Consider the following 57,671-nt stretch of genomic DNA (forward strand, 5'->3'; position numbering starts at 1 on the left):
TCAAATTTTTCTTTAGACACAATCGTGTTCCTTCCTAGTTATGATTCGCCACGTTCATTATTGAGCGAGACGCGCCAGAAATTGCTATTTTATGCGCCAACTCTCGTTAGCGCAATATTTGGACGCATTGTTCTTTCAAAAAATGAAAAAAAATGCCTTCCTTTTGTTTAACCACGCTCTGCAATGATTGCTTTTGCAACATTGTTAGGCACTTCAGCGTACTCACTAAACTCCATAGAGTAAGAAGCACGACCTTGTGTCGCAGAACGTAAATCAGTTGCGTAACCGAACATGACAGACAACGGAACTTGTGCACGAATTATCTTCAGGCCAGCTGTCCCCTCGTCCATACCTTCGATGATGCCGCGACGACGGTTAATATCGCCAACAACGTCACCCATCCAGTCTTCTGGAGTAGTTACTTCAACTTTCATCATAGGCTCAAGCAGAACCGGTTGCGCTTCAAGTGCACCCGTTCTGAAAGCCATAGAGGCAGCGATTGTAAACGCCATCTCACTTGAATCTGTTTCATGGTAAGAACCATCATATAGTGTAGCTTTGATATCCAAAACTGGATAGCCAGCAAGCACACCATTGTTCATCTGCTCTTCAACGCCTTTAGCAACTGAAGCGATAAACTCTTTCGGTACGATACCATTGGCAATTTCATCCACAAAGACAAAGCCTTCGCCAGCTTCTGATGGTTCTAGTTTCAGCCATACGTGACCGTACTGACCTTTACCACCATGTTCACGGATAAATTTACCTTCCGCTTTCGCTGTACCACGAATAGTCTCACGGTAAGCCACTTGCGGGTTACCAACGTTGCAGTTCACGCTAAATTCGCGCTTCATACGGTCAACGATGATATCTAAGTGTAGTTCACCCATACCAGAAATCAGAGTCTGGCCAGTTTCCGCATCCATATCAACGCGGAACGATGGGTCTTCCGCTGCTAGTTTACCTAGAGCGATAGTCATTTTGTCTTGATCAGCTTGAGAGCTTGGCTCTACAACGATCTGAATCACTGGATCTGGGAACTCCATGCGCTCAAGAACAATCTTATGGTTCTGGTCACAAAGGGTTTCACCAGTAGTCACATCTTTCAGGCCAATGATGGCTGCGATGTCACCTGCTCGTACTTCTTTTACTTCTTCACGCTTGTTTGAGTGCATTTGAACAATGCGACCTAAGCGTTCACGTTGTTTCTTCACAGAGTTGTAAGCTGTTTTACCGCTTTCAACAACACCAGAGTAAACACGGATGAAAGTTAAAGTACCAACGAATGGGTCTGTTGCAATCTTGAATGCTAGCGCTGAGAACGGTTCTTTGTCGTCTGCGTGACGCTCTGCTTCGTTCTCGTTTTCATCGATACCTTTAATTGCAGGTACATCGACTGGAGAAGGAAGGAAATCAACAACTGCATCTAGAACAGCTTGTACACCTTTGTTTTTGAATGCACTACCACAAGTAGCAAGTACGATTTCATTATTAAGGGTACGAGTACGAAGACCTTGTTTGATTTCAGCTTCTGTTAGTTCACCTTCTTCAAGGTACTTATCCATCAGCTCTTCATTTGCTTCTGCAGCAGCTTCAACAAGTTCTGTACGATATTCTTCAGCCATTTCTTTCATGTCTGCAGGAATATCTTCGTATGTGAAAGTCATGCCTTGGTCAGCTTCGTTCCAGTTAATTGCCTTCATCTTGATAAGATCGACAACGCCTTGGAAGTTTTCTTCAGCACCAATGTTCAGTTGAATTGGAACAGGAGTCGCGCCTAGGCGATCCTTGATCTGTTCAACTACGCGCAAGAAGTCTGCGCCGGTACGGTCCATTTTATTAACGAAAACCATACGTGGAACTTGGTACTTATCAGCTTGACGCCATACTGTCTCTGACTGAGGTTCAACACCAGATGAGCCACAGAACACAACAACTGCACCATCAAGTACACGCAGAGAACGTTCTACTTCGATCGTGAAGTCAACGTGCCCAGGAGTGTCGATGATGTTGATACGGTGGTCCGAGAACTGAGCTTCCATACCACGCCAAAACGTAGTGGTTGCTGCTGAAGTGATCGTAATACCGCGCTCTTGCTCTTGCTCCATCCAGTCCATGGTTGCTGCACCATCGTGAACTTCGCCGATTTTATGAGAAAGACCGGTATAGAACAGAATACGTTCACTTGTGGTTGTTTTACCTGCATCTACGTGAGCAACGATACCGATATTACGGTATTGCTCTATAGGAGTTTTACGAGCCACGGTTGAATCCTCTTATTAGAGACTTAGGGACTATTGCTATGTCTAGATTAGGCGTTAAAAGCGATGCTTCGCTAAAAATTGCTTGCCCTAGAAATAGCAATAGTTCCTAGCATAAGCATAGGAACTAAAGAAGTGCTGCAAGGAACCTTGCAGCACTAAAAAGGTATTACCAACGGTAATGTGCGAACGCTTTGTTTGCGTCAGCCATGCGGTGAACGTCTTCACGTTTCTTAACCGCAGTACCTTTGTTCTCAGACGCGTCTAGCATTTCAGCAGCTAGGCGTTGAGCCATAGATTTTTCACCACGCTTACGCGCAGCTTCAACTACCCAACGCATAGCAAGAGCGTTACGGCGAACCGGACGAACTTCTACAGGTACTTGGTAAGTTGAACCACCTACACGGCGAGATTTAACTTCTACCGCTGGGCGAACATTTTCAAGAGCTTCTTCAAATACAGCTAAGTGGTCTTTACCAGACTTCTCAGCCATTGAATCTAGTGCAGTGTAAACGATTTTTTCTGCAGTAGATTTCTTTCCGTCAACCATAAGGATGTTAACGAATTTTGCCAGCAATTCAGATTTGAACTTAGGATCTGGAAGGATCTTACGCTGACCTATTACGCGACGACGTGGCATGGATATTCTCCGTTGTCTTCTTCAGGTTTTTTCCAAAACTTTTCAGAATAATAAATAAAATAGTGTTTGGCCTTACTTAACGATTTCTTTTTAAAAAAGAGAATCAATTAAGACTTAGGACGTTTCACACCGTACTTAGAACGACCTTGTTTACGGTCGTTAACGCCAGCACAGTCAAGTGCGCCGCGAACAGTGTGGTAACGAACACCCGGAAGGTCTTTTACACGACCGCCACGGATTAGTACAACACTGTGCTCTTGTAGGTTGTGGCCTTCACCGCCGATGTACGAAGTTACTTCGAAACCGTTAGTTAGACGTACACGACATACTTTACGTAGTGCCGAGTTAGGTTTTTTAGGTGTAGTAGTGTAAACACGAGTACATACACCACGTTTTTGTGGGCACGCTTCTAGTGCAGGCACGTTGCTTTTAACAACTTGCTTTACACGAGGTTTGCGAACCAACTGGTTAATAGTTGCCATTAACTAGCTCCTGAAATTTACTTGAAAGTAAGCTTTGTGAAAAATCTATCCCTAATCACAAGTCGTAATTAGGGACGCAAAATTCTATTCAGCAGTGGGAGGTGTGTCAAGAAATATACAGATCTTTTTTAGCCGTCTAGAGCTCAGGATGGTCTACTTTTAACCAAACTGATAAAACACAGCTACCAAGTGACTGATTTGTCTTTCAAAACCGTCAGTTTAACGAAGCCATCGAAGTCAACTTGATCAATGGTACTTGAGACAAGTAGTTGTAAACCTCGGCTATCGAGATCTGGTTTTAACACCGACACCTGCTCTACTGCGCAGATTTGAGTGAAGAACTCATGATTGGGAAGGCAAACATACACCGCATCTTCCACCAAAAGATACTGATCTTGTGGCTGAGAATAGGTCAATGCGAGTTTAAGTTTGTCGACTGATTTTACAATATGAAGCATAGCGTCCCCTAGAAAGTCAGTATCTGTTGGCACTGAGCTAACTTCTGCGTTAACTCGTCGGCTTCAACGGTGGTCACATCGATCAGCAGGTTGTCTGCTGAAAGACCAAACTGACTCAGACTACGCTGACACACATACACCTGTTCGATGTCGTACAGGTCCATAAGTTTGAATGCAGAGATGTAGTCACGCGATAGTGTTTCGTCGGGCTGCTGCGCTTTGAGAAGCTGTGTCACGCCATCGCCAACAAAGAACACGGAAATGTCTTCACTATATGCGGACGCAGCAAGCAGGGCGTCTAACCCTTCTCTACCCGCAGCGGTCGTATGAGGGAAACTGTTAAATATAAAGGCTAACTTTCTCAAAACTGCACAACCCTATCTTGCGTTAGTAGCGCTTCCGATAAGCTCCCTAATCCGGCTTGATTAAATCCAGTGGCTAGGTTAGAGGCACTTAGTTGATGTTGCTCTGCTTCTTCAGAGCTAATCACTCCGCGTCTTAGCGCAGCTGCCACACAGGTTTCAAGGCTAACATCGTGTTCATCAGCCAGCTTTTGCCAAGCAGAAGCTAAATCAAATTCATCGTTAGCCGGTACGGTAAGGTCTGAGCCGTTACTGACGCCATCTTGATAGAAGAACACACTGTGAAGTTTGTGGCCCTGTTTAATCAGAGCCACGGCAAACTGGTAGGCACTTCTTGCTGACTGTGAGCCATAGACTGGCCCATTCACTAGGAGTGTATAGCTTAGCAACCCTCTTCATCCTCTGTTTTACGTTGGCGGATGTATAGGTACACGGTGTGCTTAGAGATGTTCAGTCGCTCAGCAACGCGGTTGATCGCGTCTTTAATATCGAAAATACCTTTGTCGTACAGCTCCATCACGATCTGACGGTTCTTAGTATTGTTCGATACCGATTTGTCAGCGTTAATTTCTTCAATGGTGCGTTCAACCGTTTGGTCGACAAGTTCTTCAACGTCACTAGCGAAGTTAACCGATGATGCGGCTTCGTCTGCGTCTTGTGTAGGCATGAACGATTGCAGCACTTGTGAGAATGGCGCGTCTAGATTCACGTTAATACACAGTAGGCCAATCACTCGGTCTTCACCGTTGCGGATAGCAACCGTGATCGACTTCATCAACACTCCGCCTTTAGCGCGAGTGAAGTATGAACGTGAGAAGTTACGCTTAGAACCTTCAATATCTTTTAGCATCTTCAATGCAAGATCGGTGATCGGCGAGCCAACCTGACGACCTGTATTTTCGCCGTTGGCAATTTTAATCGCAGAAGTATTGAGGTCTTCTAAAGAGTGCAAAACGATTTCACAAAACGGACCAATAAGGCTCGCAATACCGTCAACAACGGCCTCATAAGATCTTAGAATGATTTTATCGTGTTCACTGAATGGCATAACGTGGACTGATTCCATTTCAAGTAACACATCTGCATTGACTGTTTCTGTAGTAGTCACTTATTCCTTACCTTCGTGTGAAAAATCAACAAATTTATGTAAGTTTATCAGAAAATTTTAATTGCACACCTAGCTAACATTGCAACTAGTGATTTAGAACAAGTTTAAAAATCAAATACTCATCTTCAAATCATAAAAAAAGCCTAACTCAAAGTTAGGCTTTTTATTCAATCAACGTATTTTAGTACGAGGCTTTTAACCGATATTACTGTGCAGGAGCTGCTTCAGCGTTATCGATGTTTAGTAGTTCTACTTCGAATACTAGCGTTGAGTTAGCTGGGATAGTCGGTGTGTCTTGCTCACCGTATGCTAGCTCTGGCGGGATAACGAACTTGTACTTAGAACCAACTTGCATCAGTTGTACGCCTTCAGTCCAGCCTGGGATTACGCGGTTTAGTGGGAATGTTGCTGGTTCGCCACGATCGTAAGAGCTGTCGAACTGAGTACCGTCTGTTAGCGTACCTTTGTAGTGTACTTGAACGGTATCAGTGTCTTTTGGAGAAGCGCCTTCACCAGCAGTCATTACTTGGTAAAGTAGACCAGATTCAGTTTGCTCTACGCCTTCAGTCTTTGCGAACTCAGCGCGGAAGTCATCACCTGCTTTCTTAGTTTCAGCTGATTTCTCTGCCGCTTGTGCTTGCATAGTTTCAGCAACACGCTTGTCTAGAGCTTCAAGAGCTGCGCGAGTTTCTTCTTCGTTCAGTGCAGTTTTCTCTGCGAATACGTCTTCGATACCTTGAAGAACCATATCTTTGTCTAGGTTAATACCTAGTTCGCTTGGCTTATCAATGCTTGTGCTTAGGTAGTTAGCGAAAGATACGCCGATTGCGTATGCCGCTTTGTCGTCTTCTGTTTTAAAGTTTACTGCTTCAACTTTAACTTCTTCAACCTGTGGAGCTTCTGCCTTTGGTTCTTCTTTCTGACAACCAACTGCTAGCATAACCGTTGCGGCAAGCAGTGATACTTTTAAAACTGATTTCATTGAATTCTCCAATTAATGGCCAAGCCATTGGTTATTGTGCACAAATCTAATGATTAGATTGGTGTGAATACGTTAGTTATAACAATATACTAGTCATATGTCTTTCGACACAAACCGGATTATTAGATGTGATGCGAATATTTTTCCACTCATTGCTATGTACAATTGTCATCACCTTGTTAAATGGTTGCTTTTTCTTCCAAGATGATGAGCAGCGTTGGGAAATTGAACCCAATGGTGCCACCAGCTTTGCCCTTAGCAGAGATGGACGCTTCGCCCTGCTCTACTCTCAGCAAAAGCAACTGCTCCTTTGGGACCTCGCCGAAGACCAAGAGTTGGCTCAGCTTGGTCCACAAGACCAGTTAGAAAACCAAGTATCGCGTATCCGTATCTCGGACAATGGCCGTTTTGCCATTACCGCTAGCCAGATGAACTTCGCCGTTTGGGACTTATCTTGGACTCAAGCACAAGGGCTTTGGTCTATCTCCGATGGCTTAATTCGCGATGTCGATATCTCTAGCAATGGTGAAAAAGTATTGCTTGGCCTGTCTAATGGAAAAGCCATCTATGTGGACTTAGTCACCGGACGCCGTCTGGAGTTCCTTGCTCACCGAGAAAAAGTGAATTCAGTCTCCCTCTCTTCTAATGGCCGCTACGCATTATCAGGCGGCAACGACTACAAAGCTTACCTTTGGGATACCGAGTCGGGCTTGGTGTTGCGCACCTTTGAGCATGAACAAAGAGTAGTACGAGTCGCGCTACAACGCGATGGTGAACTGGCTTTTACCTCTGATGGCGGCAATCAAGCGATGATTTGGGATCTTGAAACGGGCGAACCTCAAGCGCAATTGCAAAGCTGGTCTCGACAGTTGATTTTCTCGAGTGCGCGTTTTTCTGATGACGGCAGTATGTTGGTGACGGGCACACCATCCAGCCAAGTGAGTGTGTGGAATACTCAGGATGGCAAGCGAATTTCTCGCCACGATGCTGAGCCATTAAAAGATGCTCGCCCTCCTCGTGCGGTAGTGTATGATGCAGCCTTTGATGATAAGAACCGTGTGATATCGGGCACCTCTGCGGGCATTGCCCAAGCTTGGAATGTGGATTAAGAACGATGACAGAAAAGCGAGTTGAACAACTAGAAAGCCGCGTAAATGACCTAGAGTGTCAGCTAGCTTTCCAAGAACAGACCATTGAAGAACTCAATGAAGCGCTTAGCCAACAACAAATGTTAATCACGAGAATGCAAGATCAGATGAAGTTCGTGGTTGGCAAAGTAAAAAATATGGATGGCTCTAATCTAGCTGACGCATCAGAAGAGACGCCACCTCCACACTATTAAGTGCGGTTCAAAATAACCAATTAAATCTAACGACGCATATCGTTAGTTTCTCGTCCTCAATGTGTAAACACATTTCAGGACGGGACATAGAAAACTAAGAGGGCGACAGATACTTATCTGTCGCCCTTTTGTTTATTTCATCTCAGTGAATAAGCTAAAGCCAATTAAGCCGATACCAACTTAGTCGTCGGCATAAATCTTCACTTCAACACGACCTTGAGTATCAACGCTTGCACGATACATTCCTGAGCTGTTCATACCAAAATGTATATCGCCTTGGCCATCGATAGCGATCAAGCCACCTTCTCCACCCATGGTTTTCAATTCACCTTGAATGATCGTTTCACAAGCGGTGTGCACATCTTCTTTCAGATAACGCATTCGTGCTGCGACATCACTGGCGACCATTTTACGTAGGAAGAACTCACCCATCCCGGTTGTTGAGACGGCAACATTGCCATTTTCAGCGATGGTTCCTGCACCAATGATCGGAGAGTCACCCACACGACCGTATTTCTTATTGGTCACGCCACCGGTACTGGTTGCTGCCGCTAAGTTACCCGCTTGGTCTAATGCGACCGCACCAACCGTGCCGTACTTTTTATCGTCAGGGTATTTCTCAGCTTGCTGTTCATCATATTTCGCTTCAGACAGAGCAAAGATGCCTTTCTCTTTCATCGACTGAAGTTGGTCATAGCGGCGCTCAGTAAAGAAGTAGTCTTGCTCGGTGAAAGTATACTCATGCTCAAACGCAAACCTCTCTGCGCCTTCACCAATCAGCAGTACGTGGTCGCTTTTAAGCATCACGTCACGAGCCAACTCTATCGGGTTTTTAATATGGCGGACACCTGCAATAGCACCCGCATCCATTTCGCGACCGTGCATCACAGAAGCATCCATCTCAACAAATTCATCATGAGTTAAAACAGAGCCCCTACCGGCATTAAAATGCGGGCTGTCTTCCATCACCTTGACTGACGCAACCACTGCATCCAACGCATCACCACCCGATTGCAAAACTTGATAGCCAGCCAAAACCGATTTTTCCAAAGCCTCGGTAATACCCGCTTTTAATTCATAGCTCATTTGCTCGCGCAAGATGGTTCCTGCACCACCATGAATGGCAATTGAAAAAGGCTGTGACATACAAACTCTCCACTGACGTCGTCTTATAATATTGTGCTATCAATACCACATCCATGGTTCGATGTCTGATAACGAAAACCAAACTTTTACGAATGCTTAGATTTGCGGACACTTAGTTTGGTAGAGAAAAGCGAGGTCAAAAAGCGAGACTCCTAAACGCAAAAAGCCTCCACAAGGGAGGCTTTCAAGATTCTTAAACTAAACCGTTAATTCGGTATTAGTGAGAACCACAGCTACCGCCGCCGCAGCAGCCGTCTTTTTTCTCTTCACCGTGGTCATGGCCTTCGCCACCACAGCAACCGCCTTCGTGGTCATGATCGTGGTCGTGACCGCCACAGCCGCCTTCTTGGTGTACGTGACCGTGTTGAACTTCTTCTTCAGTCGCTTCACGAACCGCTACAACTTCAACGTCAAACGTTAGAGTTTGGCCAGCTAGCATGTGGTTACCATCAACAACAACTTCGTCGCCATCTACTTCAGTAACTTCAACTGGGATTGGACCTTGGTCAGTATCCGCTAGGAAACGCATGCCAACTTCGATTTGCTCAACACCTTGGAATACGTCAGCAGGAACACGTTGAACTAGTGCGTCGTTGTGTTCGCCGTATGCGTCTTCTGGAGTAACAGTTGCAGAGAACTTGTCGCCAGCTACTTTGCCTTCAAGCTCTTTTTCAAGACCTGTAATTAGGTTGTTGTGACCGTGAAGGTAATCTAGTGGAGCTTCTGCAGTTGATTGGTCAACTACTACGCCATCTTCAAGTTTCACTTGATATGCAACACTAACTACTACGTTCTTTTCAATTTTCATGAGAGCTCCAAGGAGGTTTGGACTAAGCTCGAACAGTTGAGCTTAGGAAAAATTCTGTACCGGGATATTATGGGGATCAATCAACGAAACTCAATCATTCTGGCTTAAAAATACCGATCATTTCTTGATTCGCGTGTTCAGATTTCTCTACAGTTTTCGGTTTACGCTGTTCTGTGAAGTCACAATCGACACATTCCACCAGCTCGATATTATTTTCAATCCACCAACGGAGTGTGTCTTGAGTGTTGCAACTTGGGCAGCTTGCCCCTGCGATAAAGCGTTTTTTCTGTTTCACGTTCATATCCTTTACTGCTCTGGATTCGCGGTTCTTCCCACTCACTTTATTGATAAGTTAAGCAGAGACCGCGTTTATTATTAGGTTAGTTCTATAGTCTGTTATTTCTATGCCCAAGCTCTATTTCTAAGCTCAAGCATGAGTTATCACTTCAAGCTACTGCCAATAGTTTCGAGATTGGTGATCGTTTTCCATCTCGTGTCCAAAGATCTCTTCAAGTTCTTTACGAGCCTCTTTCGCTCTTTGGGCTAACTCGGCATCTTCGTTATGCTGAGGCAGCAACTCTTTCAGCATACCATTATCCAACTTTCTAAAGTGTGCTTCTGCTCGCTTCGCTTTATATGGATGCATGCCAAGTTCAGTCAATGTTTGACGACCTAAATCCAATGCTCCAAGGAAGGTTTCACGCGAATAGTTACTCACACCGTGGTTAAGTAGTTGATATGCTTCAACACGGCTTCGTGCACGCGCCAAGATCTTTAAGCGTGGGAAGTGCTGCTTACATAAATCGACGGTTTTCATGATTTCATCTGGGGAGTCAGTACACAACACAATCGCCTCTGCTTTATCAGCACCGGCTGCGCGTAATAGCTCTAGGTGAGTCGAGTCTCCGTAAAACACCTTGTAGCCGAACTTTCTAAGGATGTGTATTTGGCTGGCATCACTTTCAAGGACAGTGATACGAATCTTGTTAGCGTACATCAAGCGACCGATGATCTGACCGAAGCGACCAAAGCCCGCAATAATCACTCGAGGGCTGCGATCAACCACATCCGAAGACATCGCACTTTCACTGATTTGATTAAGCTGACGTGCAAAGAATCGGTCTTGCAGTTTAAGCATCAATGGCGTGGTCACCATAGAAAGGCTCACAACCACCAGTAAGAACGACACTTGTTCGCCACTTAAGATGCCTTGAGCACTCGCCGCAGTAAAAATAACGAAAGCGAACTCACCACCTTGGCTAAGGATCATCGCCATCCGGCTGCGTGCTTTAGCTTGAGTGCCGAAGATACGAGCCAGCGCATACAGCACCAAACCTTTCAATACGACTAGCGACGACACTGCAATAAGTATTGCGAATGGGCTTTCTGCCAGTAGACCTAGGTTTACCGCCATACCCACAGAGATAAAGAACAGACCAAGCAGTAAACCTTTGAATGGATCAATCGCGATCTCAAGCTCGTGTCGATATTCACTTTCAGCCAGAAGGACGCCCGCCAAGAAAGTACCTAATGCCATCGATAAGCCAATCTGCTGCATGATCACAGCAATACCAATCACAAGTAACAGCGCCGCGACGGTGAATAACTCACGCACACCACTCATCACTACGTATCGGAAAAGTGGTCTCAACAAGAAGTGGCCACCGACCAGTAGGCCAATCACGCCACCCAGCATCCACAGCATGTCAGCCCAGCTACCGCCGGTATTACCCGCAAGTAGAGGCAACATTGCTAGCATTGGAATAACAGCGATATCTTGGAAAAGCAGTACTGCAAAGCCCGACTGCCCTGCTTCTTTGCCGCCGAGCTCTCGCTCTTCAATAACACGCAAGGCAATCGCAGTCGAAGACAGCGCCAAACCCATACCTATCACGAGACTGGTTTGCCAGGTTAATCCAAATAGACAGGCGATGGCGGTAATAATTAGAGTGGTGATCAGCACTTGCGCGCCGCCCAACCCGAGAATGGGGGCTCGCATCTGCCACAGTTTTTTCGGGTTAAGCTCTAAACCAATCAGGAAGAGCAGCAGTACCACCCCGAATTCGGAGAAGTGTAGAATCGCTTCGACATCACTGATTAAGCCAAGCCCCCATGGGCCAATTGCCACGCCCGCTAATAAGTAACCAAGTACTGAACCCAAACCGGCGCGCTGTGCGATAGGAACCGCAACCACAGCAGCCGCTAAAAATATAACGCTACTTTGTAGAAAATCATTAGTCAGAGCCATCATCTGCTCCTATATCTTGTAGCGGGTCTCGCAACCAATTTCGATACGCTTCGGCGTGTTGGTAACGCGTCATATCGGAGACATTTCGTGCCCAGTGTAAAACCAAAGGGGATATCCAATTCATCTGACACAAAGCAGCGGTAAGCTCGAATGGTTGCAAGATCTCTTGTAATGGATATTTATTATAACCTGCGGCACCAAACGCCTCTTCTTTACCACCGGTAGTAATCACACTGCGCCAGTGTTTGCCTTTAAGCGCACTTTGCTCACCAAAAGCAAAGCCCTTGCCTAACACGCGATCAAACCACTCTTTTAACAATGAAGGGCAGGAATACATGAACAGAGGATGCTGAAACACGATCACATCGTACTGAAGGAGCAATTCATGCTCATAAGGCACATCAATAAAGAAGTCAGGGTAGATGGCATAGAGATCATGAACTTTGACATGACCGAGCGACTCTACCTTCTTAACCATCATCTGGTTAGCAATAGAGGTTTGCGGCTCTGGGTGCGCGTAGATGATCAACACCTTTGGCACGACTTTGTCTGTCGAGGGAGTATTACTCATTCCTTTGAAACATTCCTTTGAGGGCTAAACGGTGGCAAGGCCACAAGAATTTAAGCAAAAGTTATTAATATGTTATTGGCATCATAACGCAAATTGCATTGTGATCGACTTTTATCTGGTTTCAGCCTACTATGCAGGCGTCTGTTCACCTCTAATTTCTATGCTATTTCAATTATGATTACTTTCTCTGATATTCAATTGCTACGCGGCGGTAAGCCACTCCTCGACCAAGCATCTGCGACTTTTCACCCTGGCGACAAGATCGGTTTGGTTGGTAAAAACGGCTGTGGTAAATCTACGCTATTCGCCTTAATTAAGGACGAACTGTCTATTGATGCGGGCTCATTCAGCAAACCTGCCCATTGGGAAATGGCTTGGGTTGCTCAAGAAACCCCTGCATTAGAAAGAACAGCAATTGAATACGTGATTGATGGTGACCGTGAATACCGCGGCCTTGAAGATCAACTAGAGAAAGCTGAACAAGCCGACAATGGCACATTGGTAGCAGAGATCCACGGCAAGATTGAAACCATTGGTGGTTACAGCATAAAGGCACGTGCTGCCGAGTTACTGGATGGCCTAGGCTTTAGCCAAGAACAAATGACATGGAACCTGACTCAATTCTCAGGTGGTTGGCGTATGCGTTTGAACCTAGCGCAAGCCCTACTGTGTCGCAGTGACCTACTGCTACTCGATGAGCCTACCAACCACTTGGATTTAGACGCAGTAATGTGGCTAGAGCGTTGGTTACAAAGCTACCCTGGCACGCTAGTGCTTATCTCGCACGATAGAGACTTCTTAGACCCTATCGTCAACCGCATCGTGCACGTTGAAAACCAACAGCTCAATGAGTACACGGGTAACTACTCATCGTTCGAAACCCAACGAGCGCAAAAACTGATTCTGCAACAAGCGATGTACCAAAAGCAGCAGAAACAGATGTCTCACATGCAGAGCTACATTGACCGTTTCCGTTACAAAGCTTCAAAGGCTCGCCAAGCGCAAAGCCGTATTAAAGCGCTAGAGAAAATGGAACAAGTGCTGCCCGCTCAATTTGATAACCCATTCAGCTTTGAGTTTAGAGAACCAGACGCGCTACCAAATCCAATCATGATGATGGATGAAGTCTCTGCGGGCTACGATGACAACCTGATTCTAGAGAAGATTCGCTTGAACCTAGTACCGGGCAGTCGTATTGGTCTACTTGGCCGAAATGGCGCTGGTAAGTCAACGCTGATTAAACTCCTTTCTGGCGAACTGAAACAGCAAGGTGGTGAACTGAGCTATTCACAAGGCGTTAAGATGGGTTACTTTGCACAGCACCAATTAGAGACGCTGCACCCAGAAGAAACACCGCTGCAACACATGATGCAGATTGCCCCTAAACACACAGAGCAACAACTGCGTGATTACCTAGGTAGCTTCGGTTTCCAAGGTGAAAAAGCGCTCGATAAAGTAGCCCCCTTCTCAGGCGGTGAAAAAGCGCGTTTAGTTCTGGCGCTACTAGTATGGCAAAAACCGAATCTGTTGCTGCTCGATGAACCAACCAACCACTTGGATCTCGACATGCGTCAGGCGCTGACGTTTGCATTGCAGACGTTTGAAGGCGCAATGGTTATCGTATCGCATGACCGTTACCTACTCCGTGCGACTACCGATGATTTGTATTTGGTACACGACCGCCAAGTGGCACCGTTTGATGGTGACCTAAGCGATTACTACAAGTGGCTAACCGAACAGCAGAAAGTTGAACGCAAAGAAGCACAAGCATTGGCACCAGCAAAAGACGGCGCCAACAGTGCAGCAGCAAAAAAAGATCAGAAACGTAAAGAAGCAGAGTTCCGTAAACTAACGGCACCAATTCGTAAAAAGCTGAGTCAATTTGAAAAGCAGATGGATAAATTAACGTTGGCTCTTGAAGAAGCCGAGCAAGAATTATCCGACACTTCACTGTATGAAGCTGAAAATAAGGCTAAACTGAATAAAGTACTCGCTCTCCAAGCGAGCAGTAAATCACAGCTAGAAGAAGTTGAAATGGATTGGATGTCCACTCAAGAAGAGCTTGAGCAGATGGAACAGGATATGGATAGCTTATGAGCCCAGAGCACGCCCCAATATCACTAACACTGGAACGACTATGGCAATTTAGCCTTCAGTATTACAGTGTGCGTGGTGTAAAGGATGCGTGCCTAGCTTTACAAAACCAGTTTCACGGCAACGTCAATCTACTGCTGCTGCTCAAATGGCTTGATGAGCAGCAATTGTCTTTTGCCGAAGAAGAGTGGCACAAAGTTCAACAGTGCTTGAGCCGCTCTGAAACCCTACTTCATAGTTATCGAGAGCTACGTAAGCATCTCAAAGCACACGTTGTTGATTCACTCTACCGTGAAGCCTTACAGTTCGAATTACAACTAGAGAAACAACAACAATCTGATCTCGTCGACTACATAAACTCTCTTCAGCTTTTCGCAAACCAACAAGCGCCTCTCGCTTTTCAATACTGTCGATTATTAGGGGCAGAAAACCTCTATGTTGCTTTTTCTGAACCAGCCCCTCAGCCCTAAGGCATTCCCTTTTCCTTTTGTTAGATCAAGATCCAAGCTTATTGGGGACTATCGTTCTTCGTGTTCACGCGATGGTGGCTCGGATTATTAGCAATATATAGAGCTTAACCTCGATAGTATTCAACCAGTTACCTACAACCTGTTTTGTAACCTGTATGAGTGAAACTCTTGCGCTTATGCCGAGAATCAACCAAGCTCAAATAAAAACATGGGCGTTTCACTAAAAGCTCAACACTTTATCAAAGCCCATAAAAGAAGCATGGACTGTTTTATGACAATATTTACCGCAGCGGCTGGTCTCTCTAATCCGCACTTACAAACCTTAGTGCCACGGTTTATTAGAAAGCAGGCGTTATTTGATCCTCAATGGCAAACCTTAGAAACTCCCGACGGTGATTTCCTCGACCTTGCATGGAGCGAGGACCCGAAGGGAGATAGCCCCAATAGTGATAATAAAAGCAGAGGAGATGCGAATAATAAGCCCATTTTCGTTCTATTCCACGGTTTGGAAGGCAGCTTTGAAAGCCCTTACGCCAATGGACTGATGAATGCGTTTGCTAAAGATGGTTGGTTATCCGTGATGATGCACTTTAGAGGATGCAGCGGAAAACCGAATCGCTTGGCTCGCGCGTACCATTCAGGAGAAGTAGAAGATGCTCGTTTCTTTCTACGACACTTACACGCCCAGTTTCCCAATAACCCAAAGGTTGCGGTTGGTATATCTCTAGGCGGAAACATGCTGGCGAACTACTTGGCTGAGTATGCGGACGACCCATTACTGTCGGCGGCAACGATAGTTTCTGCTCCTTTTGATTTAGCTTGCTGCTCCAGTCGTATTGAAAGAGGCTTCTCTAGGCTCTATAAAAAATACCTGCTCAACTCACTCAAATCGAATGCCTTGAAAAAGGTTAAGCTGTTACAAGAAAAAATAGGTATCTCCGCTGAAACCATCAAAAAAATAGACAAACTGTATGAGTTTGATGAAAGGATCACTGCGCCTCTGCATGGATTTAAGAATGCTCAAGACTACTATGCTCAATGTTCAGCGCTTCCAAAACTGAATAAGATTAAGCTACCGACTCAGATCATTCATGCTAAAGACGATCCTTTCATGACTGATGATGTTATTCCAAAATTCGTACTACCAGACAATATTGATTATCGCTTGTTTCAGAAAGGTGGCCATGTGGGGTTCATTACCGGTAGCACGCTCAAGCCCAGGTTTTGGCTAGAAGAAGCATTGCCAGCCTACTATGAAAGTATCCAAGATTCGGCATAATGACCGAGCCTTTTTAAGGACTGAATGGTAGACGTCACTAGACGCAGTAATCAACACATCAATAAACCTATTTATGAACATAAAAGAGAGAAGTATTTATGATCATCCCATGGCAAGACATTGCACCAGAAACACTGGAAAACCTCATCAAAGAGTTCGTGCTGCGTGAAGGTACAGACTACGGTGATGTAGAGGTTTCATTGCAAAACAAGATTGACCAAGTGAAACATCAATTAGCCTCAGGAGAAGTCAGCATTGTGTTTTCTGAGCTCCATGAAACCGTTGATATTCAAGTCACAAAACGCTTCTAAGCTGCGCTCATAAAGGAGCCGTGTTATAGTGGTAAACGATTGCTAACAAGTAAGTTACTCAAAAGACAAGGGTTGTCATGTCCGCTAAACATCCAATTATTGCGGTGACGGGTTCATCTGGAGCCGGCACCACCACCACCTCAGAAGCCTTCCGTAAAATGTTCAATATGATGGACGTGAAGGCCGCTTGGGTTGAAGGGGATAGTTTCCATCGCTTCACTCGCCCAGAGATGGATGTCGAGATCCGTAAAGCGCGCGAGCAAGGTAAGCACATCAGCTACTTTGGTCCTCAAGCCAACGACTTTGGTGCGCTAGAAGAGTTCTTCCGTAAATACGGTAACGAAGGTACAGGTAAAGTAAGAAGCTACCTACACACCTTCGATGAAGCCGTGCCTTACAATCAAATGCCGGGCACCTTCACGCCATGGCAAGAGATCCCTGAAAACTCCGATGTGATGTTTTACGAAGGCCTGCACGGCGGTGTGGTTGATGGCGATATCAATGTTTCTCAACACGTCGACTTGCTGATCGGCATGGTACCTATCGTCAACTTAGAATGGATCCAGAAATTCGTTCGCGACACACGCGATCGTGGTCATTCTCGTGAAGCAGTAATGGACTCGATTGTTCGCTCGATGGATGATTACCTTAACTACATTACTCCTCAGTTTTCGCGTACTCACATCAACTTTCAGCGTGTTCCAACGGTAGACACATCAAACCCTCTCAACGCTAAAGGGATCCCAAGTTTAGACGAAAGCTTCGTTGTTATACGTTTGCGCGGCATCAAAAACGTCGATTTCCCTTACCTTTTAGCTATGATTGATGGCTCATTTATGTCTCGCCACAACACGCTTGTGGTACCAGGAGGGAAGATGAGTTTTGCTATGGAGCTCATTGTAAGGCCGATCCTACAACAACTCATCGAAACCGGAAAAATTGGTTAACAGAGCACCATTCTGGTTGATTACTTTTCATACCGTGATCATGTGCACAATTTTGCGTAAAAAATCGTAGCTTGGTCACGATTAAAATCAAGAAATAGTACCTGAAAAAGGATACTATTCTTAAACGAAACACAAGATAGCTTGCAGCACTCAACGAGTGCTCTTATCCTACAAGTCAATCCAGGCTTAGCTAAAATACGGAAAGCGGCAAGCATACCCTGCAGAGGAAGTGAGATATTATGGTTCTAGGTAAACCTCAAACCGATCCAACATTAGAGTGGTTCCTTTCACACTGTCATATTCATAAGTACCCTTCAAAAAGTACTTTGATTCATGCTGGTGAAAAGGCAGAAACCTTGTACTACATCGTTAAAGGTTCTGTGGCAGTTCTTATCAAAGACGAAGAAGGTAAGGAAATGATTCTTTCTTACCTAAACCAAGGCGACTTCATCGGTGAGCTTGGCTTGTTCGAAGAAGACCAAGAGCGTACAGCTTGGGTTCGTGCTAAATCTCCTTGTGAAGTAGCTGAAATTTCTTTCAAGAAATTCCGTCAACTTATCCAAGTGAACCCAGATATCCTAATGCGCCTTTCAGCGCAAATGGCAAACCGTCTACAAGTAACTAGCCAAAAGGTTGGTGACTTAGCGTTCCTTGATGTAACAGGTCGTATCGCTCAAACGCTACTAAACCTAGCGAAACAGCCAGATGCAATGACTCACCCTGACGGCATGCAAATCAAGATCACTCGTCAAGAGATTGGCCAGATCGTTGGTTGTTCTCGTGAGACCGTAGGTCGTATCTTGAAGATGCTAGAAGAGCAGAACCTAATTTCTGCACACGGTAAGACTATCGTGGTATACGGCACTCGTTAATCTCGATTAACTGAGCCAAAAATTTGAAAGCCACCAAATGCGAATTTGGTGGCTTTTTTGTTTTCTAAATATCTAGAGAACAGATGCGGGAAGCAAAGTTAGAAATCGGACTTCACTATTCTAAAGTATCTCGAAGCGAAGCGTACCCGCACCTCTAGGGCAAAGCCCGTGCTCGTATCTTTCTTTAACCGTTGGTGCTTTCAAAGATCTTGTCAGCTGATGCCGCGACAAATCCGGTATAAAGCTCACCATTGGCCATCGCATAACGCTTAGCGAACTCATAGAAGCCGCCAGGAATCATCTCATTGCCTTCAACAAATGAAGCTGGGACTTTATCTGCCATTGTTGATGATTGCTCTAATAAGACCTCTGGAGAGCCTTTCACCTCGCCGCCAGATACATTGATAGTGAATCCCGACTCATTCAGATAGTCATTCACGGCCTGCACTTCATCGAACTTATTTAACTGGTTCACACTCACCGTAAAGTGGTTTGCACCGTAACCATGAGCTGCGAGCCAAGAAGCGTATTCACTCTCTTTTGCGAGCACTTGGAAATCAGCGAAGCTCAAATCCCAAAGACGACCGCCAAACAAGAACTCATGGCCTTGAAGCTTACTTGCGTCCACTTGCTCAACCAACTTAGCAACGATCTGTTGCAAGTCACTTGAACACTCTTCTACCTTCAACTCACTAATGAACACTTTTGGTTGTTTTGGATCTGGGTGCTCGTAATGTTTAGCCACTAACTTCTTACTCTCAAACAAGTAGTCGCCACACGCTTTATAGCCTAACTCTAGGAAAGGCTTCGCTAATGTTTCAATACCCAAAGGAGCAACATTGAAAGTACGCAGTGCAATGTGATCATTAATCAGTGCTTCGTCTTCTTTCAGCAAGTGATGCACTTTCTCAGCTGATGGACAAAGCCTGTGAATGTAATCGTCCCAAAGTGATTTAAAGAGTAGATCGGGCGTCATGGTGACTCCTTGTCAGAGGTTCTAGCAAGCTAGTAATTTGGATTAGAGAGGGAGAGGCTGAGACACAGAGTCAGCAGCCATCAGCCTGTGACATACTTGTTCTATTATTATCTACCGCCCAATCTAGGTGTCGGACGTGGTGGAACAGGGAAGCGATAACACCACCTCCCTATTTCAAGCTTAACGAATGAGGCTAATACTCATTAGACTAAACTACAGCTCAATACCTGGGCTAAATGTCGCTGGCAGTTGAGTTTCGCCACCTTCCATTGAAGCCATAGGGTAAGCACAATAGTCCGCTGCATAGTAAGCACTTGGGCGTAGGTTGCCCGAAGCACCCGGGCCACCAAATGGTGCATCACCACTTGCGCCTGTTAGCTGACGGTTACGGTTAACAATACCCGCACGGATATGATCAACGAAGTATTCCCATTCAGAATCATCTGTTGATACAAGACCCGCAGACAAACCAAAACGAGTGTCGTTAGCTAGCTCAACCGCTTGCTCGAGCGATTGGTAACGAACCACTTGCAGCAATGGACCGAAGTACTCTTCATCTGGCAACTCAGCAATGTTGGTTGCATCGATAATCCCCGGAGAAACAAACGCCGCTTGACCCGCTTTTGCTTCAACTAGGCTTACACCACCTAGCGATTGCAGATTAGCTTGCGCGTCCAGAATGAACTTAGCTGCCGCTTCAGAGATTTGTGGGCCCATGAAGGGTGCTGGCTCAGCGAATGGCTGATCAACACGAATCTTCAAGGTAGCCGCAACGAGCTTATCGAGCAGTTGATCGCCGTTATCTCCAACAGGTACATACAAGCGACGTGCACATGTACAACGTTGGCCCGCACTGATGAAGGCCGACTGGATAATGGTATAAACCGTCGCGTCAGCATCACCAAATTGGTCACTGATCACCATAGGGTTGTTGCCGCCCATCTCTAGCGCCAACATCTTACCCGGTCGACCTGCGAATTGACGGTGAAGGATATGACCAGTATTAGCACTGCCCGTAAATAGCACGCCATCAAGACCTTTAGCATCAGCCAGTGCGATACCGGTTTCTTTAGCGCCTTGCACTAGGTTAATCACGCCAGCTGGAAGGCCTGCTTCTTGCCATAGTTTCATCGCAAACTCACCCGTCCAAGGTGTCTGCTCTGACGGCTTAAATACCACGGTATTACCCGATAGCAATGCCGGAACAATATGACCGTTAGGTAGGTGACCAGGGAAGTTGTAAGGACCAAATACCGCCATTACGCCTAATGGGCGATGACGAAGTACGATTTGGTTGCCTGCGGCTTCACGTGAAGCTTCACCGGTACGTTCGTGGTAAGCACGAATTGAAATAGCAATCTTGCCCTCCATTGCGCCCGCTTCAGTGCGAGTTTCCCAAATCGGTTTGCCCGTCTCTTTCGCGATGATTTGCGCGATTTCTTCGCTGTTCTCTTTAACTTTCTCAGCAAAGTTCAACACGATCGCTTCACGCTCTGCAAAGCTCAGTTTTTTCCAAACCAAGAAGGCTTCACGAGCTGCTGCTACTGCAGATTCAACCTGTGCTGGTGTCGCGCTATCACCCTGCCACACTACTTCATTGTTGTATGGGCTTACTGATGTCATGGCGTCACCTTGACCTGCCACCCACTGTCCTGCTATCCACTGAGTCATACTTCTATCCTTAAAATCTTCGACAGATAATCGCCGCTCTTATTGAGCCAACATGCGAACGAATTCGCCTTCTTTTACTTCAAGAGCGCTTGCTACTTCAGATGATAAAATCACTGTGTCGCTTGCTTGGTCATACGCACCTTTCGCGGCTACTGCGCGGAAGTTCTCAAACGAGGTATTACCAATTAGGAAGTCTTTAGAGCTAGAGTGCTCTGCAATTTGAACCTGTGCTCGAATTGAGTGACGCACAGATTCGATGTTTCTTAGATCACACTCAACCGTTGGGCCTGCATCAAAGATGTCGACATAACCACGGTTGGTGAAACCTTCACGTTCCAGCAACTTAAGTGCAGGGCGCGTATTGTCATGTACCTCTCCGATCACCGCTTGAGCTTCTTTGCTCAGTAGGTTCACGTAGATAGGTAGCTTAGGCATTAGGTCAGCAATGAAGCCTTTCTTACCAATACCGGTTAGGTAATCGGCAAGCGTGAAGTCAATCGAGAAGAAATGTTCTTGCAGCCATTGCCAGAAAGGAGAATTGCCTTCCGCATCTGATACACCACGCATCTCAGCAAAGATCGTTTTTGAGAAACGCTCTGGGTGCTCAGCCATCAGTAGGAAACGACACTTAGACATCAGTCGACCGTTTAAGCCTTTGCGGTAATCAGGACGTAAGAACAGCGTACAAATTTCGCTGCAGCCTGTGTAGTTATTACCAAACGTCAACAGCTTAACCACGTTATTCACTTTAAGGCGCTGTGAAGAGTGAACCACTTTACTGATGTGGTACGAGTAAAAAGGCACATCCCAGCCAATGGAAGCTTCGATACCCGTTGTACCAGCAACTTCGCCAGTTTCAGCGTCGAAACCCACCATTAGATAGCCTTCATCACCGGGTTCGGTCACGTCTGCTTTCGCAAAGCTGTATTCAGAATGAGTAATTCGGTTGGTTAACAGTTCTTCGTTAACCGGAAGAGATGTGAATCCGTGACCAGACTCAACCGCGCAGGTATGCAACGCATCGTAATCAGATAATTTTATTGGGCGAACAACTAGCATCAATATTCCCTCCAGATGCAAAACAGGCCCAAAACGAGAATCTTGGGCCTTTAGCAGTACGTCATGGGATCGCTCTAATGGCGATCATTCCTATGACGCCGCTCAGGCTAAACTAGCGTAGCGATTGCTTTGTCTAGTTTTGATAAACCTTCTTCAATTTCTTGTGTAGTGATAACCAGTGATGGCGTGAAACGAACCACGTTTGCACCCGCAACCAGTACCATCAAGCCTTGTTCGCCTGCTGCTACTAATACATCACGAGCACGACCTTGCCATGCTTCATTAAGTGCAGCACCTAGCAATAGGCCTTTACCGCGAACTTCACTGAATATTTGGTATTTGTCGTTAATCTTAGCTAAACCATCACGGAACATTGCTTCACGTTCTTTCACGCCAGCTAGCGTTTCAGGTTGGCTAACGACATCAACAACCGCTTCAGCAACGGCACACGCCAGTGGGTTGCCGCCGTAAGTAGAACCGTGTGTACCGACTTTTAGGTGTGTCGCGAGTTCGGTGGTCGTTAGCATTGCGCCGATTGGGAAACCGCCACCTAGTGATTTCGCTGTACTTAGGATATCAGGTGTCACACCTAGGCCTTGGTAAGCGTAAAAGTTACCCGTACGGCCATTACCTGTTTGCACTTCATCAAAGATAAGCAGCGCATTGTGTTTGTCACACAGTTCACGAACCGTGTTCACGAACTCAGATGTTGGAGAGATGATACCGCCCTCGCCTTGCAGAGGTTCCATCATGATTGCACATGTGCGATCTGAGATGTGCGCTTCTAGCGCAGCAATATCGTTGTAAGGCAGGTGAGTTACATCGCCCGGTTTAGGACCGAAGCCATCAGAGTAAGCCTCTTGACCACCCACAGTTACGGTAAAGAAAGTACGACCGTGGAAACCTTGTTTGAATGCAATGATTTCAGACTTCTCAGGACCGTGAACATCCGCTGCCCAACGACGAGCTAGCTTCAATGCTGCTTCATTCGCTTCTGCACCAGAGTTGGCAAAGAATACTTTTTCTGCAAAACATACGTCGGTTAGCTTCTTCGCTAGACGCAATGCAGGTTCGTTAGTCATGACATTACTCAGATGCCAAATCTTGTTTGCTTGCTCAGTAACTGCGTTAACCATTGCTGGGTGACAGTGACCCAAACAGCTCACAGCGATACCACCAGCAAAGTCGATATATTCTCGGCCTTGTTGGTCCCATACGCGTGCGCCTTCCCCTTTTACCGGGATCATTTCCATTGGGTTATAACAAGGCACCATCACCTCATTAAACAGACTACGTTCTACATTATTTTCCACTGTCATCGTACATTCCTTCTCGATACCGCAAGCTTCGCAAATAAGCGTAATGGTTCATAAGTGAGACAAAGATATTTTGTCTCGCCATAATCCCGCTGCAGCATTATATTTACATTTAATTAACCTTTTCAATAGTAGATTATTCTTTAGCCATCCCTTACAACCAGCTAAACGTCACTACCTATGACTATTTATGCATCAATTAATCTGTTTTATGAAGCTTTTTTTACCTAAACGTATAACCAGCAACAGCAAAGCCTTACTGGCATTGCGGTATATTGGGTTCGAGACGAAATAACGCGAATAATTTTGCATAGGCTAAAAACTTAGCCTGACGAGGGAGAAATGTTATAAAAAGTGATCGGCGTCAGAGGGATGAAGACGCGTAGCGCCCGAATTTAAACGCTTAACGGGTAATGGAATACGTTAAACTGGCTTATTTAGACGGAGAAAGAGTCAAATTTAAACACTCAGCGTGCTAGGAAGTTAGCGAGAAGCTGGTGTCCTTGCTCTGTTTTAATCGATTCAGGGTGAAATTGCACCGCATCAATCGGCAAGGTTTTGTGTTGATAACCCATGATCTCATCCATGCTGCCATCTTCAAACTCCGTCCAAGACGTCAGCTCAAAGCAGTCTGGTAGCGTGCCATTTTTCACCACGAGTGAGTGGTAACGTGTCACAGTCAGAGGGTTATTGAGACCTTGAAAAACACTCTTGCCATTGTGGCGTATTGGCGAGGTTTTACCGTGCATCACTTGTCTGGCTCTCACCACTTCACCACCAAACACTTGAGCAATGGCTTGATGACCAAGACACACACCTAAGATCGGCAACTTGCCAACGAAGTGTTCTATAACTTGCAGAGAGATTCCCGCATCATCCGGTGTACAAGGACCCGGCGAGATAACAAGGTGACTAGGATTCAGTGCTTCGATGCCCGCAATATCAATCTCATCGTTGCGTACAACTTTTACAGTTACCCCTAACTCACAGAAATACTGATACAAGTTATAGGTAAAAGAGTCGTAGTTATCGATGATAAGTAACATGGGTCGAAATCGTTTGCTAAATACTAAAGGATTGGGAGATATAGGGGCGGTATTGTGCAATACCCATAGCGAAAGGCAAGTGGAAACTGCATTTCGCCAATAATTAAGGCCAACCTAAGTTGACCTTAATTGTTTACAGATAGCGTTAAGTTATCTGAATTGGCTTACTTGTATGGCAAGCCAATCTATTTGTGATTGAGCTACTTACGACGACGCCACATTGCTAAGCCAAATAGTGACATAAGAGCACCGAAGCCAAATGAACCGCCTACTCTTAGCTCAAGAACGGCAGGATCATGATCCGATGAACGGAAGTGATCTTGGTACTTAGGTAGGTCACCTTTGTACTCTTCGTTGTAGTCAAACAACGTCGACTCACCACCATTGATGTGCCAATCGGTAGCATCGACAACCCTATCTTTCAGGCTTTCGCTGATCAGCAGGTGGTCTAGAGCGCCAACTTCATCATTGTATGAGTAGCTCCAGCTGTCTGGGTGCTTTTGAGCCACAACATTGATATAACCGTAGTTCTTCGTAATCACCGCACCGCTATCACCAAACTGCTCAACACCATCAATGTAGGTATTACGAGCTGCTTTGATCTGCTTGCCGTATTTCTCTTCCGAGTAATCGGTTAGCACCAGCATTGGATCTTCCATGCCGTACGAGTTCATATCACCCAGGATCACTTTGTGACCTTTGATGCCATCGAGCACTTCACCTAATGCAACCGCCGCAGCAACACGGAAGTTCTCACATGAACCTTGCTTATCGGCATCAACGCCGCCTTGGCCGCCCTGCTCAATCGGAGCAGCATCTTCCCAACACTTAGAGCCTTTCGATTTAAAGTGGTTGATCGCTACGGTGAGTTTCTCTTTGGTGCCTTTAACTTTAAAGGTTGGCGCCAATGAGTCACGTTGGTAGTTCTTACCGTCTTCAATCACCTTGCCTGAATCGTCTAACACCTCTGGTGCTTGTTGGCTTGGCATCGCGATAACACGGCTGTCTTTAAGCTTAACCACCTTCTTACGGTAGATAACACCCGTTGTGATAACGTCAGTACCAATAGAGTCCATCTCGTCGGTTACGCCGTCTTCGTTCGAGTCGACAGCCACAAAGGTATAACGGTCTTTCTTACGCTCAATGCGATCATTCAGTTGGTTTACAAGTTGCTGAATGGCAGAGCCTTCACCAAAGCCATTGTTCTCAATTTCCATCAAGCCAATGATGTCTGCATCTAAGCGAAGAATCGCGTTCACAATCTTCTCTTGCTGCATCTCAAACTCAGTGATGGTGTTCGCGCCACGGTTATTGCCGTGCTGATTCGCGTCGCCACCAAATGGAGAGTTGAAGTAGTTCAATACGTTGAAGGTCGCAATACGTAGGTCGCCTTCATCCATGTCTGGTTTGTCGGTACGCGGATCGTTACGCACATAGTTTTCAGCCGAGATCTGGTTAGTCGCAATTAAACGGTACTCACCGTAGCTGTAAGTCAGCACGCCTTCTAGGCCAACAATGGTGTCATCAATGCGGATGTAATCTTCTGTTGAACCATCTTGGTCGATATCAGTGCGGCCAAAATCTGGGTAGAAAGGGACTTGTCCATCAGCCGCTTTTTGATCGGTTTCAACGAAAAGACGGCGGTCTGCGTTGTCTTCAGTTTGCTGCTTCGCTTCGTCAGATCCCGCGGCGAAAAGCTGGTTCGGCTGCATGTTAATACGCTCATGCGCCAGTACCATGTTGTTACGACGACCTGCGTAGTCATAACCAAAGGTACGCGTCACACGCATATCAAGCGCTTCGGTTGTTTTCACCAACATGCCTTCGTAGCGTTCAAGCGTTGCAGCGAAGTTCTCGTCACTGTCTAGCACTTCAATCGCCGTCGCTTCAGGGGATTGCTGTTCGCCCTGCTTTAGCCATTGGTTGTTTTCAACTTTAAGCTGAGTGTGGCTGTAGTATTCTTGAACCTTACCTTTCACACACACCACATCACCCGCAACTAAATCTGAGCTTGACTGGTTAGTGTGAATAAATAGACCCTCAGAAGTGCTTGAGTTGAAGTCATCCTCAAGTGCTTGCAGGTAGAAGCCTTTGGTTAGGCCAGTAGTCACTGCGCTAACTACACCTTTTACGAAGTATTCATCGTCGGTGATGTACGGGTAGCCATCGATGAACGGTGATGTTGCACCTTCGCCTTGGATCTCTTGAATGGTGGTAAATACCGGGTCTGAGCCATCTTCTGTACAAGTAAAGGCTTCTGGCAGCTCAACACTGTCTAGTGAACCTAGCCCTTCAATACTGTCTTTTGGTAGCGATACCCATTGTGAAGCATCAAACGTCGCAGAAGGTGTTTGTGTCGCACGAACCAAAGTAACATCTTTGCCCCAGTCCACATCGCCCATCAAACCAACAACATCATGCACCGAACCATCTGCATTCAAGATAGCTAGCGGGTCGTCACCATTATGATTAGCCAATGAAGCATTTAGAATGTCAGCGACCGCCTTAATCTCATCACTAGCACTGGTATGAGCAACAACAAGCACCTCACCGGGCGCTAAAACGTGGCCATCTAAAGGTAAAGTGGCGCCCCATGATCCGTTGCCATTGGCAGACTTCGCCAGTGAGTAACCATCTAAGTTAATGCTGCTATCGCCGTTATTGGCGATCTCAACCGCTTTGTTGTAGCTGCCGCCTTCCACATATTGTGAAATAAACAAATCAGCGTGTGCGCTTGTGGTTAACAAGCTACCAATTGCCACTGCTAGCAATGAAGGTTTGTGTAAAAGAGCCATCCGTTTCACCTGAGTTCATCGAGTTATAGTCACTGCCATCTATGGGCAGTCATGTATTTTGTGGTAACTATCAGGTTTATTTATGAAAGGAATAAGTCAGTTGGCAAGAAAATGAGGAACTTATCACTTTGGAAGCATCAATTGTTTGGCACGTTATATATTTCCAACATATATAGAAACGAGTGTAATTTTATAAAGCTTGAGGGTACCAAATAAGATCATCTGCACAGCATTACAGCGATGGATATGCTAGCTAAATACTGGGTAAATTATCAATTCAAACAAGGGGGTTTCGAGGAAGGCAAATGGAATGGGCATGAAAAAGCCCAAAGTAAACAACAGCTACTTTGGGCTCAAATTCTCAAGCGAGTTGTGTTAGTTCACCCTATGGGCGAGTAACAAAACCTACTGCTTCGTATGCTTTTTTCAGTGTCACTGCAGCACGTTCAGAGGCTTTTTCAGCACCGGCTTTCATTACTGCGTCCATGTAGGCACGGTCAGCACGGATACGGTGATATTCAGCTTGAATCGGCTCAAGCATCTCAACCAATGCTGCGCCTACGTCTTTCTTGAACGGACCGTACATTTCAACGCCTTGGTACTGCGCTTCGATCTCTTCGAACGTTTTACCTGTCGCTGCAGAGTACAGACCCATTAGGTTAGAGATACCCGCTTTGTTTTCCCAATCGTGAGCAATGCGTGGTGGTGTTTCTGCATCGGTTTGCGCTTTGTTGATCTTCTTGATGATCGACTTAGGTTCTTCTAGCAAAGTAATCACGTTCTTACGGTTGTCGTCTGACTTAGACATCTTCTTCGTCGCATCTTGCAGGCTCATTACACGTGCATTCACTGTTGGAATGTAAGGTTCTGGTACTTGGAAGATTGGCGTTTCAGGACCGTAGATGTTGTTGAAGCGAGTTGCGATATCACGCGCTAACTCTAAGTGTTGTTTCTGGTCGCTACCTACAGGCACTTGATGAGCACCGTAAAGCAGGATGTCTGCAGCCATCAACACTGGGTAGTCGTATAGGCCTACGTTTACGTCATTTGAGTGACGTGCAGACTTATCTTTAAACTGAGTCATACGGCTCAGTTCACCCATTTGTGTGTAACAGTTAAGAAGCCAACCAAGTTGAGCATGCTCTGGTACGTGTGACTGAACAAATAGCGTGCTCTTCTTTGGATCAACACCGACAGCAAGACAGATTGCTAGTGCGTCTAGAGTCGCTTCATGCAGTGCTTTCGGATCTTGGCGAACCGTAATTGCGTGAAGGTCTACAACACAGTATTGGCAATCGTAATCATCTTGCATCTGTTGCCATTGACGTAGAGCACCCAAGTAGTTACCGATACTTAGTTCACCAGATGGTTGAACACCACTCAATACGATGGGCTTGCTCATGGTTTTAATTCCTTTGCTTATTCGCTAAGTTTATTGAACGCTTAGCTTCTTAACTTAAATATAGAAAAGCCGCACAGCTCTTCTGTACGGCTCATCCAGTGTACTCATTGATAAGTATTTTGCTAGTAGGTTAGCTAACTTTTGTCCGCTTTATGCTGAAACTAGAACGACATCTAGTAATTGCGCGACGTTATCCGCGACATAGTCAGGGTTTGATGCTGAAATCGGCTCGCCGTGGTTATAACCGTAAGTCAGACCAAACGAGTGACAACCTGCATTCTTAGCCGCTTTAATGTCGTTGCTTGAATCGCCAACCATCAACATCTCTTCCGCTTTTACATTGTGCTTTTCTAGCAACCAGTTCAGAGCGACTGGGTTCGGTTTTTTCTCTGGGAAAGAGTCGCCACCCAACACATCAACAAAGTACTTATCAATACCGTGTTGCGCCAGTACGTCTGGTACAAACTTCGATGGCTTGTTGGTAACCAGCGCCATAGTGAAGCCGGCTTTATCCAGCTCAGCCAGCGTCTCTTTAACCGATGGGTAAAGGTGACTTAGCTTGTGACCGCCCTGCTCATAGAAATCATCAAACAGGATGCGCGCTTTTTTCAGGAGCTCTGGCTCTAGGCTTGGGTCAACCGTCAAGTTACGGCTGAGTGAACGTCCGATAAGAACATCAGCACCATTACCTACGTAGTCGCGAACTTGTTCTTCGCTCACAGAAGGGAAACCCAACTCCTGACAAGCTTGGTCAGCAGCAACGGCCAAATCAGGCACGCTGTCTAACAAGGTTCCATCCAAATCAAAGGCGATCAGTTTTATTGAGCTTAATGACATCTTACTTTCCTATTTATTATATTCGTCTTATGAGTTGAGCGATAAGACGTAAAAAAGGGGCAAATTAGCCCCTTAATATTCAATCTATCTGTAGTTTTACGATTATGCGTTTACTTTTGCAAGCTCTGCACGCATCTCATCAATCACTTCTTTGTAATCCGGTTGATTGAAGATAGCTGAACCCGCAACGAACATATCTGCGCCCGCTTCTGCGATTTCACGGATGTTATCAACCTTCACGCCGCCATCAATCTCAAGGCGAATGTCACGGCCTGACTCATCAATCAGCTTACGAACAGCACGTAGTTTATCTAGCGTGTGAGGAATGAAAGATTGACCGCCGAAGCCTGGGTTCACAGACATCAGTAGAATCATGTCTACTTTGTCTAGGATGTAATCTAAGCAAGAAAGCGGCGTTGCAGGGTTAAGAACCACACCCGCTTTACAGCCGTGCTCTTTGATTAGCTGTAGAGTGCGATCGATGTGCTCTGAAGCTTCAACGTGGAAGGTAATCATTGATGCGCCGGCTTTAGCAAACTCAGGCACGATGCTGTCTACTGGCTTAACCATAAGGTGAACATCGATAGGAGCCGTAATACCGTAGTCGCGCAGCGCTTTACAGATAGGCGCGCCAAAAGTCAGGTTAGGTACGTAGTGGTTGTCCATCACATCGAAGTGCACAACATCAGCACCAGCTGCGAGTACTTTTTCTACGTCTTCACCAAGACGAGCAAAATCTGCAGACAAAATCGATGGAGCGATTAGAAAATCTTTCATACCAAACCTCTTAAGAGTGAGTAAATTGCGAATATCACCGCCTTGTGACATCTCATATACAAATACAAGACTCAATTCCAAGACTATTTGGTGTGCAATTCTACCTAAGCAACTAAGCAGATCCTAGCAGTTCGAAAGATTAGTTTATGAAAGTACCCGTTGGTCACTCAATTTAATGAGTTCGAGGGTTATGTTGGCCGCTACAATTCTTCTGAAGCGTGTTGCTGGTTTTTCTCTTTATGAAAAAGTGCCAGTAACTCATCGACTTTATTGCGCCCTGCGCCATTACGGCTAATGGTGCGCTTAACCTTGACCACGTTCAGTTCTGCACCATGGTATAAACGGCGCGTTAAGGTGGTGTCATGGTTTGAGATCAAGACAGGGATGCCTCGTTCCATCGCTGCTTTTTCAGCAACATCCGCCAGTGCAGCTTGGTCATCTAAGCTAAAGCCATTACCTGCGTAAGAGGTAAAGTTTGCCGTGTTCGACAGTGGTGCGTATGGAGGATCGCAGTAAACCACACAGCCTTTGCGCGCGCGGCTAAAGGTTTCATGGTATCCCTCACAGACGAAGGTGGCTTTTTTCGCTTTCTCGGCAAAAAATTCCAGCTCAGCTTCTGGGAAGTAAGGTTTTTTATAAGAACCAAATGGAACGTTAAAACCGCCCTTCTTGTTGTAACGACATAGGCCATTGAAGCCAAATCGGTTCATATACAAGAAAGCCAATGAACGATACATGACGTTATCTGTACCATTGAACTCAGCGCGAATATCTAAGAAGGCTTCTTTACGGTTGTTCTCAGGACAGAACCAGCGCTTCGCTTCCGTGATATAAGTTTCAGGATCGGTTTTAAGCAGGTTGTACAGGTTGATAAGATCGGGATTGATATCTGCAAGCAGGTACTGTTCAAAGTCAGTATTCAGAAATACTGAGCCGGCACCGACAAACGGTTCTACCAATTTACGAGCAGGTGGCAGGTGACGTTGGATGTCTTCAACTAGGCCATATTTACCACCAGCCCATTTTAGAAAGGCACGCTGCTTTTTCATTTACTGCTCTATCTATCAACTCAAAAATAAGGCTGCGGAATGTAACATATTTTGAGGCTAAGCTCAGGGTTATTTCGCACGTTCTATCTCTCGATGCACTTGATTCATCGATTTTGCCCAAGGTTCCAACTGTTGAAGGGGTTTTGATAACGCACTTACCGCGTCTCTCGCCACTTGAATCGTTGGGTAATCTTGATAAGTGATAATAAACCACTTGGTGTCGTTGCGAAGTGTTGGGTAAATACGAACCTTGTTCTCAAGGTCATACTCTTCAATGAAAGACTGTACGTCGTCCAATGAGGTCATCGCACTCAACTGCAAAGTATAAGCTCGCGGAGAGATAGCTTGTAACTCTTCGCGAGAAAATGAGAATGTAATTTTCTTAGTCGGTGGCGTGGACTGTGTTAGGTCTGTTGCTTCATCGGCTGAAGGCTGTGACTCCACTTTGTCTGCATCTGATTGCGAACTCACCGCGGCACCTGTGTTTTCTTCAACAGCAGCATCAATCGCACTGGTATCGGCACTTTCAGGTTTATCATCAAGCAAGGCATCAACCACATCAGAGGTGATTACGACACGCTGCTGATCTTGTTCGACTTCTCCAACACTCGCGGTATCTTCAACGACAGTCGGTGGCAAAGATGAGCTGTCGTCATCAGCACCTTGATAACTCATGTCAGCTTCGGCTTCAGAATCGTCCATTCCGTCGATTCCAGCTTGCTCGGTACCACTTTCCACTTCAAAAGTTGGGATAGCTGTCTGTTCAATCGGAGCGATAAGAGATTGCGCTTTATCGTCAGGGGTTGGTTGACTGAACATCCACCAATAACCACCACCAATTAAAATCAACAGCAAGGCCACCACAATCGCGATATTGATGGGTGAGCCAATAATTGAGCGAATAATAATCCTTTTTTCCACTTTCAATTCTCCTAAAGCCATTAACTCACCGGGCAGAGGTTGCGCTTTATTAAACGCACGTCGCACGCAAGTTTCAGACTCATCATCAACATATCGAATCACCAGTGATTCAAAGAAATGTTCAGCTTCTGGTTGCGAAAGGTCATCGATCTCAAGATCGATAGGTTTGTGTTGTTGACCGTAGCTCAAACGCGTTAATAACGTATCTAAGTGGCCAGGTTCCGAGAAGAGAACGATATTGATCGTCCATTGAGGGTTTGATTGAGCTTCCAGTACCAACATCCATAATTCGGATACCAATAGCTCAGAAAGTCGTTGGGCATCATCAACGACGATAACCACATTACACGGTTCTCCATCCAGTAACCTTGTTAGGCTATCCGATAAAGAATCATGTTGATTAAACAGGGGATCAGAAACAATTTGGCTAAGAATGAGCGCACGGCGTTGTTGATCGTCTTGGCTTGGATGACAAAGCAGTAAACACTGATTTTTTTCTGTCGACCATGCTTCAAGATAACGCTGAGCCAACCAAGATCGGCCAGAGCCAGCTTTGCCCGCCACCGTCACAAGGTTTGAACCAAAGTTAGTCAAAAGCTGTAAGCGCTCTAGCAGCTCAACTTGAGATTCTAACTCTAATACTCTTAATTCATGAGCCAAACTCATTGGGGATCCCTACTGATAAGATCGATCAGTAAAACGCTTCAGTTGCCTAGAGTTTAGCTAGGCAACCTCACAACCAAATTTAAAGAGTACGGCAGAAATCGATCGCTTGTTTAATGATGTCTTGAGGCACATCAGCAACCACTTCAGCAGTACCAATACTTGTTGGTAATACCAAACGCAACTGACCAGACAGCACTTTTTTATCGCGCATCATGTGCTTCATAAAGTCTTCAAAAGACATGCTTTCTGGCGTATGGATTGGTAGTTTCGCATTCTTGAGTATAGAAATAATTCGCTCAAGTTGCTGCTGAGAGATCAGTCCCTGTAATTGAGCTGTTTTAGCTGCCATTACAGTGCCTGACGACACAGCTTCACCATGTAGCCAATTACCATAGCCTAGTTCTGCTTCAATCGCATGACCAAATGTATGACCTAGGTTCAATAACGCTCTGATTCCTGACTCTTTTTCATCTAGAGCCACCACTTCAGCCTTAATTGCACAACAACGAGCAATCGCGGTAATCAGTGCTTCTTCATCAAGTTGATAAAGTTTCTCTAGATTCTGCTCCAACCAATCAAAGAAGGCTTCATCGTAAATGATGCCGTATTTGATCACCTCAGCAATGCCCGCTGCAAACTCACGCTCTGGAAGCGTTGATAAACAGTTGGTATCGATGATCACAGATTTCGGTTGGTAAAAAGCGCCGATCATATTCTTACCAAGAGGATGGTTTACTGCGGTTTTACCACCAACAGAAGAGTCCACTTGAGAAAGAAGGGTCGTCGGGATTTGAATGAAATCAATACCGCGCTGGTAACAAGAGGCAGCAAAACCGACCAAGTCACCGATAACACCACCTCCTAAAGCAATCACCACCACATCGCGGCTGTAATTTCCTTCAAGCATGTAGCTCATCACTGAATTGAACGTTTCAAGGGTTTTGTACTGTTCACCGTCTGGCAGCTCGAGAAGAGATGTCTGACAGCCGACTTGATCCAATAGCGATAAAATTTTATCAGCATAAAGAGGCGCTACTGTCACATTACTGATAACAACAACTTTCTGCTTACCTGATAAAAAAGAAAGGTACGCCGGGTCTTCAAATAACCCGGCGCCAATAGAGATAGGGTAGCTACGCTCAGCTAGATTGACCGTAATCCGTTCCATGGGTTTGCTCTCCGAAAAAATGAACTTAACGTTCTTCTAGCATTTTTACGATCTGGTTGGCTACCACTTTTGCACTTTGGTCGTCAGTACGAACTGTGTAGTCCGCCACTTCTTCGTATAGTGCGTTGCGAGATACAGCTAGATCTTCTAGCACATCACGCGGGTTGTCTGTTTGAAGTAGAGGGCGTTTCTTGTCGCGGTTAGTGCGAGCAAGTTGCTTTTCAATTGTTGTCTCTAGGTATACAACAATGCCTCGTGCAGATAGACGGTTACGGTTTTCTTTGCTCAACACTGAACCACCACCTGTCGCAAGAACAATACCTTGTTCTTCTGTCAGATCATTGATTACAGATTCTTCGCGCTTACGGAAACCTTCTTCGCCCTCAACATCAAAAACCCATGCGATGTCTGCGCCAGTGCGCTCTTCGATCACAGTGTCAGAGTCTAGAAACTCCATATGAAGTTGGGAAGCTAGGTGTCTACCAATTGTACTTTTGCCGGCGCCCATTGGGCCAACAAGAAAAATATTGCGTTTCTCAGCCATGTTTTTAGCAGTAATTTACAACGTTAATTCAATGACATCGCCACAAGGTAGGTCAGTACAAGTACTGAAATTAAAAGGCCCGTGGCACCGATTCCTCACAGATAATTCGTGATAAGACCCGAAATTATCAAGGTTAGGTGCCACTAATGCAACTTTATTTTTAATCTAATTGTTCATTACTGAATCACAACTTTGGGTGTGACAAAAATAAGTAGTTCACTTTTACCCACATTTTCATAGCTGCGACGGAACAATGCGCCCAAAACTGGCAGGTCCCCCAACAGAGGAACTTTATCCACTGTACTGCTCACGCTGTGCTGAAATATCCCGCCAAGCACGACAGTTTCACCATTATTAACAAGCACTTGCGTACCTATTCTTTGCGTATCAATGGCGACCGCTTCACCGGTTCCAGTTTTTACCACTTGCCCTGGCCTATCTTGAGTCACGCTCAAATCCAATACCAAACGATTGTCGGGTGTGATCTGCGGTGTCACCTTAAGACTCAACACGGCTTTCTTAAATGCAACCGACGTAGCGCCACTTGAAGATGACTCTAAGTAAGGAATTTCAGTACCTTGCTCAATATAAGCCGGCTTTTTATTGGTGGTGATTAAGCGTGGACTAGAAATGATTTCAGCTTTTGACTCTTGTTGCAGTGCCGACAGTTCAAGATCGAGTAAGGTATCTGAACCCAGTTTGGCCACCTGAAACGCAATACTCGAGGCGTTCGGCGATGTTGCCCCTAAATTGACGTTGAGATAGTCATCAATCACGCTGCTGCCGCTATCGTCGTCATACGGCGTAATCGCTGATGGGTGGTTACCTTCGATTGAGCCACCAACGGTGAAGCTTCCGTTGGTTGAGGAAACGCCCCAGCGCACGCCAAGCTCATCAAGATTACCCTCAGTAACCGTGACAATACGTGCCTCTATCTGTACCTGCTTCACGGGAATGTCTAACGATTCAATGATGCCTCGGATCACGGCAATGTTTTCTTCCAATTCACGAATGAGCAGTGAGTTGGTGCGCTCATCAATGGTAATCGAACCACGATCGGACAACATGCTGACCGCACCTTCACCTCCAATCATGTCAGCGATGTCGGTGGCTTTAGCAAAGTTAATCTTGATGATTTCCGATTTAAGCTCCCCTAACTCCTCTTCTAAGCGCGATTTCTCTAACGCTTGTTGCTCTCGAAGGTCGAGCTCCGCTTTCGGCGCGACCAAGATAACATTGCCATCAACACGCTTATCCAAGCCTTTAACTTGCAAGATAATGTCGAGAACTTGCTGCCAAGGTACGCCATCTAAGCGTAACGTCAGGTTTCCGGCTACCGAATCAGACACCACGAGATTGAAGTCGTTGTAATCGGCAATCAGTTGCAGGACATTTCGTACCGGGATATCCTGGAAGTTAATCGATATCAGCTTGCCCTCTTTCTCTAGAACGCTTTTTTCTTTGGTCGCTTCATCGAGCACCGGTTTGCTGATCACCACCTCAATAAAGCGCCCCTTTAGGTTGTATTCATACTGATAGTCATTGCTAATCGTCGCTAGAAGCCGAGTGCTTGGTGTCTCTTTATAGACTTCAATGCCTTCAACCAAGGTAGCGAAATCCTTCACATCCAGCAGGTAGAGCTTGTCATCATCAACTTGAGTATTGATTAGCTCGATACTTAACCCTTCCTGAGCTCGTTGAACATCCACCACTGCTGTGCTGGTCGCCAGCTCAATAATGATGACGGCGTCTTTATCCTTATTGACCCTAAAATCAATATTCTCCAATTTGTTCGGTAAGCTCTCGGCATGGCTGAGCACGCTAACAACCAACATCACAGACACAGCAAAACCTTGTAGAGCCTTGCTCACTAATCCACTTATTCCTTCAATCATATTTACATCTCATATCCACATCATGTGACATTGGTTTACTTCAGAGCCAGCCTAACGTTGCGCTTATGCCAACAACCTAAGCCATCTGGAAGAGTTTCATTAATCTGAACGTATTGGCTCGTCACCTTAGTAACTCGGCCATTGTTTAAGCCGATAAACTGGCCTTTCTTGACGTTTACCACGTTGCCTTTGGGTGTTTGCACTAAGCCAAACACGCTTGAGCCACTGCCCATCACGCCTCTTAAACGAAGCTTACTCAGCGGGTACTTCTCTAACTTGCCATTACGAGAACGGGCGCTGGGTTGCCAACAGTCTTTCTTAACCAAGGGTTGGTTTTGCACAATGGCTTCTTTAGGCAGTTCAAAGGGAGGACGCAAAGATCGGCGCTGATAAGTCGCCGCCGTGAATTCAGTTGCTGGGACAAGTTGCTCGACATCTTTTCTCGCCTTGGCTTCAACCTGCGCCACAAAATCTTGCAGTGAGTCTTGATTAGCTTTGCAGCCTGACAACGCAAGCATCAATACGATTGAGTAAAACGCGCTATTGGGTTTCATCATTAACCTCCGATTTAAACTGGTAGGTATAAGCTCGAACCCTAAAGTGCAGCGTGCTACTTTCTTGACTGACTCGCTGCCAATTCACATCATCAAAGCTAATAATACGCGGCAGCTTGGCGATGGCAGCAGAGAAGTCACCAATCTCGTGATAGTCACCTGTCAGCTCTATATTGAGAGGCAATCGATAGAGAAACTCCTTATTCTGCTTTTGCCCCCAATCGATTCGTGTGAAGGTCAGCGAGTTATCCAAGCCGAGCTCATTCACGGAGGCCAACATGCTCGCTAACTCCTTTTGAACGGGCAGCTGCTCTAATAGATAATCGTAGCGACTAGTTAGCTCATCCAACTGGCTCTGCAACTTAGGCAAGGCTGCAACCTTATTCGCCTTTATCCTCAAGGTCGTTTTTAAGGTCTGCTCCTGTTGCTTCATCTGTTTCAGTTCCTCGTCGAGCGGCAGCAGATACAGCCAAGTGCCAACACCTTGGATTAACACCATCAACACCAGAATCACGAGAAGCTGAGGCAACAATGGCCATTCGGTGATCTCATCAACATCGAGATCTTGCAAGCTCATCCTGTTTTGCCTACTAATCCTATTTTGAAGGTTAGCCATGATGCGCCCCCTTATCTTTTCTGCTCGCGGTTGTGTTTTCTAAAGACACAGGGCTAAACACAAAAGAGACCTTGAAGGTCTGAAACTCTTTATTGAAGCGCTTGCGGTTATGAACGATAGAGTGCATCTCAACCCCTTCCAGAGAATCAGATCGTTCTAAGTTGTCCAACATAGTGGCGAGACGAGCCGTACTGTCGCTGATGCCCGACATCTCTATCTCCTGACCATTCATCTTTATCTTGTCGACATACACGCCCTCAGGGATAAGCTCCGGCATCAAGTTCATGAAGTCGGTGGTCTTATTGCGGCCAAGCTGTAAAGACTCCACTACATCCAGTCGAGTCAGAATGGCTTTGTGCTCTTGCTCGGCGACTTTCAGTGACTGAATTTGTCGATCAAGCTCAGCGATGTATTGATTGAGATAATTAAGGCGCGCTTGCTGCTTGGCTTGTTGGTCGTGAAAGTAGTTACCGACCGCCCATTGCCCACCAAGCGCAATGATGACGCCAAGAATGACCAGATGGATAAAACGCTTCTTGTGCTGAGCACGAATCTCATCACGCCACGGCAGCAGGTTAATTTGATGCAACATGCTTCTCTCCCTGCCACTTGAGCCCACTCATCGCCATACCCGCCGCGATACCAAAGTGTTGCCAGTCAATCGGCAGTCGGCGTCTCTTGGCGACCTTATTCTCAAACAGAGACAAAGGATTCAATGACTCACAGCTCAACTGAAAATGGCGTTCTAGCTCTTCGGTTACCATAGGGATGCTGGCGCCCTCGCCCATCAACCAAATCCCTGAGATAGGTTGCTGCGCATTTCCCGATGAATAGAGCTGCAACTGACGCTTGAGCTTTTCGATCAAATTGACAATAAATCGGTGGGTATCTTCAGCCGTGCCGAACACGCCTTCTATATCACTCGGGTTATCCGAGCTGCGAAGATCTTGCGTACCAAAGGCGATATCTTTATAGAAAGGTGCTGAACTCTGCGGGATAACCCCTAGCGAGGTTTGGTCGATTCCAACATCCACTAGCAACCAGTTTTTCTTATCGGGATACAGGCGCGAGGCCAATTGCCAGATATTAAGTAGCCCATGCGCCTGTGTATCCACCACCACAGGTTTGAAGCCAGCCTTGGTTAATGCATCCGCTCGGCTATCCACAACTTCTTTACGAGTGGCGTATACCTGATAACTGCTTGTCGAACCTTTACCAAATCGTTTGTCTTCCAGCTTTACAAAATCTAAACTCAGCTCCTCGATAGGGAAGGGAGATTGATGGGCGAAGGTTTGATAGATAGAAAACTCTTTTTCTCTGTCTTCTAACTCACTCTCTATTTGCAGTACTTTGCTGATCACCGTGTTATCAGGTACCGAAATGGCGACGTTGCGACAGCCAAAAGGCAGTCCTTTCCTAAGTTCTTTAAGTTTCTTAACAGTTTTCTGATACTCCAAAGTATGGTTAGCTGTAAAAATGTCGTCCGAAATCGGCAGCTCTTTGTATCCCACTAGGGCATACAACTCCCCCACGGGTTTTAGTACCACGGCTTTGATGCTGTGATGATTTATATCTATACCTGTAATTAATGATGAACCCATGTGACCTAGCTCCTGAAGTGCCAAGCATTTCGTTGATTATCTAGGGGTTGTGATTATTAGTTAAATAAGCGTTAATAAACGAAAGCTAAGTTTTTAGCCTAGAGTACAAGGGTTTGCTGCTTATCAGCCTTAACTAATCAGGGATTATCCGGTGAAGTTCATAAAGCGATTATTCATATTTACATTGATTTGCATGATTCTTGGAGTCAGTACAATTTTCGGGTTTTATTTTTACGTAAAACCAGAGTTGCCTGATGTTGCCACTTTGCGCGACGTAGAACTCCAAACGCCGATGCAAGTCTTCAGTCAAGACGGTAAGCTGATCTCTCAATTTGGTGAAAAGCGTCGTAATCCAGTCACTTATGACGAGATTCCTCGCCACTTAGTTGAGGCTCTGATTGCCACCGAAGATAGCCGTTTCTATGAACACCCAGGTATTGACCCAATCGGTATCACACGTGCAGCACTCGTGGTTGCAATGTCGGGTTCAGCCAAACAAGGTGCTAGTACCATTACTCAGCAGCTTGCGCGTAACTTCTTCTTATCTAATGAGAAAAAGATTATGCGTAAGATCAAAGAGATCTTCATTGCGATCCACATTGAGCAACTTCTTAGTAAAGAAGAGATCATGGAGCTTTACGTCAACAAGATCTTCCTTGGTCACCGTTCGTATGGTTTTGGCGCGGCAGCACGTGTTTACTTCGGTAAAGATCTTCCTGATCTCACGCTGAGTGAAATTGCGACCCTTGCGGGTATGCCAAAAGCACCTTCGACAATGAACCCTATTTACTCTGTTGAGCGCGCGACTAACCGTCGTAACGTTGTATTGCGTCGTATGTTAGACGAGAAATACATCACTCAAGCAGAGTTCGATGACGCTCGTAGCGAAGAGCTTATCTCGAAATACCACGGTGCAGAGATCGAACTGAGCGCGCCATATGTTGCTGAAGTTGCACGTGCTTGGATGGTGGAACGCTATGGTGAAGAAGCTTATACATCAGGCATGAAGGTCTACACGACCGTTGATTCGAAACTGCAAAAAGCAGCGAACCAAGCCGCAATTAAGAACCTACTTGGCTACGATGAGCGTCACGGCTACCGTGGTGCTGAAAAAGTATTGTGGCAGACTGCGCAATCAGCGTGGGATCAAGGACAAATCGTTAAACACCTTAAGTCTCAACCAACCTATGGTGACCTAGTCCCTGCTGTTGTTACCGCGGTTGATTCGAAAAGTGCTCAAATTTGGGTTAAGAACCAAGGTGAAGGCACTATCGAATGGCAAGGCATGAACTGGGCGCGTAAATTCCTAACGGATAACCGCCAAGGACCAGCGCCTTCTCAAGCGAAAGAAATTCTGGCGGTTGGTGAACAAATCTGGGTTCGCCATGAAGCCGTTACCGGCGATGAAGTCTCTGAAGAGCCGACAGAAGAGTCAGCGACTGCAGAATCAGAAACACCGATTGTATGGCGACTAAGCCAAGTACCGAATGCGAACACAGCATTTGTTGCAATGAACCCGAACAACGGCGCGGTATTGTCGATGGTCGGTGGCTTTAACTTTGTCCACAACAAGTTCAACCGTGCAACGCAATCTATTCGTCAGGTGGGTTCTGGTATCAAACCCTTTATCTACTCAGCAGCGATTGAGAAAGGCTTAACGCTAGCCTCACTGATCAACGATGCACCGATTAACCAATGGGATAAGAGCCAAGGCACAGCATGGCGACCAAAGAACTCGCCACCGACTTATGTGGGTCCAACTCGTCTACGTATTGGCTTAGCTCAGTCTAAAAACGTAATGGCGGTACGTGTACTACGCGAAGTAGGCCTGGATGATACTCGTAACTACCTTACTCGATTTGGTTTTGATATTGACGAAGTACCGCGCTCTGAAACTATTGCGCTAGGTGCTGGTAGCTTAACGCCAATGAAAGTAGCGCAAGGTTACTCGGTATTCGCTAACGGTGGTTACTACGTTGAACCTTTCTACATCAGCCGCGTTGAGACTCCATTTGGCGAGACTGAGTTTGAAGCGACACCAAAAGTCGTCTGTAAAGAAGATTGCAAACAGACCATCACAGCCGATCCAATGGCGGATGAGTTTGCAGAGCAAGACGTGGATGCGAAAGTTCAATACGCACCTCAAGTTATCTCTGAGCAGAACGCATTCCTAGTTCGTGAAATGATGTACAGCAACATCTGGGGCGGCGGTGATTGGAGTGCGGGTACAGGTTGGAACGGTACAGGTTGGCGTGCACAACCACTGAAACGTCGTGATATTGGCGGCAAAACCGGTACGACTAACGACTCGAAAGATACTTGGTACAGCGGCTACGGCCCTGGCATGGTTGCAACGGTATGGGTTGGTTTTGATAACCACAACCGCAACCTAGGCAGAACCAAAGCGAACTCAAACCTTGGTAAGAACCAAATTACGGGTGCAGAAGCTGGCGCGAAAACAGCAGAACCTGCATGGGTTGATTTTATGGGTACTGCGTTAGCGGGTGTTCCTGCTGAACGTAAAGAGATTCCGGAGAACATCGTTCGTGTTCGTATCGACCGTGAAACTGGCTTATTGACTAATAAGTTCGATAGCTCATCAATGTTCGAGTACTTCGAGAAAGGCACTGAGCCAACCGAGTACATCACAGAACGTTTCAATGACGACATCTACTCAACCTCATCAGGTGAAGCAGTGGAAGAACTGTTCTAACTAGGGTTTGTTGAACCTAGTAACATGAACCAATAAAAAGGGTTGATATGCATTCATATCAACCCTTTTTTTATATCTATATCTGACCAGACTAGGCTCTAAACTCAAGCGCTAAGCCGTCTTTTCCAGTTGAGTGCGAATCGTCTCAGCCAATTGCTCAAAGCGACCTTTCAATGGAGAACCCGGACGGTAAGCCACGACAATTCTACGTGAAGGCGTTGGATTCACCGCAGGTACGTAACACACACCATCTTTCTGCTTCTCTTTCGGCACCGATAGCTGAGGAAGCAAGGTAATACCCGCCCCCGCCGCAACCATGTTACGCAGCGTTTCTAAGCTAGTCGCCTTAAAGCGCTCATCATCTTTGGCGCCCGCAGCAAAACAGAAACCCAAGGCTTGGTCTCTTAAACAGTGGCCGTCACCTAGCGCCAGTACGGTCTGTCCATTTAGCTGCAGCATATCGATCGTGTCTTGCTGAGCCCACTCATGGTCACACGGAACGGCGACACTTAATGGCTCGTCATACACATCAATCTCTTTGAACACCGCGGTTTCATCAACCGCAGCCAATACCAAGCAATCGAGCTTGCCATCTTCAAGCTGACTCACTAGCTGATGGGTCTGAGCTTCATGCAAGTAAAGCTCAAGATCTGGGAAGCTCTCTTTAAGATGAGGAACAATCTTAGGCAAGATGTAAGGACCCACGGTTGGAATGAAACCAATGTGCATTGGCCCCGTCATCGCCTCACCGTGGCCACTCGCCATATCTTTAAAGGTTTTCACTTCATTGAGAATACGCTTGGCTTGTTCAACAAGTTGTAACCCTGATTCTGTAAATATCACCTTCCTTGGACTACGCTCGGTTAACTGAAGTCCAATTTCATCTTCCAGCTTGCGTATTTGACCGCTTAGTGTCGGCTGACTGACAAAGCACGCTTCTGCCGCTTTTCGGAAGTGTTTATGCTCTGCGAGCGCCACCAAGTATTCAAAGTCACGAATGTTCATGATCAGTCTCTTACCTCAGGTTTTAATAAGAACAAGGGTTCTAACAGAAACATTTAAAAGAAAAATGCTCTTGATAGAATTTACCTATCAAAACCATAACATCAAACGATTAGAGCTATCAAAGGATTTATCTAATAATGGGCTCAACGAAACGAAACGAAACAGAGCGAAGAAAAACGTTAAGCTCTGATAGAACAAAATTAAAAATACTATTTAAGGAAATCAATATGTTTGCATCTAAAGAAGGTCAATCAATCCCTCAAGTAACATTCCCAACTCGCCAAGGTGATGCATGGGTTAACGTAACGACTGAAGAGCTTTTCAAAGACAAGACAGTTATCGTATTCAGCCTACCAGGTGCGTTTACTCCAACATGCTCTTCAAGCCACCTACCTCGTTACAACGAACTACATTCAGTGTTCAAAGAAAACGGCGTTGATGACATCCTTTGTGTTTCTGTAAACGACACGTTCGTAATGAACGCATGGAAAGCAGACCAAGAAGCGGAAAACATCACATTCATCCCTGATGGTAACGGTGATTTCACAGACGGCATGGGTATGCTAGTTGAGAAAAACGACATCGGCTTCGGCAAACGTTCATGGCGCTACAGCATGCTGGTTAAAAACGGCGTGGTAGAAAAAATGTTCATCGAAGAAGACGTACCAGGCGACCCGTTCAAGGTTTCTGATGCAGATACTATGCTTAACTACCTTGCTCCTGAGCACAAAGAGCAAGAGTCAATCACAGTATTCACTAAGCCAGGCTGTCCTTTCTGTATGAAAGCAAAACAGAACCTAATCGACAAAGGTCTGAACTACGAAGAAGTGGTTCTAGGTAAAGATGCAACAACAGTAAGCCTACGTGCAATCTCTGGTCGCACTACCGTTCCTCAAGTATTCATCGGTGGCAAACACATCGGTGGTAGTGAAGAACTAGAAACTTTCCTAGGCTAATCGCTTCATCGCCGATATAGGCTTAGAAGTATCAGCTAACCCACCCTCTTGTGGGTTAGCTATTCCAAACACTCTTATCTGAGTTTTGGGAAAAAGAATATAGCTGGTGACTCGCCTGTCTTTTACTAACCTATAGTTAGCAATAAAAGCAGAGTCACAAGCTAAATCTAATAAAACAGAATCACAAAACTGACCCGCAATCCTGACTCTCAAAAAATCATCAGAGTTGGAGGGGTTCGTTCAAACCAAATTTAGCCATTGCGAGAAAATTATTATGAAACAAGTCAATGTAGATGTAGCAGTTATCGGGGGCGGTACGGCAGGTCTAGGTTCTTACCGCGCTGCAAAAGCACACACTGACAGTGTCGTGATGATTGAAGGCGGCCCTTACGGTACTACCTGTGCTCGCGTTGGTTGTATGCCATCTAAACTGCTTATTGCAGCTGCAGAAAGCGTACACCAAATCGAGAAAGCTCCGGCTTTTGGCGTTCACCCACAAGGCGATATCGTGATTAACGGTCGTGAAGTGATGGAGCGAGTGAAGTTTGAGCGTGACCGTTTTGTTGGTTTTGTTTTAGAAGGCGTTGATGAAATCCCAGAGCAAGACAAGATCTCTGGTTACGCAAAATTCTTAGACGATAACACGCTACAAATTGATGACCACACGGTTGTCACCGCTAAACGTATTGTTATCGCGACCGGCTCTCGCCCTGCATACCCTGCCGTTTGGAATGAACTTGGTGACCGCCTGATCATTAACGACGACGTGTTCAGCTGGGATGATTTACCAGAATCGGTTGCGGTATTTGGCCCTGGTGTTATTGGTCTTGAGCTTGGTCAGTCACTGCACCGCTTAGGTGTGAAGACCAAACTGTTCGGTTTGGGTGGTCAAGTTGGCCCAGTAACTGATCCAGAGATCATGGCTTATGCAGATAAAGCTTTCAATGAAGAGTTCTATCTCGATGCCGACGTGAAAATCGAAAGCATGAAGCGCATTACCACTGAATCGGGTGAGCCACGTGTCGAAATCCAGTTCATCAATAAACAAGGTGAATTAGAAACTAACGTCGTTGAATACGTACTAGCAGCAACAGGTCGTCGCCCTAACACTGACAAGCTTGGCTTAGAGAATACCTCTCTAGAGCTTGATGAACGTGGTGTGCCAATCGCAGACCACTACACGCTACAAACATCACTACCATCAATATTTATCGCTGGTGATGCGAGTAACCAACTGCCTCTACTGCATGAAGCAGCAGACCAAGCTCGTATTGCGGGTGACAATGCAGGTCGCTTCCCAGAGATTCGTGCAGGCCTACGCCGCTCTAAAATCTCGGCAGTATTCTCTGACCCGCAAATCGCGATGGTTGGTGAAACCTACAAAGAGATCACCACACGCTTAGGCACATGTGGCTGTTTCGCAACGGGTGAAGTGTCTTTCGAAAACCAAGGTCGTTCACGAGTGATGCTTCGCAACAAAGGTATTCTGCACGTATACGGCGAGCAAGGCACAGGCCGCTTCCTTGGTGCTGAGATGATGGGACCAAACGCAGAACACTTGGCTCACTTATTAGCATGGGCACACCAGAACAAGATGACGGTTTCTGAGATGCTAGACATGCCGTTCTACCACCCAGTAATCGAAGAGGGTGTACGAACTGCCCTACGCGACCTGAATGCGAAACTGCACCTAGGTCCAGAGATGGTGAAACACTGTCTGGATTGTGGCCCGGGCTGTTAATCTCAGACTAGCGCCAGTCAATTAGCAGTTAACAAACGTTAGATACTAAAAAGGAAAGCCATTGGCTTTCCTTTTTGTTTTTGGCTTCGAGCATCGTCATTCCAGAACCGAGGGACGAGGTATCTGGAATCTCTTGAAGCAATTGCCGGTAGCTAAAGACTTAGCTATTACTTCTCAGCAGCAATCACAGAGATTTCAACAAGTAGCGCTTCGCGAGCCATATCGCCAGTCACACATGCGCGAGCTGGAGCGTGACCTTCTGGTACCCATGCATCCCAAACTGCGTTCATTTCTTGGAAATCTTTCATGTCTTTCAAGTAAATCGTTGCTGACAGCATGTGCTCTTTGTCGCTGCCTGCTTGCTCAAGTAGCGCTTCTACTTTATCTAGCATCGTCTGTGTTTGCTCAGTGATGTCTTTGGTTGCATCAGCACACACTTGGCCACATAGGTAGATAGTGCCGTTGTGTTTCACAATACGGCTCATGCGTTGTTTGGTGTCTTGGCGCTCAATCATCGACTTTCTCTCTCTGTGTCACCGTGATCCAATATCTTGTGACGTGTTATTATCAGGGCAACAAGCATAACGCGAATCAAACCCAAGATGACATGCATTCATTGCAATAAAAGTGAAAAAATCCGTAACAAACTCGGTCGCTGCCAGCGTTGCATGAATCAGCTGATGGTGTTGTCGATTTTGAGTTGGGGAGTATGGTGGCTGTTTTTCAGAGAAGACCCAAAAACCATCAATGCCATCGCGTTGATGATGGCCGCTTTCGCGTTCAGTGGCTTGCTGTCGTTGCATTGGGTCATGAAGTTTGTGGTGTTACCGTTAAAGGGCAAAAAACGTTAGCTGGAAGTCTTTATTGGATAAAGAGTAGTGATTAGAGACAGGGCTAAACAATCCGATAATTCATCATAATTTTCGAGCTATTGTCATTTCCCGAACAGCAGATAGAAAAAAGCCCCAGAACCAATCGATTCTAGGGCTTTCTTAGAAAATTCTAAGAAAAAGCAGTGGTACTTTAATAGACCGGGCTTTTCTTAGTTTGTTCCCAAAAAAGATCAGATTTTTGATCTTTTTTTTAGGAGCTATAAAATCAATGCCTTATGCAACATTAACCTTAGCAATTATCTGCTCTACCAAGTTCACTTCCAATGCCACTTCATCACACGCATGTTGACGAGGACACTGGTCACAATCTTTCAGTACCTTCTCAGGCAGCAGAGATTTCGATGTTGGTAAGAAATCATGCTTCATAAAGAACTCTGGAGTACGAGTCAGCACAAACACCTTCTTGATGGCCATTTGTCGCGCTTTCTCAACCAAGTGCTGCACAATTGCGGTACCCTGCCCTTGACCTTGCCAGCCAGCTTCGACACCCAGTGAACGGATTTCCGCTAGGCCAGAGTCATACACATAGAGTGATGCACAACCTGTCACCTCACCATGATGCTCTGCGACCGCAAACGAGCCAATATCACGCACCAGTTCATTACGAGAACGAGGTAGGTTTTCACCCATGTTCGCCCAGTAAGCGACCATACCTTCCAACGCTTCAATATCGGTCAGACGAGCAGGACGAACCTTGACGATGGACGTATCACGCTGTGATAAACGTTTCTCAGCTTGGTCAACCGCGTAAGCCACTTGCTGTGGAGATACACCGCCTAGCGCGCTACGTTTTTCAAGACACGATTCAATGGTCAGGATGTCATACACATCTTCCTCAATCACCTCAGAGAACTCTTTCATCTCTGCGATGGTTAATTCTTCTAATGCACAGCCTTTAGCAATCGCCGCCACTACCGTCACACCAACAATATGGTGAGCTTCACGGAAAGGAATCCCTTTCGCTACTAGGTAATCAGCCAATTCAGTTGAGTTCGCGTAGCCTTGTTTCGCGGCTTCAAGTGTACGTTCGCCGTTCACTTTAATGCCGTCAAAACAGAGTGCTGCCATTTCCATACAATCATTCCAAGTATCTAAAGCGTCGAACAGACCTTCTTTATCTTCTTGCATGTCTTTGTTGTACGCCAAAGGCAGAGCTTTTACTGTCATCATCATTGCCGCTAATGAACCGTAAACACGGCCAGTTTTGCCACGGATAAGCTCTAGCGCATCTGGGTTTTTCTTTTGTGGCATCAGAGATGAACCTGACGTCACGGTATCCGCTAACTCGATGAAGTTTGATTCACCTGAGTTATAGAAAATCATATCTTCTGCAAGACGCGAAAGGTGAAGCATAGAGATAGAAGCAATCGACATTAGCTCCATCACATGGTCGCGGTCAGAAACTGAATCTAGAGAGTTGCGCGTTGCACGACGGAAACCTAAGTTGTGAGCTAACTCTTCACGGTCCATCGGGTAAGCTGTTCCAGCAAGGGCACCAGAACCCAGCGGACATGTGTCTAGACGCTTAATCGCATCATTCAAACGTGAATAATCACGCTCAAGCATTTCAACGTAAGCCAAGCACCAGTGAGCAAAAGTTACCGGCTGAGCACGTTGTAAGTGAGTGTAGCCAGGAAGCACGGTTTCTTGATGCTGAGAAGCAACGTTCACCATTTGGCTTTGTAGGCGATCCAATGCCAGTAGCAGTTGGTTACCTTGCTGACGACACCATAGTTTCAGGTCTGTCGCCACTTGGTCGTTACGAGAACGGCCAGTGTGAAGTTTTTTGCCCAAGTCACCGACTTTGCCGATAAGTTGCTGCTCAACCCAGCTGTGAATATCTTCTGCATCAGAACGTAGAATCTGTTCAGGATCTTCCATCACCTCAAGTTTTAGCTCATTCAGCGCTAACTCAAGCTTCTGTTGCTCTTCTTCTGTTAATACGTTGACCGACAGTAGAGCTTTAGACCAGGCAATTGAGCCCACAATGTCTTGCTCAGCCAATCGGTAATCAAAACGAAGAGAATCGTTAAAATCTTTGAACCGGGTGTCTGCTGCTTGGGTAAATCTACCGCCCCATAATGCCATTGTGTATCTCCTAATTGCACAGTGCTCACTGTTTTTGCAAATGATAATTCTGATTAAGATTCAGTATTTTTCTGATGGTTTAAACTTACGGCAATTCAAAATGAAAATAAAGTATTAATTCATTATTTTCACATATTTATTCACCAACAGTTCAATCCATTGATTATTTTTAGCGTGGAGCGCGAATTATATGCCATCCGATAGGAAAAACCGAAGCTGATTTATTAGGCAAATAGAAAGTAAAAAGCCCACTCACTAATCAATAGTGAATGGGCTTTGCATAATAATGTCTGTTTACTAACCTTCAATCTTTCATCAAAGGCTAGCTCACTAACTCATTGTTAGGATTACTTTTGGCTATTCAAAGCACGGATACGGCTTGATAGCGAGTAAAGGCGGATGAAGCCTTCAGCATGGCTTTGGTCGTAAACTTCATCTTCACCAAAGGTTGCAAACTCTTCTGAGTACAGGCTGTTGTCAGAACGCTTCTGAGTCACCGTTGCATGGCCTTTGTAAAGCTTGATAACCACTTCACCATTCACGTCTTGTGCTAGCTCTTCTGTCGCGGCAAGGATTGACTTACATAGTGGAGTGAACCAACGACCATCGTATACAAGGTGAGAAGCCTTAACACCGAGCTCTTCACGGAATTCGAATGCCGCTTTATCAAGAACCAGTTGCTCTACTGCACGCAGTGCTTCCATCATGATTGTGCCACCCGGAGTTTCGTAACAACCACGAGACTTCATGCCAACAAGACGGTTCTCTACGATATCGATACGACCAACACCGTGCTTAGCACCTTTCTCGTTTAGGTAAACCAGTGCGTTGTATGGCGTCATTGTTTCGCCATCAACCGCAACCACTTCGCCTTTTTCAACTTTAAGCGTCACTGTTTCAGATTCGTTTGGCGCTTGCTCAGGGTCTACAGTCCAAGCCCAGCAATCTTCGTTAGGTGCATTCCATGTGTTTTCTAGAACGCCGCCTTCTGTTGAGATGTGCCATGCGTTTGCATCACGCGAGTAAATCTTAGTAAGAGAAGCCGTACAAGGGATGTTACGCTCAGCCAGGTAATCTAGACACTCTTCACGACTCACTAGATCCCATTCACGCCATGGTGCAATTACGTGTAGATCAGGTGCTAGTGCAGCAAATGCGCCTTCAAAACGAACTTGGTCATTACCTTTACCAGTACAGCCGTGACACAGTGCGTCTGCACCTACTTTACGTGCGACTTCAACCTGTGCTTTCGCGATGATTGGACGCGCCATCGACGTACCTAGTAGGTATTTACCTTCGTAGTAAGCGCCCGTTTTCAGCGTTGGGTAGATGTAGTCAGCAACCATCTCTTCTTTAAGGTCTGCGATGTAACACTCAGATGCACCAGAAGCTTTTGCTTTCTCTTCGATACCAATCAACTCTTCGTCGCCTTGACCAACATCCGCAACAAACGCAACCACTTCACAGTCATAGTTCTCTTTCAACCATGGAATGATTACTGATGTGTCTAGACCGCCAGAGTAGGCTACTACAACTTTCTTTACGTTAACTTTGCTCATTTTCTTTCTCCTAGTTTCCATACTGCACATGGCGGTCAGCGTTGGAAATGACTTCATAATTATATGTTTATTTAATTTGTCTAAATTCTTTAAGTAGTGACTCGTTGTGAGACCTACTGAGGTAAAAACTGTGTTCCTATGCTTTTACCTGAAAACAGTTGTGTTAGCTTTTCTGGGTATCGCCAAGTGGCAACTTCGATTGGTCGTCCAAGGTCGTTAGCGGCTTCTAGTGCAGCTTGAACCTTAACGATCATGCCGTCGGTAATCACTTTGCCGGCAATAAGGTCATCGGCTTGTTGTTGATTAAGGCTTGGAATGAGGTGGCCTTTGCCATCCAACACACCACTTACATCAGAAAGCAGTACCAGTTCAGCATCAAGTGCGCCCGCAACGGCAACCGCAGCTTGGTCGGCATTGACGTTCATCAGTTGACCTTGCTCAGTAAGACCAATTGAGCTAATGATTGGCAGTGCGCCCGCATTAAGAATCGCTTGCAGAACGGTTGAGTCGCCCGGCTCCGCTTTTCCTACCGCGCCCAGTTCAGGGTTCAGTTCGCTCACTTTGCATAAACCACCGTCTGCTAGGCTTAAACCAACGGCATTGATACCGTCTTTAATTGCCTGACCTTGAAGTAGTTTGTTGGCCGTGCCCGCTAGTGCACCAGCGATCACAGGGATCTGATCATAAGGAGTAACACGTAGCCCTTCTTTCTTAACGGTTTCTAGATTCAACTTATTCATCAAATCATCAACAAGGTAACCGCCACCGTGAACAATCACGATTGGTCGTTGTGCCTGTTGTTGGTAAGCAGAGATAGCACCAAATAACTTGCTAAGTGTTTCACCACAAGATAGCGCAGCGCCACCTAACTTTATGATTAATGGTTGATTATTAAGGCTCATATCTAGATTTCCTTACACTAACGCAGTTAATGGCGCAAAACCATAACGTAAATTCAAACACTGCATCGCTTGGCTAGATGCACCCTTTAATAAGTTATCAATCGCTGAAACAACGATGATGTGATGACCTTGAACCTTCCAACCTAAGTCGCAGAAAGGCGTCTGCTCTACATCTTGAATTCTTGGCAATGTCTCTTCGAGTAATCTCACCGCAGGTTTACCTTGGTAAGCTTGCTCGAAGGCATCTTGTATCTGTTGTTCTGTCACGCCTTCAGCCAATTTCATGGTAATGGTTGCCAAAATGCCACGCTTAAAGTTGCCGAGGTGCGGGGTAAAAATCACATCACATCCTAAATGTGCAGCCATTTCAGGTTGATGACGGTGATTGAATACACCATAAGCTTGCAAGCTCACTTCGCAGAAGCTGTTGACCATCGTCGCCTTGCGGCCTGCACCAGTCACACCGCTGGTTGCGTTAATCACTGGCCATTGGTTTTCATCCAGTAACTTGGCTTCAACCAAAGGTTTAATCGCCAGTTGTGATGCGGTTGGGTAACAACCCGCGACAGCGACAAGCTGAGCTTCTTTAATTTCTTGTTCGTTCCACTCAGCTAAACCGTAAGCCGCTTTGTCTAGCCATTGTTCGTGTTGATGTTCAAAACCGTAAAACTCTTGATAGAAGTTTTCGCCTTTAACTCTGAATGCACCCGATAGGTCGAAGACTTGGCAATCGTTCTCTAGAAAAATTGGCGCTAGGTCGTGACTGACTTCGTGTGCCGTTGCTAAGAAAATCACATCAGATTGTTTAGCTACTTCTTCCGGATTTGTTAAAGGTTGTACTGGCATATCAATCAAGCCAGCTAACTTACCGTGCAGTGCCGCAATAGGTTTACCTGCGTCTACACTATTGGCTGAGACATATAAACCTGATAGCGTGAGCTCAGGGTGTCTGTTTATCATTAGAGCCAGTTCTGCTCCTGTGTAGCCGCTTGCGCCAATGATCGTGGTTTTCAACATCTCAACACATCCATTTTTGAGGTAAGTTACATTTCAAATTTGACTATTCATACTTAATTTTTAGCTTTATTTGATTTCTTATGCATTAAATATGATTTAATATGTGTTTTACCGACTTATGGTTTTCCTGTCAATAGTAGAAGTGAAGTTATTATGCAATTACCGAGTTTTCTTGAGGTCTACAAAGGCCTAATTTCCACAGACTCTATTAGCTCGACCGATCCAAGCTGGGATCATGGCAACGAGAAAGTGATCGAAAAAATGGCTCAATGGTTTAAAGACGTAGGCTTTAGCGTTGAAGTCGTGGAAGTCGAACCCGGCAAGCATAATATGGTCGCTAAGATGGGATCGGGCGAAGGTGGCTTGCTACTCGCAGGACACAGCGACACAGTGCCATTTGATGAAGGACGTTGGAACTTCGACCCTCACGCACTAACAGAACACAACAATCGCTTCTATGGATTAGGCACAGCCGATATGAAAGGCTTTTTCGCTTTCGTTTATGAAGCGGCAAAGAAGATGGATTGGAGCAAACAGACCAAGCCGCTATATGTATTGGCAACCTGTGACGAAGAGACCACCATGCTGGGTGCGCGTCATTTCACTGAAAATGCACCGTTTAAACCGGATTACTGCATTATTGGTGAGCCAACCAGCCTTGTGCCGATTCGTGGCCATAAAGGCCATGTTGCTAACGCTGTGCGAGTAACGGGTAAATCAGGTCACTCTTCTGATCCTGCATTAGGTGTCAACGCCATCGAGATCATGCATGAAGTGTTGTTCGCTTTAATGCAACTGCGTGACAAGCTAGTCAAAGAGTATCACCACCCGGGTTTCGCAATTCCAAGCCCCACTCTAAACCTTGGCCATATCCACGGTGGCGACAGTGCCAACCGTATCTGTGGTTGCTGTGAGCTGCACTATGATGTGCGTCCTTTGCCAGGTATCAGCCTAGATGGCTTGGATAACATGCTGCGCAGCGCACTTAAAGAAGTAGAAGCAAAATGGCCGGGCAGAATTGAGATTACGCCACTGCACGAACCTATCCCGGGTTACGAGTGCCAACATGACCATCCATTTATCGGTGGCATGGAATCAGTTTGCGAAACTGAATCACAAACCGTGAACTACTGTACAGAAGCACCTTTCCTTCAAGAACTTTGCCCAACCTTAGTGCTGGGTCCAGGCTCAATCGACCAAGCTCACCAACCAGATGAGTTCCTAAGCTTCGATTTTATCGATCCAACGATTGATGTTCTGAGTAAGTCGATCCGCAAATATTGTTTCTAGTTATTACTTTTCTTCCAATATTTTCGTATAAAAGCTACCCGAAAAGGTGGCTTTTATTCTGTTATCCCAGACACAGCCTGATCTTGTAATTAAATTTCACTTTAATTCCGAACTATTGGGAAATTTACTTCTCCCGCATTTCGAAAACTAATAATTGCAAACTTAGAATGCTTTATTTGACTAGATACAGCACTTTTCGCTAGATTGTGTACTTAACAAGGAACAATGGATGTAATTTTTTTACGAGGCAGGATGACAATGAACGAGAAATACGCCGCTCTCAAGAGTAACGTAAGCATGCTGGGACGCTTGCTAGGTAACACAATCCAAGATGCACATGGTGACGTTATCTTAGAGAAAGTGGAGACTATCCGTAAACTTTCCAAATCCGCCCGCGCAGGCAACAAAGCTGACCGTGACAGCCTAGTTGAAGAAATCAAAAACCTGCCGAACGAACAACTCACTCCTGTTGCTCGTGCATTTAACCAATTTCTCAACCTCACCAACATGGCAGAGCAGTACCACACCATCTCTCGCCACTGTGAGGAGCATGTTTGTGAACCAGACGTGCTGCAATCTCTATTTTCCAAATTAAACCAGAATGACATCAGCAAGCTAGACGCGGCTCAAGCCGTTCGTGACCTGAACATTGAACTCGTTCTGACTGCACACCCAACAGAAATCACTCGTCGCACCATGATCAACAAGCTAGTTAAGATCAACGAGTGTCTGTCTAAATTAGAATTAAGCGACCTATCACACAAAGAGCGCGTGAAAACCGAACGCCGCCTAGAGCAACTGATCGCTCAAGGTTGGCACTCAGATGTGATTCGTCAACAACGCCCAACGCCACTTGATGAAGCTAAGTGGGGCTTTGCGGTTGTAGAAAACTCTCTATGGGAAGCCGTTCCTGACTTCCTACGTGAAATGGATGGCCGACTAAAAGGTTATCTTGGTGAAGGCCTGCCGATCGATGCACGCCCAGTACACTTCTCATCTTGGATGGGCGGTGACCGCGATGGCAACCCATTCGTAACGCACACCATCACTAAGGAAGTTCTGCGCCTATCTCGTTGGAAAGCTGCCGATCTTTACTTAGGCGACGTAAACGAGCTGATTACCGAACTGTCGATGACTAAGTGTAATGATGCCGTTCGTGAGCTAGCAGGTGATGAACACGAAGCTTACCGTGCAATCCTGAAGAACCTACGCACTCTACTGAACAACACGCTAGAAGTGCTGGATGCAAAATTGCATGACACAGAGGTTCCGAAGAAAGAAACACTACAGAACATCGAGCAACTTTGGACACCGCTTTACGCATGTTACCAATCGCTGCACGAATGTGGCATGGGCGTAATCGCAGACGGTTCTCTACTTGATACCTTGCGCCGCCTAAAAGCATTCGGTGTACACCTAGTGCGTCTCGATGTTCGTCAAGAAAGTACACGTCACTCAGATGTGCTGTCTGAACTGACTCGCTACCTAGGCATTGGCGACTACGACCAATGGAACGAGCAAGACAAGATTGCTTTCTTAACCAATGAATTAAGCTCTAAGCGTCCGCTTCTTCCTCGCGATTGGGAGCCATCTGAACAGGTTAAAGAGGTTTTAGACACCTGCAAGGTTATTGCTGCTCAACCTCGTGAAGCCTTCGGTGCTTACGTAATTTCTATGGCTCGTACTGCATCAGATGTACTGGCTGTTCACTTACTACTGCAAGAATGTGGCTGCCCATACCGCATGGACGTATGTCCGCTGTTCGAAACGCTAGACGACTTGAACAACTCAGAAGCAGTAATGAAACAGCTAATGAGCATCGACTTGTACCGTGGCTTTATCCAGAACCACCAAATGGTGATGATCGGATACTCTGACTCAGCGAAAGATGCGGGCGTAATGTCTGCAGGTTGGGCTCAATATGATGCAATGGACAAACTGGTTAAGGTTTGTGATGAAGAAGGCATTGAACTGACTCTATTCCACGGTCGTGGCGGTACGGTTGGTCGTGGTGGTGCTCCGGCGCACGCTGCTCTTCTTTCTCAGCCACCTAAGAGCTTGAAAGGCGGTTTACGTGTAACAGAGCAAGGCGAAATGATCCGCTTTAAACTTGGCTTACCAGACGTTGCTGTAAACAGCTTCAACCTTTACGCAAGCGCGATTCTAGAGGCGAACCTTCTGCCGCCACCTGAGCCAAAACAAGAGTGGCGCGACCTAATGGAAGTGCTATCTCAAGTATCTTGTGAGGCTTACCGCAACGTGGTTCGTGGCGAAGAGAAATTCGTACCTTACTTCCGTCAAGCGACACCTGAACTGGAGCTAGGTAAACTGCCTCTTGGCTCTCGCCCTGCGAAACGTAACCCGAACGGCGGCGTAGAAAGCCTGCGTGCGATTCCATGGATCTTCTCTTGGAGCCAAAACCGTTTGGTACTGCCTGCATGGTTAGGCGCTGGTGAAGCGATTCAGTACTCTGTAGATCAAGGCCATCAAGCCCTGCTCGAAGAGATGTGTCGCGAGTGGCCGTTCTTCTCTACCCGTCTCGGTATGTTGGAAATGGTGTACTCGAAGTGCAACATGGAAATCGCTAAGTACTACGACCAACGCCTTGTTGACGAAGAGCTATTACCATTAGGTGAGTTACTGCGTGAACAGCTGCAAAAAGACATCAAAGCCGTGCTAAATGTTGAGAACAACGAGAACCTAATGCAGAGCGACCCTTGGGGACTTGAGTCAATCCGCCTACGTAACATCTACGTTGAGCCACTAAACATGCTTCAAGCTGAACTGCTTTACCGTACTCGTAAGTGTGAAACACCACCAGCAGAGCTTGAAGAAGCGCTAATGGTGACGATTGCAGGCATTGCAGCAGGCATGCGAAACACTGGTTAATTAGTGATTCCTACCATTCAACGGACAAAAGGTCGCCTAGTGCGACCTTTTTATTTCACAAAATAAGCAATACTGAGTTTTTTGTCAGTTTTTTGGGTTATTTTGTCCATGTATTCTACTTTATGCTTATTATTTAGATATACTACTGCTCCGCTGCGGAAACACTCCAAAAAATAATCTGCAGCATCTTGACCAATAAACTGGTCAACCTAGGTGATAAACGGCTTTGTAAGGTGACATAACCAACCGATGAGTTGGTGCTACTTAGACATAACCAATATAACGTGCCATTAGAAGCACACTTGTTGTTTAAGTATTTGTTTACTGTTTACCATTTGGATTTCAGACATGTCATTACCACACGTAATTCTAACCGTTTTAAGTACACGCGATGCTACTGGTTACGATATCACAAAAGAATTCTCCGCAAGCATTGGTTACTTCTGGAAAGCTAGCCATCAACAAGTTTACCGCGAGCTAAATAAAATGGCTCAGAACGACCAGGTAACTTGCGTGCTTGAGCCTCAAGAAGGCAAACCTGATCGTAAAGTTTACTCTATCACTGATGCTGGCCGTGGCGCGCTAGGTGAATGGTTTGAACAACCAACTGCACACCCAACCGTTCGTGACGAGTTCTCAGCTAAGCTAATGGCTTGTGCTGTACAACCTTCTGACGCTTACCGTGTACAACTTGCTGAGCTAGTAGAAGAGTCTCGCAAACTGGTTTCTCACTACCGTGAAATCGAAGCAGCTTACTACGCAACGCCATCGACACTAGACAAGCAAGCACGCCTTGAGCGTCTAACACTTCGTCGTAACCTACTTATCCGTGAAGCATGGATTGTATGGGCTGAAGAAGTACTGCTTGAACTTGGCGCTCTAGCTTAAGTTAAGCTAGAAAAGCAAAAGGCTTGAACTCTATGAGTCCAAGCCTTTTTTGTATCTATAGGATTTGAAATGTTACTGCCAGAGGCTTTTTACAAGTGCTTAGGCTTTACTTCTTAGACTTTTCTTACAGCGCAGCGACTTGCGGACGAACACCTAGCGTATGGCAAAGTGCATAAGTCATTTCTGCACGGTTTAGCGTGTAGAAGTGGAAATCTTTCACACCTTCACGGCTCAGTGTACGAACCATATCAATTGCTTGGCTAGCACCAACAAGCTGACGAGTCGTTGGATCATCATCCAAACCTTCAAACTGCTTCGCCATCCAGCCCGGTACTTTTACGTTGTTCATCGCAGCAAAGCGAGATGCTTGCTTGAAGTTAGAAACCGGCAGAATGCCCGGTACAATCTCAACATCAACGCCAGCCGCTACACAGCGGTCACGAAAGCGTAGGTAGC

The 57,671-nt window shown here is 45.9% G+C and carries 54 protein-coding genes (1 of these 54 running past the window's edge); 16 read left to right on the top strand and 38 right to left on the bottom strand.

Going from position 1 to position 57,671, the window contains the following annotated elements:
- Positions 1-167 precede the first annotated feature (167 nt).
- The 8 genes from fusA to fkpA all read right to left on the bottom strand — a co-directional run bounded on the left by fusA (position 168) and on the right by fkpA (position 6,293).
- Positions 168-2,264: an elongation factor G gene (gene fusA, locus AB4512_RS00870; protein WP_372174157.1), complete on the bottom strand. Its 2,097-nt coding sequence runs from the start codon at positions 2,262-2,264 to the stop codon at positions 168-170.
- A gap of 166 nt (positions 2,265-2,430) precedes the next feature.
- Positions 2,431-2,901 carry a 30S ribosomal protein S7 gene (gene rpsG / locus AB4512_RS00875; RefSeq protein ID WP_010435163.1) on the bottom strand — a complete coding sequence of 157 codons (471 nt, stop codon included), beginning with the start codon at positions 2,899-2,901 and terminating at the stop codon, positions 2,431-2,433.
- A 107-nt stretch (positions 2,902-3,008) separates the two neighbouring features.
- A complete protein-coding gene (gene rpsL / locus AB4512_RS00880) occupies positions 3,009-3,383 on the bottom strand; it encodes a 30S ribosomal protein S12 (protein ID WP_004737194.1) in 375 nt (124 codons plus the stop codon).
- Between the two features lie 182 nt (positions 3,384-3,565).
- Positions 3,566-3,841 carry a sulfurtransferase complex subunit TusB gene (gene tusB / locus AB4512_RS00885; protein WP_372174159.1) on the bottom strand — a complete coding sequence of 92 codons (276 nt, stop codon included), beginning with the start codon at positions 3,839-3,841 and terminating at the stop codon, positions 3,566-3,568.
- Positions 3,842-3,849: 8 nt separating this feature from the next.
- Positions 3,850-4,206 carry a sulfurtransferase complex subunit TusC gene (gene tusC, locus AB4512_RS00890; RefSeq protein WP_372174161.1) on the bottom strand — a complete coding sequence of 119 codons (357 nt, stop codon included), beginning with the start codon at positions 4,204-4,206 and terminating at the stop codon, positions 3,850-3,852.
- Positions 4,203-4,592 carry a sulfurtransferase complex subunit TusD gene (gene tusD, locus AB4512_RS00895; protein ID WP_372174162.1) on the bottom strand — a complete coding sequence of 130 codons (390 nt, stop codon included), beginning with the start codon at positions 4,590-4,592 and terminating at the stop codon, positions 4,203-4,205. Before tusD ends, tusC begins: the two co-directional genes overlap by 4 nt.
- A complete protein-coding gene (locus AB4512_RS00900; RefSeq protein ID WP_004729851.1) occupies positions 4,586-5,311 on the bottom strand; it encodes a transcriptional regulator in 726 nt (241 codons plus the stop codon). The genes tusD and AB4512_RS00900 overlap by 7 nt, the downstream gene beginning before the upstream one ends.
- A gap of 205 nt (positions 5,312-5,516) precedes the next feature.
- Positions 5,517-6,293, bottom strand: a complete 777-nt coding sequence (gene fkpA / locus AB4512_RS00905) for an FKBP-type peptidyl-prolyl cis-trans isomerase (protein WP_017068826.1) — start codon at positions 6,291-6,293, stop codon at positions 5,517-5,519.
- A gap of 131 nt (positions 6,294-6,424) precedes the next feature.
- Between fkpA and AB4512_RS00910 the strand changes: the two genes are divergently transcribed.
- Both AB4512_RS00910 and AB4512_RS00915 read left to right on the top strand, forming a co-directional pair.
- Positions 6,425-7,402 carry a WD40 repeat domain-containing protein gene (locus AB4512_RS00910; protein ID WP_017063707.1) on the top strand — a complete coding sequence of 326 codons (978 nt, stop codon included), beginning with the start codon at positions 6,425-6,427 and terminating at the stop codon, positions 7,400-7,402.
- Between the two features lie 5 nt (positions 7,403-7,407).
- Entirely contained in the window at positions 7,408-7,635 is a 228-nt protein-coding gene (locus AB4512_RS00915) for a SlyX family protein (protein WP_009848930.1), read from the top strand.
- A 180-nt stretch (positions 7,636-7,815) separates the two neighbouring features.
- Here the strand turns inward: AB4512_RS00915 and AB4512_RS00920 are convergent, their stop codons facing one another.
- The 5 genes from AB4512_RS00920 to kefG form a co-directional block, all read right to left on the bottom strand.
- Positions 7,816-8,781, bottom strand: a complete 966-nt coding sequence (locus AB4512_RS00920) for an isoaspartyl peptidase/L-asparaginase family protein (protein ID WP_372174164.1) — start codon at positions 8,779-8,781, stop codon at positions 7,816-7,818.
- Between the two features lie 217 nt (positions 8,782-8,998).
- Positions 8,999-9,589, bottom strand: coding sequence for a peptidylprolyl isomerase (gene slyD, locus AB4512_RS00925; RefSeq protein WP_017061108.1), 591 nt, complete (start codon positions 9,587-9,589; stop codon positions 8,999-9,001).
- A gap of 94 nt (positions 9,590-9,683) precedes the next feature.
- Positions 9,684-9,884 (bottom strand): YheV family putative zinc ribbon protein, encoded by a 201-nt coding sequence (locus AB4512_RS00930; protein WP_029235422.1) that lies wholly within the window; start codon positions 9,882-9,884, stop codon positions 9,684-9,686.
- A gap of 156 nt (positions 9,885-10,040) precedes the next feature.
- A complete protein-coding gene (kefB, locus tag AB4512_RS00935; RefSeq protein WP_017061110.1) occupies positions 10,041-11,837 on the bottom strand; it encodes a glutathione-regulated potassium-efflux system protein KefB in 1,797 nt (598 codons plus the stop codon).
- On the bottom strand, positions 11,824-12,408 hold the full coding sequence (kefG, locus tag AB4512_RS00940) for a glutathione-regulated potassium-efflux system ancillary protein KefG (RefSeq protein WP_050711690.1): 585 nt from the start codon (positions 12,406-12,408) through the stop codon (positions 11,824-11,826). Before kefG ends, kefB begins: the two co-directional genes overlap by 14 nt.
- A gap of 174 nt (positions 12,409-12,582) precedes the next feature.
- Between kefG and AB4512_RS00945 the strand changes: the two genes are divergently transcribed.
- The 6 genes from AB4512_RS00945 to crp all read left to right on the top strand — a co-directional run bounded on the left by AB4512_RS00945 (position 12,583) and on the right by crp (position 18,381).
- Complete coding sequence (locus tag AB4512_RS00945) at positions 12,583-14,505, top strand: ABC transporter ATP-binding protein (protein ID WP_372174165.1); 1,923 nt, start codon at positions 12,583-12,585, stop codon at positions 14,503-14,505.
- Positions 14,502-14,972 (top strand): TIGR02444 family protein, encoded by a 471-nt coding sequence (locus AB4512_RS00950; protein WP_010435202.1) that lies wholly within the window; start codon positions 14,502-14,504, stop codon positions 14,970-14,972. The genes AB4512_RS00945 and AB4512_RS00950 overlap by 4 nt, the downstream gene beginning before the upstream one ends.
- 271 nt (positions 14,973-15,243) lie before the next feature.
- On the top strand, positions 15,244-16,251 hold the full coding sequence (locus AB4512_RS00955) for a hydrolase (RefSeq protein ID WP_016783703.1): 1,008 nt from the start codon (positions 15,244-15,246) through the stop codon (positions 16,249-16,251).
- 98 nt (positions 16,252-16,349) lie between these two features.
- The gene (locus AB4512_RS00960; protein WP_010435208.1) at positions 16,350-16,562 is read left to right on the top strand and encodes a YheU family protein; all 213 of its coding nucleotides are present in this window, start codon (positions 16,350-16,352) and stop codon (positions 16,560-16,562) included.
- A 77-nt stretch (positions 16,563-16,639) separates the two neighbouring features.
- Positions 16,640-17,509 (top strand): phosphoribulokinase, encoded by an 870-nt coding sequence (locus AB4512_RS00965; RefSeq protein ID WP_010435210.1) that lies wholly within the window; start codon positions 16,640-16,642, stop codon positions 17,507-17,509.
- A gap of 239 nt (positions 17,510-17,748) precedes the next feature.
- A complete protein-coding gene (crp, locus tag AB4512_RS00970) occupies positions 17,749-18,381 on the top strand; it encodes a cAMP-activated global transcriptional regulator CRP (protein ID WP_004729651.1) in 633 nt (210 codons plus the stop codon).
- A gap of 184 nt (positions 18,382-18,565) precedes the next feature.
- On the opposite strand, the gene AB4512_RS00975 is transcribed toward crp, so the two are convergent.
- From AB4512_RS00975 to pilM, 18 genes are all read right to left on the bottom strand, one after another.
- On the bottom strand, positions 18,566-19,357 hold the full coding sequence (locus tag AB4512_RS00975; RefSeq protein ID WP_372174167.1) for a DUF1338 domain-containing protein: 792 nt from the start codon (positions 19,355-19,357) through the stop codon (positions 18,566-18,568).
- A 213-nt stretch (positions 19,358-19,570) separates the two neighbouring features.
- Positions 19,571-21,028 carry a succinylglutamate-semialdehyde dehydrogenase gene (gene astD / locus AB4512_RS00980; protein WP_372174168.1) on the bottom strand — a complete coding sequence of 486 codons (1,458 nt, stop codon included), beginning with the start codon at positions 21,026-21,028 and terminating at the stop codon, positions 19,571-19,573.
- 39 nt (positions 21,029-21,067) lie between these two features.
- Entirely contained in the window at positions 21,068-22,087 is a 1,020-nt protein-coding gene (gene astA / locus AB4512_RS00985) for an arginine N-succinyltransferase (protein ID WP_017061116.1), read from the bottom strand.
- A gap of 107 nt (positions 22,088-22,194) precedes the next feature.
- Complete coding sequence (locus AB4512_RS00990; protein ID WP_372174170.1) at positions 22,195-23,406, bottom strand: aspartate aminotransferase family protein; 1,212 nt, start codon at positions 23,404-23,406, stop codon at positions 22,195-22,197.
- Positions 23,407-23,870: 464 nt separating this feature from the next.
- The gene (locus AB4512_RS00995) at positions 23,871-24,449 is read right to left on the bottom strand and encodes an aminodeoxychorismate/anthranilate synthase component II (RefSeq protein WP_009848915.1); all 579 of its coding nucleotides are present in this window, start codon (positions 24,447-24,449) and stop codon (positions 23,871-23,873) included.
- A 200-nt stretch (positions 24,450-24,649) separates the two neighbouring features.
- On the bottom strand, positions 24,650-27,244 hold the full coding sequence (locus tag AB4512_RS01000; protein WP_372174172.1) for an ExeM/NucH family extracellular endonuclease: 2,595 nt from the start codon (positions 27,242-27,244) through the stop codon (positions 24,650-24,652).
- 385 nt (positions 27,245-27,629) lie between these two features.
- Positions 27,630-28,646 carry a tryptophan--tRNA ligase gene (gene trpS, locus AB4512_RS01005; protein WP_016796005.1) on the bottom strand — a complete coding sequence of 339 codons (1,017 nt, stop codon included), beginning with the start codon at positions 28,644-28,646 and terminating at the stop codon, positions 27,630-27,632.
- 150 nt (positions 28,647-28,796) lie between these two features.
- Complete coding sequence (locus tag AB4512_RS01010) at positions 28,797-29,483, bottom strand: phosphoglycolate phosphatase (RefSeq protein WP_017061120.1); 687 nt, start codon at positions 29,481-29,483, stop codon at positions 28,797-28,799.
- Positions 29,484-29,585: 102 nt separating this feature from the next.
- Positions 29,586-30,260: a ribulose-phosphate 3-epimerase gene (gene rpe / locus AB4512_RS01015; protein ID WP_010435263.1), complete on the bottom strand. Its 675-nt coding sequence runs from the start codon at positions 30,258-30,260 to the stop codon at positions 29,586-29,588.
- A gap of 200 nt (positions 30,261-30,460) precedes the next feature.
- Positions 30,461-31,309, bottom strand: coding sequence for a Dam family site-specific DNA-(adenine-N6)-methyltransferase (locus AB4512_RS01020; protein WP_017061122.1), 849 nt, complete (start codon positions 31,307-31,309; stop codon positions 30,461-30,463).
- A 69-nt stretch (positions 31,310-31,378) separates the two neighbouring features.
- Positions 31,379-32,896 carry an AAA family ATPase gene (locus AB4512_RS01025; protein WP_017068836.1) on the bottom strand — a complete coding sequence of 506 codons (1,518 nt, stop codon included), beginning with the start codon at positions 32,894-32,896 and terminating at the stop codon, positions 31,379-31,381.
- Between the two features lie 79 nt (positions 32,897-32,975).
- Positions 32,976-34,064 carry a 3-dehydroquinate synthase gene (gene aroB / locus AB4512_RS01030; protein ID WP_017061124.1) on the bottom strand — a complete coding sequence of 363 codons (1,089 nt, stop codon included), beginning with the start codon at positions 34,062-34,064 and terminating at the stop codon, positions 32,976-32,978.
- Between the two features lie 25 nt (positions 34,065-34,089).
- Positions 34,090-34,608 carry a shikimate kinase AroK gene (aroK, locus tag AB4512_RS01035; protein ID WP_017061125.1) on the bottom strand — a complete coding sequence of 173 codons (519 nt, stop codon included), beginning with the start codon at positions 34,606-34,608 and terminating at the stop codon, positions 34,090-34,092.
- A gap of 176 nt (positions 34,609-34,784) precedes the next feature.
- Complete coding sequence (locus tag AB4512_RS01040) at positions 34,785-36,503, bottom strand: type IV pilus secretin PilQ (RefSeq protein WP_032547070.1); 1,719 nt, start codon at positions 36,501-36,503, stop codon at positions 34,785-34,787.
- 35 nt (positions 36,504-36,538) lie between these two features.
- Positions 36,539-37,057 (bottom strand): pilus assembly protein PilP, encoded by a 519-nt coding sequence (locus AB4512_RS01045; protein ID WP_017063694.1) that lies wholly within the window; start codon positions 37,055-37,057, stop codon positions 36,539-36,541.
- Complete coding sequence (locus AB4512_RS01050; protein WP_017061128.1) at positions 37,044-37,673, bottom strand: type 4a pilus biogenesis protein PilO; 630 nt, start codon at positions 37,671-37,673, stop codon at positions 37,044-37,046. The genes AB4512_RS01045 and AB4512_RS01050 overlap by 14 nt, the downstream gene beginning before the upstream one ends.
- Positions 37,666-38,265 carry a PilN domain-containing protein gene (locus AB4512_RS01055; RefSeq protein WP_372174174.1) on the bottom strand — a complete coding sequence of 200 codons (600 nt, stop codon included), beginning with the start codon at positions 38,263-38,265 and terminating at the stop codon, positions 37,666-37,668. The genes AB4512_RS01050 and AB4512_RS01055 overlap by 8 nt, the downstream gene beginning before the upstream one ends.
- Positions 38,249-39,274: a type IV pilus assembly protein PilM gene (gene pilM, locus AB4512_RS01060; RefSeq protein ID WP_372174176.1), complete on the bottom strand. Its 1,026-nt coding sequence runs from the start codon at positions 39,272-39,274 to the stop codon at positions 38,249-38,251. The genes AB4512_RS01055 and pilM overlap by 17 nt, the downstream gene beginning before the upstream one ends.
- Positions 39,275-39,425: 151 nt before the next feature.
- Here pilM and AB4512_RS01065 point away from each other — a divergent pair, with 151 nt between their 5' ends.
- Positions 39,426-41,987, top strand: coding sequence for a penicillin-binding protein 1A (locus AB4512_RS01065; RefSeq protein WP_372174178.1), 2,562 nt, complete (start codon positions 39,426-39,428; stop codon positions 41,985-41,987).
- 111 nt (positions 41,988-42,098) lie between these two features.
- Here the strand turns inward: AB4512_RS01065 and oxyR are convergent, their stop codons facing one another.
- On the bottom strand, positions 42,099-42,992 hold the full coding sequence (oxyR, locus tag AB4512_RS01070; protein ID WP_102433305.1) for a DNA-binding transcriptional regulator OxyR: 894 nt from the start codon (positions 42,990-42,992) through the stop codon (positions 42,099-42,101).
- On the opposite strand from oxyR, the gene AB4512_RS01075 reads away from it, so the two are divergent.
- From AB4512_RS01075 to AB4512_RS01085, 3 genes are all read left to right on the top strand, one after another.
- Positions 42,991-43,182 carry a hypothetical protein gene (locus tag AB4512_RS01075; RefSeq protein WP_372174180.1) on the top strand — a complete coding sequence of 64 codons (192 nt, stop codon included), beginning with the start codon at positions 42,991-42,993 and terminating at the stop codon, positions 43,180-43,182. The genes oxyR and AB4512_RS01075 overlap by 2 nt on opposite strands.
- A 37-nt stretch (positions 43,183-43,219) precedes the next feature.
- Positions 43,220-43,948 carry a glutathione peroxidase gene (locus AB4512_RS01080; protein WP_017061133.1) on the top strand — a complete coding sequence of 243 codons (729 nt, stop codon included), beginning with the start codon at positions 43,220-43,222 and terminating at the stop codon, positions 43,946-43,948.
- Positions 43,949-44,222: 274 nt separating this feature from the next.
- Positions 44,223-45,689 carry a dihydrolipoyl dehydrogenase gene (locus tag AB4512_RS01085; RefSeq protein ID WP_102370803.1) on the top strand — a complete coding sequence of 489 codons (1,467 nt, stop codon included), beginning with the start codon at positions 44,223-44,225 and terminating at the stop codon, positions 45,687-45,689.
- A gap of 167 nt (positions 45,690-45,856) precedes the next feature.
- On the opposite strand, the gene AB4512_RS01090 is transcribed toward AB4512_RS01085, so the two are convergent.
- On the bottom strand, positions 45,857-46,204 hold the full coding sequence (locus tag AB4512_RS01090; RefSeq protein ID WP_102370802.1) for a RidA family protein: 348 nt from the start codon (positions 46,202-46,204) through the stop codon (positions 45,857-45,859).
- Positions 46,205-46,291: 87 nt separating this feature from the next.
- On the opposite strand from AB4512_RS01090, the gene AB4512_RS01095 reads away from it, so the two are divergent.
- Complete coding sequence (locus tag AB4512_RS01095; protein WP_029235423.1) at positions 46,292-46,540, top strand: DUF3624 domain-containing protein; 249 nt, start codon at positions 46,292-46,294, stop codon at positions 46,538-46,540.
- A 255-nt stretch (positions 46,541-46,795) separates the two neighbouring features.
- Here AB4512_RS01095 and argH read toward each other — a convergent pair whose 3' ends face one another.
- The 4 genes from argH to argC form a co-directional block, all read right to left on the bottom strand.
- Complete coding sequence (argH, locus tag AB4512_RS01100; protein WP_017061136.1) at positions 46,796-48,670, bottom strand: argininosuccinate lyase; 1,875 nt, start codon at positions 48,668-48,670, stop codon at positions 46,796-46,798.
- Between the two features lie 347 nt (positions 48,671-49,017).
- Positions 49,018-50,229 (bottom strand): argininosuccinate synthase, encoded by a 1,212-nt coding sequence (locus AB4512_RS01105; RefSeq protein ID WP_017061137.1) that lies wholly within the window; start codon positions 50,227-50,229, stop codon positions 49,018-49,020.
- 113 nt (positions 50,230-50,342) lie between these two features.
- The gene (gene argB / locus AB4512_RS01110) at positions 50,343-51,131 is read right to left on the bottom strand and encodes an acetylglutamate kinase (protein ID WP_017063686.1); all 789 of its coding nucleotides are present in this window, start codon (positions 51,129-51,131) and stop codon (positions 50,343-50,345) included.
- Positions 51,132-51,143: 12 nt separating this feature from the next.
- The gene (argC, locus tag AB4512_RS01115; RefSeq protein ID WP_017061139.1) at positions 51,144-52,148 is read right to left on the bottom strand and encodes an N-acetyl-gamma-glutamyl-phosphate reductase; all 1,005 of its coding nucleotides are present in this window, start codon (positions 52,146-52,148) and stop codon (positions 51,144-51,146) included.
- 153 nt (positions 52,149-52,301) lie between these two features.
- Here argC and argE point away from each other — a divergent pair, with 153 nt between their 5' ends.
- From argE to AB4512_RS01130, 3 genes are all read left to right on the top strand, one after another.
- Positions 52,302-53,438: an acetylornithine deacetylase gene (gene argE, locus AB4512_RS01120; RefSeq protein WP_009848891.1), complete on the top strand. Its 1,137-nt coding sequence runs from the start codon at positions 52,302-52,304 to the stop codon at positions 53,436-53,438.
- 252 nt (positions 53,439-53,690) lie between these two features.
- A complete protein-coding gene (gene ppc, locus AB4512_RS01125; protein ID WP_170791819.1) occupies positions 53,691-56,327 on the top strand; it encodes a phosphoenolpyruvate carboxylase in 2,637 nt (878 codons plus the stop codon).
- Between the two features lie 348 nt (positions 56,328-56,675).
- Positions 56,676-57,215: a PadR family transcriptional regulator gene (locus AB4512_RS01130; protein ID WP_017061141.1), complete on the top strand. Its 540-nt coding sequence runs from the start codon at positions 56,676-56,678 to the stop codon at positions 57,213-57,215.
- 124 nt (positions 57,216-57,339) lie between these two features.
- Here AB4512_RS01130 and metF read toward each other — a convergent pair whose 3' ends face one another.
- Positions 57,340-57,671, bottom strand: the final stretch of a protein-coding gene (metF, locus tag AB4512_RS01135; protein WP_004729683.1) for a methylenetetrahydrofolate reductase. The gene runs 568 nt beyond the window's last position; 332 of the gene's 900 nt are visible here — the last part of the coding sequence; its start codon lies beyond the right edge, outside the window; the stop codon is at positions 57,340-57,342.

This window comes from Vibrio sp. 10N.222.52.B7 (assembly GCF_041474275.1).
Lineage (GTDB): Bacteria > Pseudomonadota > Gammaproteobacteria > Enterobacterales > Vibrionaceae > Vibrio > Vibrio crassostreae_C.

Coding starts and splice junctions, on each gene's coding strand:
- AB4512_RS00950 (WP_010435202.1), top strand. CDS start 14,502: ATGAGCCCAGAGCACGCCCCAATATCACTAACACTGGAACGACTATGG.
- kefG (WP_050711690.1), bottom strand. CDS start 12,408: ATGAGTAATACTCCCTCGACAGACAAAGTCGTGCCAAAGGTGTTGATC.
- AB4512_RS01090 (WP_102370802.1), bottom strand. CDS start 46,204: ATGATTGAGCGCCAAGACACCAAACAACGCATGAGCCGTATTGTGAAA.
- AB4512_RS00990 (WP_372174170.1), bottom strand. CDS start 23,406: ATGACAGTGGAAAATAATGTAGAACGTAGTCTGTTTAATGAGGTGATG.
- aroB (WP_017061124.1), bottom strand. CDS start 34,064: ATGGAACGGATTACGGTCAATCTAGCTGAGCGTAGCTACCCTATCTCT.
- AB4512_RS01105 (WP_017061137.1), bottom strand. CDS start 50,229: ATGAGCAAAGTTAACGTAAAGAAAGTTGTAGTAGCCTACTCTGGCGGT.
- AB4512_RS01000 (WP_372174172.1), bottom strand. CDS start 27,244: ATGGCTCTTTTACACAAACCTTCATTGCTAGCAGTGGCAATTGGTAGC.
- trpS (WP_016796005.1), bottom strand. CDS start 28,646: ATGAGCAAGCCCATCGTATTGAGTGGTGTTCAACCATCTGGTGAACTA.
- AB4512_RS00945 (WP_372174165.1), top strand. CDS start 12,583: ATGATTACTTTCTCTGATATTCAATTGCTACGCGGCGGTAAGCCACTC.
- AB4512_RS01085 (WP_102370803.1), top strand. CDS start 44,223: ATGAAACAAGTCAATGTAGATGTAGCAGTTATCGGGGGCGGTACGGCA.
- rpsL (WP_004737194.1), bottom strand. CDS start 3,383: ATGGCAACTATTAACCAGTTGGTTCGCAAACCTCGTGTAAAGCAAGTT.
- AB4512_RS01045 (WP_017063694.1), bottom strand. CDS start 37,057: ATGAAACCCAATAGCGCGTTTTACTCAATCGTATTGATGCTTGCGTTG.
- argC (WP_017061139.1), bottom strand. CDS start 52,148: ATGTTGAAAACCACGATCATTGGCGCAAGCGGCTACACAGGAGCAGAA.
- rpsG (WP_010435163.1), bottom strand. CDS start 2,901: ATGCCACGTCGTCGCGTAATAGGTCAGCGTAAGATCCTTCCAGATCCT.
- AB4512_RS00920 (WP_372174164.1), bottom strand. CDS start 8,781: ATGTCACAGCCTTTTTCAATTGCCATTCATGGTGGTGCAGGAACCATC.
- oxyR (WP_102433305.1), bottom strand. CDS start 42,992: ATGAACATTCGTGACTTTGAATACTTGGTGGCGCTCGCAGAGCATAAA.
- AB4512_RS00915 (WP_009848930.1), top strand. CDS start 7,408: ATGACAGAAAAGCGAGTTGAACAACTAGAAAGCCGCGTAAATGACCTA.
- fkpA (WP_017068826.1), bottom strand. CDS start 6,293: ATGAAATCAGTTTTAAAAGTATCACTGCTTGCCGCAACGGTTATGCTA.
- AB4512_RS00995 (WP_009848915.1), bottom strand. CDS start 24,449: ATGTTACTTATCATCGATAACTACGACTCTTTTACCTATAACTTGTAT.
- AB4512_RS01040 (WP_032547070.1), bottom strand. CDS start 36,503: ATGATTGAAGGAATAAGTGGATTAGTGAGCAAGGCTCTACAAGGTTTT.
- AB4512_RS01050 (WP_017061128.1), bottom strand. CDS start 37,673: ATGGCTAACCTTCAAAATAGGATTAGTAGGCAAAACAGGATGAGCTTG.
- kefB (WP_017061110.1), bottom strand. CDS start 11,837: ATGGCTCTGACTAATGATTTTCTACAAAGTAGCGTTATATTTTTAGCG.
- AB4512_RS01095 (WP_029235423.1), top strand. CDS start 46,292: ATGACATGCATTCATTGCAATAAAAGTGAAAAAATCCGTAACAAACTC.
- tusB (WP_372174159.1), bottom strand. CDS start 3,841: ATGCTTCATATTGTAAAATCAGTCGACAAACTTAAACTCGCATTGACC.
- AB4512_RS00965 (WP_010435210.1), top strand. CDS start 16,640: ATGTCCGCTAAACATCCAATTATTGCGGTGACGGGTTCATCTGGAGCC.
- AB4512_RS01075 (WP_372174180.1), top strand. CDS start 42,991: ATGATCAGTCTCTTACCTCAGGTTTTAATAAGAACAAGGGTTCTAACA.
- AB4512_RS01025 (WP_017068836.1), bottom strand. CDS start 32,896: ATGAGTTTGGCTCATGAATTAAGAGTATTAGAGTTAGAATCTCAAGTT.
- ppc (WP_170791819.1), top strand. CDS start 53,691: ATGACAATGAACGAGAAATACGCCGCTCTCAAGAGTAACGTAAGCATG.
- argB (WP_017063686.1), bottom strand. CDS start 51,131: ATGAGCCTTAATAATCAACCATTAATCATAAAGTTAGGTGGCGCTGCG.
- AB4512_RS01130 (WP_017061141.1), top strand. CDS start 56,676: ATGTCATTACCACACGTAATTCTAACCGTTTTAAGTACACGCGATGCT.
- pilM (WP_372174176.1), bottom strand. CDS start 39,274: ATGGGTTCATCATTAATTACAGGTATAGATATAAATCATCACAGCATC.
- AB4512_RS00975 (WP_372174167.1), bottom strand. CDS start 19,357: ATGACGCCCGATCTACTCTTTAAATCACTTTGGGACGATTACATTCAC.
- argE (WP_009848891.1), top strand. CDS start 52,302: ATGCAATTACCGAGTTTTCTTGAGGTCTACAAAGGCCTAATTTCCACA.
- AB4512_RS01010 (WP_017061120.1), bottom strand. CDS start 29,483: ATGTCATTAAGCTCAATAAAACTGATCGCCTTTGATTTGGATGGAACC.
- crp (WP_004729651.1), top strand. CDS start 17,749: ATGGTTCTAGGTAAACCTCAAACCGATCCAACATTAGAGTGGTTCCTT.
- astA (WP_017061116.1), bottom strand. CDS start 22,087: ATGCTAGTTGTTCGCCCAATAAAATTATCTGATTACGATGCGTTGCAT.
- argH (WP_017061136.1), bottom strand. CDS start 48,670: ATGGCATTATGGGGCGGTAGATTTACCCAAGCAGCAGACACCCGGTTC.
- AB4512_RS00960 (WP_010435208.1), top strand. CDS start 16,350: ATGATCATCCCATGGCAAGACATTGCACCAGAAACACTGGAAAACCTC.
- AB4512_RS01020 (WP_017061122.1), bottom strand. CDS start 31,309: ATGAAAAAGCAGCGTGCCTTTCTAAAATGGGCTGGTGGTAAATATGGC.
- rpe (WP_010435263.1), bottom strand. CDS start 30,260: ATGAAAGATTTTCTAATCGCTCCATCGATTTTGTCTGCAGATTTTGCT.
- AB4512_RS01080 (WP_017061133.1), top strand. CDS start 43,220: ATGTTTGCATCTAAAGAAGGTCAATCAATCCCTCAAGTAACATTCCCA.
- astD (WP_372174168.1), bottom strand. CDS start 21,028: ATGACTCAGTGGATAGCAGGACAGTGGGTGGCAGGTCAAGGTGACGCC.
- AB4512_RS01055 (WP_372174174.1), bottom strand. CDS start 38,265: ATGTTGCATCAAATTAACCTGCTGCCGTGGCGTGATGAGATTCGTGCT.
- aroK (WP_017061125.1), bottom strand. CDS start 34,608: ATGGCTGAGAAACGCAATATTTTTCTTGTTGGCCCAATGGGCGCCGGC.
- AB4512_RS00910 (WP_017063707.1), top strand. CDS start 6,425: ATGCGAATATTTTTCCACTCATTGCTATGTACAATTGTCATCACCTTG.
- AB4512_RS00955 (WP_016783703.1), top strand. CDS start 15,244: ATGACAATATTTACCGCAGCGGCTGGTCTCTCTAATCCGCACTTACAA.
- slyD (WP_017061108.1), bottom strand. CDS start 9,589: ATGAAAATTGAAAAGAACGTAGTAGTTAGTGTTGCATATCAAGTGAAA.